This is a genomic window from Halalkalibacter oceani (assembly GCF_040544555.1).
Lineage (GTDB): Bacteria > Bacillota > Bacilli > Bacillales > Bacillaceae_D > Halalkalibacter > Halalkalibacter oceani.
This window is the reverse complement of record NZ_JBEPKD010000007.1, coordinates 1-57,671: the sequence shown is the minus strand read 5'-3', so window position 1 is coordinate 57,671 and position 57,671 is coordinate 1. Positions and strand designations below refer to the sequence as shown.

General features: G+C 47.8%; 56 protein-coding genes, 1 riboswitch and 1 other annotated feature (1 of these 58 running past the window's edge). Of the genes, 18 read left to right on the top strand and 38 right to left on the bottom strand.

The window, feature by feature from the left end; all coding sequences use genetic code 11:
- The 11 genes from ABMB67_RS09970 to ABMB67_RS09920 all read right to left on the bottom strand — a co-directional run.
- A protein-coding gene (locus tag ABMB67_RS09970; RefSeq protein ID WP_354571968.1) for an acetyl-CoA C-acetyltransferase crosses the window boundary here: on the bottom strand, positions 1-942 show its 5' portion. It extends 237 nt beyond the left edge of the window; 942 of the gene's 1,179 nt are visible here — the first part of the coding sequence; its start codon is at positions 940-942; the stop codon falls past the left edge of the window.
- An 80-nt stretch (positions 943-1,022) separates the two neighbouring features.
- On the bottom strand, positions 1,023-2,309 hold the full coding sequence (gene hisD / locus ABMB67_RS09965; protein ID WP_354571967.1) for a histidinol dehydrogenase: 1,287 nt from the start codon (positions 2,307-2,309) through the stop codon (positions 1,023-1,025).
- A 101-nt stretch (positions 2,310-2,410) separates the two neighbouring features.
- Positions 2,411-3,400, bottom strand: coding sequence for a LacI family DNA-binding transcriptional regulator (locus ABMB67_RS09960; RefSeq protein WP_354571966.1), 990 nt, complete (start codon positions 3,398-3,400; stop codon positions 2,411-2,413).
- A 101-nt stretch (positions 3,401-3,501) separates the two neighbouring features.
- On the bottom strand, positions 3,502-4,809 hold the full coding sequence (gene murC / locus ABMB67_RS09955) for a UDP-N-acetylmuramate--L-alanine ligase (RefSeq protein ID WP_354571965.1): 1,308 nt from the start codon (positions 4,807-4,809) through the stop codon (positions 3,502-3,504).
- A 156-nt stretch (positions 4,810-4,965) separates the two neighbouring features.
- On the bottom strand, positions 4,966-6,066 hold the full coding sequence (locus ABMB67_RS09950) for a nicotinate phosphoribosyltransferase (RefSeq protein WP_354571964.1): 1,101 nt from the start codon (positions 6,064-6,066) through the stop codon (positions 4,966-4,968).
- 142 nt (positions 6,067-6,208) lie between these two features.
- Positions 6,209-8,785: a DNA translocase FtsK gene (locus ABMB67_RS09945; protein WP_354571963.1), complete on the bottom strand. Its 2,577-nt coding sequence runs from the start codon at positions 8,783-8,785 to the stop codon at positions 6,209-6,211.
- A 220-nt stretch (positions 8,786-9,005) separates the two neighbouring features.
- Positions 9,006-9,617 carry a YtpR family tRNA-binding protein gene (gene ytpR / locus ABMB67_RS09940; protein WP_251223757.1) on the bottom strand — a complete coding sequence of 204 codons (612 nt, stop codon included), beginning with the start codon at positions 9,615-9,617 and terminating at the stop codon, positions 9,006-9,008.
- A 122-nt stretch (positions 9,618-9,739) separates the two neighbouring features.
- Complete coding sequence (locus ABMB67_RS09935) at positions 9,740-10,540, bottom strand: DUF1444 domain-containing protein (protein ID WP_251223756.1); 801 nt, start codon at positions 10,538-10,540, stop codon at positions 9,740-9,742.
- A 295-nt stretch (positions 10,541-10,835) separates the two neighbouring features.
- Positions 10,836-11,159: a thioredoxin family protein gene (locus tag ABMB67_RS09930; RefSeq protein WP_251223755.1), complete on the bottom strand. Its 324-nt coding sequence runs from the start codon at positions 11,157-11,159 to the stop codon at positions 10,836-10,838.
- Between the two features lie 21 nt (positions 11,160-11,180).
- Entirely contained in the window at positions 11,181-12,212 is a 1,032-nt protein-coding gene (locus tag ABMB67_RS09925; RefSeq protein ID WP_251223754.1) for a PTS sugar transporter subunit IIC, read from the bottom strand.
- 17 nt (positions 12,213-12,229) lie between these two features.
- Positions 12,230-12,745 carry a hypothetical protein gene (locus tag ABMB67_RS09920; protein WP_354571962.1) on the bottom strand — a complete coding sequence of 172 codons (516 nt, stop codon included), beginning with the start codon at positions 12,743-12,745 and terminating at the stop codon, positions 12,230-12,232.
- A 146-nt stretch (positions 12,746-12,891) separates the two neighbouring features.
- Between ABMB67_RS09920 and ABMB67_RS09915 the strand changes: the two genes are divergently transcribed.
- Complete coding sequence (locus tag ABMB67_RS09915; RefSeq protein ID WP_354571961.1) at positions 12,892-13,332, top strand: YtoQ family protein; 441 nt, start codon at positions 12,892-12,894, stop codon at positions 13,330-13,332.
- A 108-nt stretch (positions 13,333-13,440) separates the two neighbouring features.
- Here ABMB67_RS09915 and ABMB67_RS09910 read toward each other — a convergent pair whose 3' ends face one another.
- Complete coding sequence (locus tag ABMB67_RS09910; RefSeq protein ID WP_251223751.1) at positions 13,441-13,962, bottom strand: DUF84 family protein; 522 nt, start codon at positions 13,960-13,962, stop codon at positions 13,441-13,443.
- A 38-nt stretch (positions 13,963-14,000) separates the two neighbouring features.
- On the bottom strand, positions 14,001-15,071 hold the full coding sequence (locus ABMB67_RS09905) for a M42 family metallopeptidase (protein WP_354572034.1): 1,071 nt from the start codon (positions 15,069-15,071) through the stop codon (positions 14,001-14,003).
- Between the two features lie 251 nt (positions 15,072-15,322).
- On the opposite strand from ABMB67_RS09905, the gene ABMB67_RS09900 reads away from it, so the two are divergent.
- On the top strand, positions 15,323-15,631 hold the full coding sequence (locus ABMB67_RS09900; protein ID WP_354571960.1) for a PepSY domain-containing protein: 309 nt from the start codon (positions 15,323-15,325) through the stop codon (positions 15,629-15,631).
- Positions 15,632-15,679: 48 nt separating this feature from the next.
- Here ABMB67_RS09900 and ABMB67_RS09895 read toward each other — a convergent pair whose 3' ends face one another.
- Together ABMB67_RS09895 and trmB are read right to left on the bottom strand one after the other, a co-directional pair.
- Positions 15,680-16,525: a YtnP family quorum-quenching lactonase gene (locus ABMB67_RS09895; protein ID WP_354571959.1), complete on the bottom strand. Its 846-nt coding sequence runs from the start codon at positions 16,523-16,525 to the stop codon at positions 15,680-15,682.
- A gap of 84 nt (positions 16,526-16,609) precedes the next feature.
- Entirely contained in the window at positions 16,610-17,251 is a 642-nt protein-coding gene (gene trmB / locus ABMB67_RS09890) for a tRNA (guanosine(46)-N7)-methyltransferase TrmB (RefSeq protein ID WP_354571958.1), read from the bottom strand.
- An 84-nt stretch (positions 17,252-17,335) separates the two neighbouring features.
- Between trmB and ABMB67_RS09885 the strand changes: the two genes are divergently transcribed.
- Positions 17,336-17,587, top strand: a complete 252-nt coding sequence (locus ABMB67_RS09885) for a YtzH-like family protein (RefSeq protein WP_251223746.1) — start codon at positions 17,336-17,338, stop codon at positions 17,585-17,587.
- Positions 17,588-17,719: 132 nt separating this feature from the next.
- On the opposite strand, the gene ABMB67_RS09880 is transcribed toward ABMB67_RS09885, so the two are convergent.
- Positions 17,720-18,505 (bottom strand): phosphotransferase, encoded by a 786-nt coding sequence (locus ABMB67_RS09880; protein WP_251223745.1) that lies wholly within the window; start codon positions 18,503-18,505, stop codon positions 17,720-17,722.
- A 102-nt stretch (positions 18,506-18,607) separates the two neighbouring features.
- Positions 18,608-20,761, bottom strand: coding sequence for a type I pullulanase (gene pulA / locus ABMB67_RS09875; protein WP_354571957.1), 2,154 nt, complete (start codon positions 20,759-20,761; stop codon positions 18,608-18,610).
- Between the two features lie 124 nt (positions 20,762-20,885).
- Between pulA and purU the strand changes: the two genes are divergently transcribed.
- Positions 20,886-21,755 carry a formyltetrahydrofolate deformylase gene (gene purU, locus ABMB67_RS09870; protein WP_251223743.1) on the top strand — a complete coding sequence of 290 codons (870 nt, stop codon included), beginning with the start codon at positions 20,886-20,888 and terminating at the stop codon, positions 21,753-21,755.
- 183 nt (positions 21,756-21,938) lie between these two features.
- Here purU and ABMB67_RS09865 read toward each other — a convergent pair whose 3' ends face one another.
- The 5 genes from ABMB67_RS09865 to thpR form a co-directional block, all read right to left on the bottom strand.
- A complete protein-coding gene (locus ABMB67_RS09865) occupies positions 21,939-22,256 on the bottom strand; it encodes a type II toxin-antitoxin system HicB family antitoxin (RefSeq protein ID WP_251223742.1) in 318 nt (105 codons plus the stop codon).
- Positions 22,257-22,544: 288 nt separating this feature from the next.
- A complete protein-coding gene (locus ABMB67_RS09860; RefSeq protein WP_354571956.1) occupies positions 22,545-23,498 on the bottom strand; it encodes a nuclease-related domain-containing protein in 954 nt (317 codons plus the stop codon).
- An 81-nt stretch (positions 23,499-23,579) separates the two neighbouring features.
- Positions 23,580-24,266 carry an LrgB family protein gene (locus tag ABMB67_RS09855; protein WP_354571955.1) on the bottom strand — a complete coding sequence of 229 codons (687 nt, stop codon included), beginning with the start codon at positions 24,264-24,266 and terminating at the stop codon, positions 23,580-23,582.
- Positions 24,267-24,268: 2 nt separating this feature from the next.
- Complete coding sequence (locus tag ABMB67_RS09850) at positions 24,269-24,631, bottom strand: CidA/LrgA family protein (protein WP_354571954.1); 363 nt, start codon at positions 24,629-24,631, stop codon at positions 24,269-24,271.
- Positions 24,618-25,193: an RNA 2',3'-cyclic phosphodiesterase gene (thpR, locus tag ABMB67_RS09845; protein WP_354571953.1), complete on the bottom strand. Its 576-nt coding sequence runs from the start codon at positions 25,191-25,193 to the stop codon at positions 24,618-24,620. The genes ABMB67_RS09850 and thpR overlap by 14 nt, the downstream gene beginning before the upstream one ends.
- 162 nt (positions 25,194-25,355) lie before the next feature.
- Between thpR and cysK the strand changes: the two genes are divergently transcribed.
- Positions 25,356-26,288 (top strand): cysteine synthase A, encoded by a 933-nt coding sequence (gene cysK, locus ABMB67_RS09840; RefSeq protein WP_251223737.1) that lies wholly within the window; start codon positions 25,356-25,358, stop codon positions 26,286-26,288.
- 206 nt (positions 26,289-26,494) lie between these two features.
- On the opposite strand, the gene pepV is transcribed toward cysK, so the two are convergent.
- Positions 26,495-27,922, bottom strand: coding sequence for a dipeptidase PepV (pepV, locus tag ABMB67_RS09835; RefSeq protein WP_354571952.1), 1,428 nt, complete (start codon positions 27,920-27,922; stop codon positions 26,495-26,497).
- 285 nt (positions 27,923-28,207) lie between these two features.
- Here pepV and ABMB67_RS09830 point away from each other — a divergent pair, with 285 nt between their 5' ends.
- On the top strand, positions 28,208-28,429 hold the full coding sequence (locus ABMB67_RS09830) for a DeoR family transcriptional regulator (RefSeq protein ID WP_251223735.1): 222 nt from the start codon (positions 28,208-28,210) through the stop codon (positions 28,427-28,429).
- Positions 28,430-28,493: 64 nt separating this feature from the next.
- Here ABMB67_RS09830 and ABMB67_RS09825 read toward each other — a convergent pair whose 3' ends face one another.
- From ABMB67_RS09825 to ABMB67_RS09800, 6 genes are all read right to left on the bottom strand, one after another.
- A complete protein-coding gene (locus ABMB67_RS09825; RefSeq protein WP_354571951.1) occupies positions 28,494-29,207 on the bottom strand; it encodes a pseudouridine synthase in 714 nt (237 codons plus the stop codon).
- Positions 29,208-29,239: 32 nt separating this feature from the next.
- Complete coding sequence (gene rodA / locus ABMB67_RS09820; RefSeq protein ID WP_354571950.1) at positions 29,240-30,421, bottom strand: rod shape-determining protein RodA; 1,182 nt, start codon at positions 30,419-30,421, stop codon at positions 29,240-29,242.
- Positions 30,422-30,475: 54 nt separating this feature from the next.
- Positions 30,476-31,624, bottom strand: a complete 1,149-nt coding sequence (ftsW, locus tag ABMB67_RS09815; protein ID WP_354571949.1) for a putative lipid II flippase FtsW — start codon at positions 31,622-31,624, stop codon at positions 30,476-30,478.
- Between the two features lie 147 nt (positions 31,625-31,771).
- Positions 31,772-33,406, bottom strand: a complete 1,635-nt coding sequence (locus ABMB67_RS09810; protein WP_251223731.1) for a putative polysaccharide biosynthesis protein — start codon at positions 33,404-33,406, stop codon at positions 31,772-31,774.
- 280 nt (positions 33,407-33,686) lie between these two features.
- Positions 33,687-34,709 (bottom strand): DUF3231 family protein, encoded by a 1,023-nt coding sequence (locus ABMB67_RS09805; protein WP_354571948.1) that lies wholly within the window; start codon positions 34,707-34,709, stop codon positions 33,687-33,689.
- A 649-nt stretch (positions 34,710-35,358) separates the two neighbouring features.
- Positions 35,359-35,535 carry a hypothetical protein gene (locus tag ABMB67_RS09800; protein ID WP_251223729.1) on the bottom strand — a complete coding sequence of 59 codons (177 nt, stop codon included), beginning with the start codon at positions 35,533-35,535 and terminating at the stop codon, positions 35,359-35,361.
- 237 nt (positions 35,536-35,772) lie between these two features.
- Between ABMB67_RS09800 and ABMB67_RS09795 the strand changes: the two genes are divergently transcribed.
- From ABMB67_RS09795 to ABMB67_RS09780, 4 genes are all read left to right on the top strand, one after another.
- Positions 35,773-37,038 carry a BaiN/RdsA family NAD(P)/FAD-dependent oxidoreductase gene (locus ABMB67_RS09795; protein WP_354571947.1) on the top strand — a complete coding sequence of 422 codons (1,266 nt, stop codon included), beginning with the start codon at positions 35,773-35,775 and terminating at the stop codon, positions 37,036-37,038.
- Between the two features lie 249 nt (positions 37,039-37,287).
- On the top strand, positions 37,288-37,647 hold the full coding sequence (locus ABMB67_RS09790; RefSeq protein WP_251223727.1) for a MerR family transcriptional regulator: 360 nt from the start codon (positions 37,288-37,290) through the stop codon (positions 37,645-37,647).
- Entirely contained in the window at positions 37,647-38,606 is a 960-nt protein-coding gene (locus ABMB67_RS09785) for an SDR family NAD(P)-dependent oxidoreductase (protein ID WP_354571946.1), read from the top strand. The genes ABMB67_RS09790 and ABMB67_RS09785 overlap by 1 nt, the downstream gene beginning before the upstream one ends.
- Before the next feature lie 166 nt (positions 38,607-38,772).
- Positions 38,773-39,291 carry a YfiT family bacillithiol transferase gene (locus ABMB67_RS09780; RefSeq protein WP_251223725.1) on the top strand — a complete coding sequence of 173 codons (519 nt, stop codon included), beginning with the start codon at positions 38,773-38,775 and terminating at the stop codon, positions 39,289-39,291.
- Positions 39,292-39,467: 176 nt separating this feature from the next.
- Here ABMB67_RS09780 and leuS read toward each other — a convergent pair whose 3' ends face one another.
- Positions 39,468-41,891, bottom strand: a complete 2,424-nt coding sequence (leuS, locus tag ABMB67_RS09775) for a leucine--tRNA ligase (RefSeq protein ID WP_354571945.1) — start codon at positions 41,889-41,891, stop codon at positions 39,468-39,470.
- 162 nt (positions 41,892-42,053) lie between these two features.
- Positions 42,054-42,274: a binding site (T-box leader), on the bottom strand.
- Between the two features lie 150 nt (positions 42,275-42,424).
- On the opposite strand from leuS, the gene mnmL reads away from it, so the two are divergent.
- From mnmL to ABMB67_RS09760, 3 genes are read left to right on the top strand one after another with little or no spacing between them, the layout of a single operon-like run.
- The gene (mnmL, locus tag ABMB67_RS09770) at positions 42,425-43,366 is read left to right on the top strand and encodes a tRNA modification radical SAM protein MnmL/YtqA (RefSeq protein WP_354571944.1); all 942 of its coding nucleotides are present in this window, start codon (positions 42,425-42,427) and stop codon (positions 43,364-43,366) included.
- A complete protein-coding gene (mnmM, locus tag ABMB67_RS09765) occupies positions 43,366-43,938 on the top strand; it encodes a tRNA 5-(aminomethyl)-2-thiouridylate-methyltransferase MnmM (RefSeq protein WP_354571943.1) in 573 nt (190 codons plus the stop codon). The genes mnmL and mnmM overlap by 1 nt, the downstream gene beginning before the upstream one ends.
- 60 nt (positions 43,939-43,998) lie before the next feature.
- Positions 43,999-44,559 (top strand): beta-class carbonic anhydrase, encoded by a 561-nt coding sequence (locus ABMB67_RS09760; protein WP_354571942.1) that lies wholly within the window; start codon positions 43,999-44,001, stop codon positions 44,557-44,559.
- Positions 44,560-44,750: 191 nt separating this feature from the next.
- On the opposite strand, the gene ABMB67_RS09755 is transcribed toward ABMB67_RS09760, so the two are convergent.
- Positions 44,751-45,812 (bottom strand): tetraprenyl-beta-curcumene synthase family protein, encoded by a 1,062-nt coding sequence (locus ABMB67_RS09755; RefSeq protein WP_354571941.1) that lies wholly within the window; start codon positions 45,810-45,812, stop codon positions 44,751-44,753.
- A gap of 79 nt (positions 45,813-45,891) precedes the next feature.
- Complete coding sequence (locus ABMB67_RS09750; RefSeq protein WP_251223719.1) at positions 45,892-46,674, bottom strand: alpha/beta hydrolase; 783 nt, start codon at positions 46,672-46,674, stop codon at positions 45,892-45,894.
- A 108-nt stretch (positions 46,675-46,782) separates the two neighbouring features.
- Here ABMB67_RS09750 and ABMB67_RS09745 point away from each other — a divergent pair, with 108 nt between their 5' ends.
- Positions 46,783-47,307 carry a gamma carbonic anhydrase gene (locus ABMB67_RS09745; protein ID WP_354571940.1) on the top strand — a complete coding sequence of 175 codons (525 nt, stop codon included), beginning with the start codon at positions 46,783-46,785 and terminating at the stop codon, positions 47,305-47,307.
- Between the two features lie 143 nt (positions 47,308-47,450).
- Here the strand turns inward: ABMB67_RS09745 and ABMB67_RS09740 are convergent, their stop codons facing one another.
- Positions 47,451-47,606: a DUF1540 domain-containing protein gene (locus ABMB67_RS09740; protein ID WP_354571939.1), complete on the bottom strand. Its 156-nt coding sequence runs from the start codon at positions 47,604-47,606 to the stop codon at positions 47,451-47,453.
- A gap of 221 nt (positions 47,607-47,827) precedes the next feature.
- Positions 47,828-49,033 (bottom strand): methionine adenosyltransferase, encoded by a 1,206-nt coding sequence (metK, locus tag ABMB67_RS09735; protein ID WP_251223716.1) that lies wholly within the window; start codon positions 49,031-49,033, stop codon positions 47,828-47,830.
- 162 nt (positions 49,034-49,195) lie between these two features.
- Positions 49,196-49,309: riboswitch (SAM riboswitch) on the bottom strand.
- 341 nt (positions 49,310-49,650) lie between these two features.
- On the opposite strand from metK, the gene pckA reads away from it, so the two are divergent.
- The gene (pckA, locus tag ABMB67_RS09730) at positions 49,651-51,231 is read left to right on the top strand and encodes a phosphoenolpyruvate carboxykinase (ATP) (protein WP_251223715.1); all 1,581 of its coding nucleotides are present in this window, start codon (positions 49,651-49,653) and stop codon (positions 51,229-51,231) included.
- Between the two features lie 84 nt (positions 51,232-51,315).
- Here the strand turns inward: pckA and ABMB67_RS09725 are convergent, their stop codons facing one another.
- The gene (locus tag ABMB67_RS09725) at positions 51,316-52,125 is read right to left on the bottom strand and encodes an alpha/beta hydrolase family protein (RefSeq protein ID WP_251223714.1); all 810 of its coding nucleotides are present in this window, start codon (positions 52,123-52,125) and stop codon (positions 51,316-51,318) included.
- A gap of 91 nt (positions 52,126-52,216) precedes the next feature.
- On the opposite strand from ABMB67_RS09725, the gene ABMB67_RS09720 reads away from it, so the two are divergent.
- The 3 genes from ABMB67_RS09720 to ABMB67_RS09710 are packed head-to-tail and all read left to right on the top strand — an operon-like array spanning position 52,217 to position 54,794.
- Complete coding sequence (locus ABMB67_RS09720; protein WP_251223713.1) at positions 52,217-53,218, top strand: ABC transporter substrate-binding protein; 1,002 nt, start codon at positions 52,217-52,219, stop codon at positions 53,216-53,218.
- Positions 53,219-53,230: 12 nt separating this feature from the next.
- Entirely contained in the window at positions 53,231-54,010 is a 780-nt protein-coding gene (locus tag ABMB67_RS09715; RefSeq protein ID WP_251223712.1) for an ABC transporter ATP-binding protein, read from the top strand.
- Entirely contained in the window at positions 53,994-54,794 is an 801-nt protein-coding gene (locus tag ABMB67_RS09710; protein WP_251223711.1) for an ABC transporter permease, read from the top strand. The genes ABMB67_RS09715 and ABMB67_RS09710 overlap by 17 nt, the downstream gene beginning before the upstream one ends.
- Before the next feature lie 58 nt (positions 54,795-54,852).
- On the opposite strand, the gene ytkD is transcribed toward ABMB67_RS09710, so the two are convergent.
- The 3 genes from ytkD to ABMB67_RS09695 all read right to left on the bottom strand — a co-directional run bounded on the left by ytkD (position 54,853) and on the right by ABMB67_RS09695 (position 57,465).
- Entirely contained in the window at positions 54,853-55,335 is a 483-nt protein-coding gene (ytkD, locus tag ABMB67_RS09705; protein WP_251223710.1) for an RNA deprotection pyrophosphohydrolase, read from the bottom strand.
- A 70-nt stretch (positions 55,336-55,405) separates the two neighbouring features.
- On the bottom strand, positions 55,406-56,614 hold the full coding sequence (gene bcbE / locus ABMB67_RS09700) for a bacillibactin exporter BcbE (protein WP_251223709.1): 1,209 nt from the start codon (positions 56,612-56,614) through the stop codon (positions 55,406-55,408).
- Positions 56,615-56,976: 362 nt separating this feature from the next.
- On the bottom strand, positions 56,977-57,465 hold the full coding sequence (locus ABMB67_RS09695; RefSeq protein WP_251223708.1) for a YwpF-like family protein: 489 nt from the start codon (positions 57,463-57,465) through the stop codon (positions 56,977-56,979).
- Positions 57,466-57,671 lie beyond the last annotated feature (206 nt).

Below are 57,671 nucleotides of genomic sequence, written 5' to 3'. Positions count from 1 at the left end.
TAATTCAATTAAGTCGATATCGTCCAGTGCCAGGTCGGCTTTTTTCAGCAGTAATTTCACCGCTGGAGAAGGACCGATTCCCATTATTTCAGGATCGACACCCGCTACCGCCTGTTCACGTATATAGGCGATCGGTTTCAACCCAAGTTCCTTTGCTTTTTCACTTGACATTAAGACAAGAGCCGCTGCCCCGTTATTGATTCCTGACGCATTACCGGGAGTAACCGTTCCCCCTTCCTGAAATGCCGGGCGTAGCTTTGCGAGCTTTTCCAGGGATGTTTGGCGTGGATGTTCGTCTTTATCAAAGACCGAGATCTCTCCTTTACGCCCTTTAATTTCGACCGGTACAATCTGCTCATCAAAGTAACCGCTTTCGATTGCGTGCAAAGCCTTGACTTGGCTGTGATAGGCGAACTCATCTTGTTGCTCCCGTGTAACATTGTATTTTTTGGCTACCTTTTCCGCCGTTACTCCCATTGCGTATTTACCGAACGGATCCGTTAACGCTGTCATAAGTCCATCCTCCAGTTCAGCGTGACCGTAGCGATACCCATATCTTCCCTTCCGAACATAGTATGGATATAAATCCATATTCTCTGTCCCGCCAGCAACGATGATTTCAGCATTATTTGTCTGAATCTGCTGAACGGCGTTGTTTATAGCCTGAAGACCTGAACCGCATAATCTGTTTACCGTGTAAGCTGTGCTATCGGTTGGCAGCCCCGCCTTAATGGCACTCATTCTGGCAACAAAGGCATTTTCGGCAACCTGTCCAACGCAGCCCATAACGACTTCATCAACCTGTTGATTTGAAATTCCTGCACGTCGTATAGCTTCACGTATCGCAACAGCTCCCAATTCAGAAGCCTCTACGTCCTTAATCGCTCCCCCCATTGTCCCAACAGCTGTTCGTGCCATCCCTACAATCACGACTTCTTTCATTTTGTTTCTCCCCTTATGAATAGGCTCCGTCGGCTAAACGTTTAGCTAAACGTTTAGCCGACGGGCAAAAAAATAAGCTACTACTTACTAATTTTTCCGCCGTATTTCCTGATCCGCAGTAAGGCTTGCTCCGTATGCCCGGAGAAATTTTCGATTTGACAAAGCCGCGCTGCATATTCTCCAATGCAGACACTTGCTTCCTTTGTTACTTTTTGATAGGTACATGTTTTCAGAAATTTCCCTACCCATAATCCGCCTGTATAGCGGGCTGCTCCCTTGGTCGGCAGCGTGTGATTCGTTCCGATGACTTTATCTCCATAGGCCACATTCGTTTCCGGACCAAGAAAAAGAGCGCCATAGTTAGTCAAATTTTCTAAAAAGTAAGCCGGATTTTCGGTGAAAATTTCAACATGTTCATATGCCAGCCTATCAGCCTCTTTTAAAGCTTCTTCCAGACTATCAACTACTATAATCTGACCGTATTCTTCCCATGAAGTGCCGGCAATGTCCGCTGTCGCCAGTGTCTTTAGCTGCCGTTCCATTTCCATAACCGTTTGATCTGCAATCGCTCTTGATGTTGTAATTAATGCGCCCGGAGAGGTAGGACCGTGCTCCAGTTGCCCCAGCAAGTCTGTTGCAATAAACTCCGGATCAGCCGACTCATCAGCAATGATTAACGTTTCAGTTGGTCCGGCAAATAAGTCAATCCCAACCCGACCGTACAGCTGCCTTTTTGCTTCAGCAACATAGGCGTTTCCTGGTCCGACAAGCATATCCACATTATCAATGGTCTCTGTGCCGATTCCCATCGCCGCCATAGCCTGGATGCCACCAAGTATATAAATCTCATCTGCTCCGGCCATATGCATGGCAGCTACTGTTGTTTCCGGAATTGCTCCCTGAATCGGAGGCGTACATGCAATAATACGCTTCACACCCGCCACTTTCGCCGTAAGGATGCTCATATGGGCAGAAGCGACCATCGGATAGCGCCCTCCTGGAACATAGCAGCCGACGCTGTTTACCGGAATATTCTTATGCCCTAATACAACTCCCGGTAAAGTTTCCACTTCAACATCCGTGATGGAAGCACGTTGAATTTCGGCAAAACGCCGGACATTGCTTTGCGCAAACTTAATGTCCTCTAAGGTTTGCTTCGGAACCGCCTGCATAATGTGATTGATTTGTTCTTCTGTTAAACGAAAGGATGGCGGAGACCAATTATCGAACTGTTCCGATAATTCTCTAACTGCTTGATCTCCTTCTCTCTCCGTTCGTCTAAGAATGTCTCTTACGATTTGAGAGATTTTCTCATCATTTTCCTTTATTTCTCCTTGGGCCTTCCCTTCCTTCAAAAAAACCGCCACTCACAATCCCCCTTCCTGCATTCGTATGCAAAAATATGAAGTGCATGAGTAAATACTAAAATAAAACGCTTACATTAGTCAACATTTTTTTATTTTAATATTCAAATTGTATTGCGAATAATCAGTTTCCCAGGCAGAAATACAGGGGTCCGCTCTTCACTTTGCCCATTTATTTCGTTTAACAGTTTTTGAATCGTCAAGTTTACCATATCTTCAACCGGCTGCTCCCATGTCGTTAAAGAATAAGAAATCCAGCTTGCCATTTTAATATTATCAAATCCGACAACGGCAATATCCTTTGGAATCTTTACCCCTCTTGCTTTCATCGCATCCATTGCTCCGAATGCCAATACATCGTTCGCTGCAAATACTGCATCCGGCCGGATAGGACCATTCAGCAGATTGCGGGCTGCTTTAAACCCTCCTTCATAGGTATAATCACCCTCTTCAATAAGAGGGGTAATGCCTTTTGATTTCCACGCATTGAAAAAACCGAGCTTACGGTCATTATTGGTCGACGTGTTTAATTTCCCGGTGATATAAGCCGGAGTTCGATAGCCCTTTTCATACAAGACGAATGCAATTTCCTCTGCAGCCTTATAGTTATCACAGCACACGGCATGACAGGGCATATTAATATTGTAACGGTTAAGCAATACAAAAGGAATGTGATTCGTACTTAATCGCATCGCCACTTCAGATGATAAAAAGGCATCTGTAATAATTACGCCTTCAACACTGTACTCCATAAACTTATAAATATCTTCATGCTCAATTTCATCATTCTTTGTATACACAAACAAAACCTGATATCCCTTCTCATGCAGGCCATTCGTTAAGCGCGTAAGCACATCCTGATAAAATGGATTTTGATTTTCTTTCATCGCAATTCCAACGATGCTCGATTTATTCATAATTAACCCTCGGGCGAGTGCATTAGGGAGATAATTTAATTCTTTTGCTGCCTTCAATACTTTTTGCCTTGTTTTTTCAGCAACATTTGACCCCGGTGTAAATACACGTGAGACAGTTGATTGGGAAACACCTGAACGCTTTGCCACTTCTGAGGCATTTACTGATTTTTTTCTCAAGCTAAACTCTCCCCTCCAGCATTATAAATTCTCATTTTATTATAGTAAAATAAAGAAAGCCTCTGGAATATACTCCAGAGGCATTAGCATTATGTTTTAAATCAATTCTTTTCTGCAACCACTGATTCATATGCCTGCTGGAACTTCTGGATGTCGCCAGCACCCATAAATAAAACGACGCTGTTGTGATGGTCGCGCAGCTCGGCTGTCGTATGTTCTTTAATCAGCTTTGCTCCAGGGATCAGGTTTTGCAAATCATGAATCGACAGCTCGCCGGTATTTTCCCGGGCAGAGCCGAAAATATCGCAAAGGTAGACCGCATCGGCGCCTTGTAGAGCTTCGGCGAATTCTGTTAAAAAAGCTTTCGTTCGGGTAAAGGTATGAGGCTGAAATACAGCCACCACCTCGTACTCAGGGTATTTCTTTTTTGCCGCCTCAATCGTTGCTGCAATTTCGGTCGGGTGATGCGCATAATCATCAATGAGAATTTGGTCGTTCATCTTTTTCTCACTGAAGCGGCGCTTCACTCCAGGGAAAGTCAGTAAATGCTCTTTGACCGTTTCAGCCGAAACATTCTCATAATGGCACAGCGCAATGACAGCCAGAGCATTAAGAACATTATGGTTTCCAAACCCCGGAATCATGAATGAGCCATAGAAGCTATTCCGTACGAATACATCAAAGCTGCTTCCTTCTGCGGTTGTCTCTATATTTCGAGCTTGGAAATCATTATCTTCCCCGAATCCATAATAGACCACCGGCACATTCGCATGGATTTCCTGAAGATATTCATCGTCCCCACAAGCGACAATTGCCTTCTTCACCTGCATGGCCATTTCCTGAAAAGCTGAAAAAACATCCTGTACATCCTTGAAATAATCAGGATGATCAAAATCAATGTTTGTCATAATACAATAGTCAGGCTCATAATTCAAAAAGTGCCGGCGGTATTCGCACGCTTCAAAGACAAAATAAGAAGAATTTTCTTCTCCCTTTCCAGTCCCGTCCCCAATTAAATAAGAGGTCGGGAAGGTGGCGCCGAGCACGTGAGCCAACAAACCAGTCGTCGATGTTTTTCCGTGAGATCCTGTCACGGCAATGCTTGTGAAATTTTGAATAAATTCACCTAAAAAGGTCGGATACTTCTTCATCGTGAGGCCAAGCTCTTTCGCACGCAGAACTTCCTCATGATCTTCTCCATAAGCCGCAGAGACAATGATTTCCTGATCAGCTTCAATATTGTTACGATCAAATGGAAAGAGCGGGATTCCTTTTTGCTCCAAAGGACGCTGTGTAAAAAACCGCTTTTCCACATCAGACCCTTGCACATCCTCCTTCATATCATGAAGAATTTGAGCGAGAGCACTCATCCCTGACCCCTTTATTCCAATAAAATGATATTTCGTCATATGGACCTCCAAACTTCCCGTGGCTTTTAACAATGAAGGATATTTCGCTGTTTGCACATTTCTCCATTATATCAAAAAACGCAAGCCATCACTATACGCTTTAAATTTCTCTTTATCCACTAGTATATGTGTTTTTATGTAAAAAAGACCCAGTTTTTAATCCTCCACTAGTTCCAAACGAGGATTATCGCGAAAACGACGTCCCGCCTTTGCCTGGTGTTTGCCGTTTAACAAGACGTTATCCCCCGTGAAACCGATTGTAATTTTCAACAGGCTGCCGCCGACGCCGTAAATATCAACGGGGACTCCGACTTCTTCATACTCCTTAATCCGCTGGGCATTGAAGCCTCCTGTCGCAATAATTTTCACATGGTCAAAGCCTTCCTGATCCAAAGCTTCGCGCAAAGCAAATAGCAAAGTCGGATTCGCGCCACGCGGATCAAAGGAGCCCATTACTTCAGGGTTACGGCAAAAATAGCGATCAACCATCGTTCTGGACGTGTCGACCCGGACTCCTTTTAAGTCTTCCCCAAATGCCCGGGCTACCTTCAAGGAATCTGTGATCACATCATTATTATAATCGACGAGCGCCATCAGCTCATCTTGCGGGTACGTTTCCTTATAAGCTCGTGTCGCTTCGACGACATCGCCTTCGAACAGCTGAATAAGAGCATGAGGCATCGTCCCCATTCCCTGCTTGCCCCACCATTCATTCATCGCGTGGGTTGCCTGCGCCTTTGATCCGCCGATGTAAGCCGCATAGCCATCGCCAGCCTGCTGGGTATAGTGATCATCGCGATCTCCCATGAAAATGATCGGCTTTTGCACTCCTGACTGCCGCGCCGCCTTGACAACATTGTACACATTCGTGGCGACAGAGGTCCGTCGTGCGAAAATTCCATCAATAATTCCTTCCAGGTAACCAAAATCCTCGTATTTACCTGTTATAGTAAATACGGTCTCAAACGGTTTAATCTTGTCTCCGTCCTGTAAGGAGCGCAATTCCAATTTATCGGCATCGTTTGCAAACGTACGGATAAGAGCAATCACTTCATCCGTTCCACATAATACAGCATGTTCTTTTTGAAAAAATTGCATGGTGACGATATTATTCGGTCGATACTTTTCAACAATTTCTCTCGTCTTTAAAAAATAAACTGCTGAAAACCAGCCTTCTTTTACCCGTTCATCGAATTTAAAAGTCTCATTTGTTAGCCGTTTGATTTCGCCATTTAATTTTTTCGTGATTTCTTTCATTCCTTCTATGCTCCCTTATACCGACCCACTCTGTCTTTGTTCGCGCCTATTCTTTCAATAAGACGTTGTCGTTTTTCAAAGCTTGTATCTTCCCTATCATATAAAACCTTCACCTCGAAAACAAGATATAAGATTGAATCCCTTACATTTCATGATGATACAGACGCTCCTCCAGTTCGATTTCATCCACTAATACATGGCGCGGCTTGCTGCCCATTGCCTGTGAAATAATCCCCCGCTCCTCCATTAAATCGATCAGGCGGGCGGCGCGGTTATAGCCGATCCGGAAACGGCGCTGTAAGCTGGAGGCAGAAGCCCCGCCCTGCTCAAGCACATAGTAGCAAGCTTCCTCAAAATATTCATCATCCGCTTCACTATGCTCGGCGACCCGCTGCAGCTGGTTGATTTCAAGCAAATAGTCGGGCTGACGCTGTTTTTTCACATAGGCGATGACGCCTTCAATTTCTTCATCCGACACGAACGTCCCCTGTACGCGTACCGGCTTCGGCGTCCCGTTTTCGTGAAACAGCATATCGCCGCGTCCAAGTAAGCGTTCCGCTCCCCCCATATCAAGGATCGTGCGTGAATCGGTCTGCGATGAGACAGAGAAGGCGATCCGCGTCGGGATATTCGCTTTAATTAAGCCCGTAATGACGTCGACGGACGGACGCTGCGTTGCAAGAAGAAGATGAATGCCGCACGCTCTCGCCTTTTGCGCGATCCGGCAGATCGAATCCTCGACATCCTGCGGCGAGACCATCATTAAATCAGCAAGTTCATCAATAACGACGAGAATGAACGGCATCGCTGGCTTGTCCGGATGCTCCGAATAAAGGTCATTATAGCGGCCTACATCGCGCACTCCACGTTCACTAAAGAGCTCATATCTTTTTTCCATTTCTTCAACTACCCACTTTAGCGCAGCCGTCGCCTGCTTGGCATCGGTGATTACCGGCGCCACTAAATGCGGCACGCCATTATATGGTGCGAGCTCAACCATTTTCGGATCAATAAGCAGAATTTTCACCTCATCCGGTGACGCTTTGTAAAGAAGGCTGACTAAAATCGAATTGATGCACACACTCTTCCCGGACCCTGTCGCTCCAGCGACGAGGCCGTGTGGCATTTTCTTTAAATCCGTCACGATCGGCTGACCGGAAATATCAAGGCCCAACGCAACCGTTAACGGTGATTGCGAGCGGATGAATACGTCTCGTCTTAAGATTTCCCGTAAAAACACCGGCGCAGACGAACGATTCGGAACTTCGATGCCGATCGTATTTTTTCCGGGAATCGGCGCTTCAATCCGAATATCCTTCGCCGCTAGCGCAAGCTTAATATCATCGACAAGCCCTGTCACCTTATTCACCTTCACCCCGCGCGCCGGCTGAATTTCATAACGCGTCACGGACGGTCCCTTTGTCGTATGGACAACCTTTGCATCGACATGGAAGCTCTGCAAGGCTTCTTCGAGGATCAGCGCCTGCTCATTCAGCCACTCTGTCTCATCCTCCTGCTGCACTTGCGGGTAATGCAGCAGCTGAATGCCTGGCCGCTCGTAAGCGGGAGACGGCGGTTCTGTTGCAGTTTCTGTACGCCTTTGTTGCTCAGCTTTTTGCCTTTGCTTGCTTCTGTCCTGCGGCAGCATCATCACGTTAAAAGGAACCGCCGGCTTTTTGACTTCTGATCGCTCAGGAGCAGCCGATTCTCTCGTCCCTTGCTCCTGCTCAGACGTTGACTCAGGCTGCTGCTCCGATTCTTGTGCTGTCTGAGCAACCTCCGTTACCTGCCCTTCATCCTGCTCCAGCACTTCTGTAGGCTCCGGCTCAATCAACGCTTCCTCCAGTTCGGTTTCCTCTTCAGCAGCTATGCCCGGATTCAAATATTCCTCCTCCGTCATCGCCACAGCTTCCTCTCGTTCTTCTTTCAGCTCCATTACTGGCTCACTGATCCATTCGCTTTCCTCTTCTTCCGGTCTCACTTCTGGTTCATATGCCGATTCGCTTTCCTCTTCTTCCAGTCTCATTTCTGGTTCATATGCAGATTCGCTTTCCTCGTCCAGCACGGCCTCACGTATATTGGCCGATAGACGCTCTACGTCCGACCCGCCCTCAGATTCACTTACTGGTGTGCCTCTTTTTTCCGGCTCCATTTCAACATCGCTTGTCCATCCGCTTTCTACTTCCGGCACTTCCCTCGGTTGTCCAAGAAAAGCGACCTCTTCGACAATTTCTTCCTGCCGCCGTGCAAGAAAGGGTGAGACAGATAGCGTGTCATCCATTTTGCTTCTCGTCTGCTCCCGTTCTCTGAAGCCATAGACAGGGGACGGAACTGCCGTGAGCTTAAAGTCAGCTTTTTTCGATGGCGGCGGGACGGCCGCTTCGGTCTTTTGCGGCCTTTCCTCTCTTTTTTTGTCCTCTCCAGTATGATCGTTATGACGATTCATTGTTTCTTCTTCAGGCTGAAAAGCTCTTTTCCTTACAGTGCTTGTCCGCGAGCTTTTTTGCTTTTGCTCCGGCTCCACGGATAACGGAAACCGAAACTTCCCTTGCTTTGGATAATGGTAGAGCACTTTTGATTCCTGAAGGGCGGGGTCAACTGCTCTCGTATGAGAGGAAGGCTTCGGCGCCCGGGCAGTTTCCCGCTCCTTATGAAGATGTTCTTCATCCCCACCAAAAAAGTGCTGCAATCGTTTCATAAAGCGATAAAACGGCCCCATGTTCGTTCACTCACTTTCTCTCTTTAAAATTGAGTCACTTGCTCATTGTACTATTGACACCGGCAAAACAAAATGGACCGAACGTTGTAAGCAAAAAGGGGGCGTGCCAAAAGGTCATTCGTCCCTTTTGGCACGCCCCCCGAAGCTACGTTCCGTTCACGTAGCCGATTGCCCGCCTTCGGACTGAATAAACAATGGGAAGACAGTCCATCTTCATCATTTATACACTTTGTTCGTATACATCCCCTACCTGGTAATCATCAGACAATACGAGAATTCCTTTTTCTTCAGGAGCATTCGGAAGAGCCAGTTCTTTGGCCGAACAGATCATACCGGAGGACTCCACTCCGCGCAGGGCGGCCTGTTTAATTTTCAAGCCGCTCGGCATGACGGCCCCGATCAGAGCAACTACGACCTTCTGACCAGCTTCAACATTTGGTGCTCCACAAACAATTTGCAACGTTTCTTTGCCGACATTCACTTGACAAACATTTAATTTGTCAGCATTTGGATGCTTTTGCTTCTCTTCCACATAGCCGACAACAAAGGAAGGCTTGTCCTCCAGTTCAAGCTCCGGCGTTACGTCATTTTCCCTAAAAGCATTTGCAATCAACTGCTTGATAGCCGCAGTGAGCTTCACCGGCCCATGATCTGTGATCGTGCCGTAGCTGGAAGCATGAAAAATATTATAGCCGCCTGTCTCATTCGTCTCTTTATCAAAAATCCGGACGACATCTCCGCTTCTTTCAAATCCGCGCTGATATACGTCGATATCACGCTCATTAATGATCAGCGTGTCGCCAATTCCCGATTGATTATAACATACGTTCATTTCACCTGAATCTCCTTCATCTTCATTAAAAAATTATTCATTTTTCATTGTATCATATGCAGCGATGTGAAAAAGGACCGATTTCCATTAAAGATAGCCCGTCTGCCGATTGACATACGTATTTACTCCGTTCTCGGCTTGCGCTGGGCAAGGATAAAGGTCGGCTCCAGCTCGCCATCCTCATACATAAATGGCAGAGCCGTAACTGGAACCCTCCCTTCGCCAAAAAATTGCAGAGCAATCTGGGCAAGCACATCATAGCCTCTTTCATTGACGATATCGGCAAAAATCAGCACATCCTGATGGGGAATCGCGAGCGCAAGCTGACCGCTGGCCTGTTTGTCCATTTTTTCTAATAATGATGGATCAAGGACACGACTCGCATCAAACCCGTCTTTCGCCCGCAAGAAATAAAATTTATTTCCCGCTACGACATCCTCCTTTAGCGGCTGTGGCAAGGAACGAAGATTGAATAAGGCCATCTCAGCGATCTCCGCTTTTGTATATGGAGACTCAGCGGCCATCTCTTCATGGATCAACGTATAAGAGTCCCCCAGATCAATCACGTAGTAAATGCGGGTTTCCGCTGTATGCTCGTCATAGAGCAAAGCCTCTCCCGCTTTTGTTTCAGTTGGAAAGGAAGTTGCCCGTATAACCGGAAAGACCTTCTTTTCATTTCCTTGCAGCGCCGGAGTGTGCTTCATCGCCGCAAGCCCCACTTCCACATAACGCAGTGCCTCGTCAATTCCGGCGAAGTCCTCTCGTTCCCATTTGGCGAGCAGCGGCTTCAAAGCCAGGGTCACGCCTTTTTTAAGCTCCTTATCCTCGATACGCAATGTTGCTTCTTTATGATCATAGGTTATCGACCGCTCGTCACTCGCTAACCTCTTTTCTATTTCCTTGCGAAATTGTTGCATATTCATATACACACGCTCCTTTATCATCTCCCTTAGTGTACCAGAAAGAAAAAACCGTTCCAAATAAAGAAGCTGTGCCAAAAGGTTGGTTTTTTTACCTTTTGGCACAGCTTCTAAGCAATGAGCGGGCTTGTGGCGTGTGGAGCCATTACAAGGGGAGTCTTCGCTTGGTTTTTAGCCGGAAGGTAAGTGCCTTTCTTTCCTTCCGGCTGGAACGGAGCCGCCCCTTGCCTCGGTCAAAGGTTGGTTTTTTTACCTTTTGGCACAGCTTCTAAGCAATGAGCGGATCCGCCATGATCTGTTAAAGCTTTGCCTCTGCCTTTGTTAAAAACGCTTCGATTTCTTCCTGAGTTTTGCGATCCTTGCTTACAAAGCGCTCGATTTCTGCTCCGTTTGCATAAACGAGAAAGCTCGGAATCCCAAAAATATCAAGCTCCCCACATAAATCAATGAACTTGTCACGATCGACATAATAAAAAGAAAAGCCCGGAAAGTCCGCTTCAATTCTTGGAAGGACCGGCTCGATCACCCGGCAATCGGGACACCAGTCAGCCGAGAACATAAAAACGGCCGCTTCTTTCCTTGAAATTTCACGAAATTGTTCCACTGTTTGAATCTGCTCCACTCTGTTTCCCTCCTCGTTATTTTACGATTGTTCGATTTTCATATCTCCGGCCTTAATATAGCCTTTCCTTCTCATCCATTCGGAAATAGGCAGACTAATCAACGCCGGGCCGATGAAATAAAGGACAATGATGGCGATAAATATATTAGCGGAAAAACCCATGTCTGTAAAGGTCATGATCGGCCCGACGAGACCGCTTGTCCCCATTCCGGCGCCCGCCGCATTGTTTGTCATTTGAAAAAAGACGGTCGCAAATGGGGCGAGGACGACTCCCGCAGCTGTCGGCGGAATGAGAATCAAAGGATTTTTTACAACATTCGGAACTTGCAGCATTGACGTGCCGATCCCGAGCGAGATCAGTCCGGACCAGCCGTTTTCCCGGTAGCTGCTCACCGCAAAGCCGACCATCTGTGCTGCGCAGCCGACCGTCGCCGCCCCGGCAGCAATTCCTTCCAGCTCAAGCATGATCGCCAGAGCGGCACTGGAAATAGGTGCCGTCAAAGCAAGTCCCATCAACGTTGCAACGATGATCCCCATCATGATCGGCTGCTGCTCCGTCCCCCACATGATTAAATAGCCAAATTGCTGCATGCCGAGCTGAATCCACGGACCAATCACCGAGGCTGCCAAAAATCCTGTCATGATTGTAACAAAGGGAGTTACGATAATATCAAGCTTCGTCTCCTGCGAGACAAGCTTCCCGCATTCAGTCGAAATAACGGCCGCCACAAAAGCACCGGCAGGCCCGCCCAGCTCAGCTCCGGCCGCGCCGCTAATAATCGCTGCGAAGATCACCAGTCTCGGCGCTTTGAGACCGTATGCAACAGCTACCGCGATTGCCGGGCCCATCATACTCATCGTCAACGCCCCGACCTCTTCCAGCCAGCCCCCAAAAGCAGGGAGCCAAAACAGCGAAATCTGCTCGCCGGCCGTGCGGATGATCAAGCCGATAATCAGCGATGCAAACAGGCCAAGCGCCATATAACTAAGCGCTGTAATAAAATATGTACGCCATGACAGGCTGATACCCTTGCGCTGCAAAAAGTTCCTCATCTCGCTTTTTCACCTTCTTATTCAGTTCTCACTTCGTAGGACAATAAAATGTCCATCATCAGTTCAACATCTTTGACCAAGTCGTCATATGTCGTTAAGGTAGACAGCTTCGCTCCTCCTAGCGCAGTCACCACATGAAGCTGCTCATCGTCTTCCTCATTGACCCAAAAATAAGCGGTATGCTCATCCGTTTCCACGACATGGAATGCGACAGCCTCTTGTTCAAATTCACGATCTCTTTCCAGATGGATCGTGCTCGTTTGCAGCTCTTCCGGCTGATGAAACAGGACAAAAAGCTGCTCCCCCCGCTGGAGTAAAAGATTATACTCCGTTTCTTCCACAATATCAAAACCTCTCGGCATATAAAAAGCAATGTTTTTCGTTTCTGTGTTTGGTACGGATGGTTCCTCCTCGAATTCTGTGAGAAAGGCTTCATAGCTCAGTTCAATTGCCTCCTGCTCGGTGACAGAGCACCCGCTGAGCCAGGCAGCAAAAGCACAAACCAGGAGCAAGCCCCCTTTTTTTCTATTCAAACCTCGACACTCCTTTTTTCGACACAGTTCTTCTTAATCATACTCTGCCGTCCCCCTGCTGACAAGACACCTTTTTCATCCTTCTGCCAGCTTTCCTTATTTTTGCTATAATGAAGCTGTAAACCGATGACGAGGAGGATGAGGATATGGAATTAACTGTCTATTTAGCAGGGGAAATTCACAGTAATTGGCGCGATGACATCCGTCAGAAAGCCGAAGCGAAGCAGCTCCCTCTTCTTTTTACTGGTCCAATGGAACAACACGACCGCTCCGACCATATCGGCGAGGAAATATTGGGCCCGCAGGCAGATGCGATTGCGAAAGATGAAGCGGCTTCGCAGATCAACAATTTACGAACCCAAGTGCTGCTCGCCAAAGCGGATGTCGTCATTGCCTATTTCGGACCGAAGTACAAGCAGTGGAATACGGCTATGGATGCCGCAAGCGCGATGACACTTGGCAAGCCCGTCATTCTTATTCGGGAGCGGGACAACCATCACGCGCTAAAAGAGCTGGCAAACAAAGCGCAGCTCGTCGTGGAAAATGCGGACCAGGCAATTGAGGCACTCGCCTACATTTTTGAATAATCAACGAAAGGGCTGGACAAAAGGTAAAAAAACAACCTTTTGTCCAGCCCTTACTCAAATCTCAAGCTCTGTTCAAACCAGGCACGGATTTCACACCGTCTAGCTTGTTTAATGCTTTAGCTGCGTGGTGGAAGCCAAGTATTGTCCGTACAGCAATTTGACAATCTGGCTGAACATCTCTTTCCGGCTGACCAAACCGGAAGTATAGATGCCGATCGCCCCTTCTTTCTTCCTGACAGCCTCGTCTCCAGTAATGCTTGACATAATGATGCCCAGCTCTTCTCCCTGCTCGAGACGTTTCGCCACTTCATCAGGCAGAGGCAGCCTGGCACCTCCGGCGATCCAGTGTCTACCGTCTTCATGATAAAGGGCGCCCCAGTTGCAGAGCATAAGCCCGGCAACCGTTCTGACTACGCCGCCTTCAAGACCAAAGCCGAGAACGGCTCCCGTCTGCTCTGCCGCCGCTTTTGCCCGGTTCAGCGCTCCGGTCATCGTTTCTTCATCTGAAAAAGGCTGGCTGGCTACGTTGGAGGGGACATCGACACTTGCAATATGTATCGTCTCACGGATAAGCGTATCCTTGACGGCATGGACCTTTGCTGGATTTTTTGTACCGACTGCGACCTTCATCGTTATCTCTCCTTCTATCTGTCTCTCTTGCTTGAAAGTTAATACGCTGTAAGCGACTCAACCATCGCTTTGTCACTCGTTTTGACGAGCTGAATGAGAAGTTCCTTTGCCGCTGCGTAATCATCGACATGAATGATTGAAGCGGCCGTATGAATATAGCGCGAACAGATGCCGACCACAGCCGACGGGACACCGTCGTGAGCCAGATGTACACGTCCCGCGTCAGTTCCGCCTTGAGAAATAAAAAACTGATAAGGGATATCATGTGTTTCAGCCGTATCGAGAACAAAATCCTTTAGGCCGCGATGGGTAATCATCGTCCGGTCAAAAATACGCAACAGCGCTCCCTTTCCGAGCTGACCAAAAGCATCCTTTCCTCCCGTTGCATCGTTAGCCGGACTCGCATCAAGAGCATAAAACAGATCCGGCTTAATCAGATTGGCAGCCGTCGTCGCGCCGCGTAAGCCGACTTCCTCCTGAACCGTGGCGCCCGAATAGAGCGTATTTGGCAGCGTTTCGTCCTTCAGCTCCTTCAGCAGTTCGATCGCCAGTCCTACTCCATAACGGTTATCCCAGGCTTTCGCCAGAATTTTTTTCTCATTGGCCATCGGTGTGAACGGACAGATCGGCACTATTTGCTGCCCCGGCTTTATCCCGATCTTCTTTGCGTCTTCAAGATCGTCCGCGCCGATATCAATATACATATCCTTTACTTTTACCGGCTTCGTCCGCTGAGAGGCTTCCAGCAGATGAGGCGGTGTTGAGCCGATCACCCCGATCACCGGTCCATCATCTGTCATAATTTGAACACGCTGCGCGAGCAGAACCTGGCTCCACCAGCCACCCAACGTCTGAAAGCGAACAAGCCCCTTTTTCGTAATCGAGCTTACCATAAAACCGACTTCATCCATATGGCCCGCGACCATCACCGTCGGGCCGTCTCCGTTCCCCCGCTTTACGCCGAAGATGCTGCCAAGCCGGTCCTGAACGATATCTTCGCTATATTTTTCCAGCTCCGAACGGACAAAGCGCCGTACTTCATGCTCAAACCCGGATGCTCCCTGAAGTTCGGTTAATGTTTTAAACATTTTCATCGTTTCCTGATTCATCATACCGCCCCTTCCTCGTTACATATACGTTTTCTATTCTATCCTGAATGACCTCTACTTTTCCACAATTAAGTAATCATGAACAATCCGGACAAACATTTGGAAAGATCGTTTTTTTCGGCTATACTACTTGTGTGTCTATTTGTTTAACAGCTTTACTTATAGCCCAAACGCCAATCGGCGCTGTGAAAATCTGCTCGAGCAGATGATGAGCTTTTTGCACCATCAGTCGGAAAGAAAGGATGATTGAATTGGCAATCAAACGCTTTATTGCCGGAGTAGGCATTGGCCTCGCGTTAGGCTATGTCCTTCGCCCTTCATTGGAACGCGAACGCCTTACTCCCGAACGTGCGTTGAAGGAAGTGAAGAAAACAGCAAGTCAAGCCTATGCGATTTCAGGATCGTGGATACATATGCTGCCTGAAACGATCGAACGCAATCATATCAGCTATGAGGTTTACCGTGGCGGGTTGTCGACTACGACAGCAGAAGGCACGGTTCAGTATGAATTTTTTGTCGATACAAAAACCGGCGCCCTGCTCGATTTGCAGCTAGCATAAAAGGAGGCTGGGGAAAAGGTGAAAAACAACCTTTTCCCCAGCCCTTTTTTAGGAGCGTTCCCGCTGTAGACTGTATGTAATGTCTCCATCCTTATTCCACTTTAACGCCCGGTATTTGTAATCATGATAAAACAAATAATAAGCATCCTTCTCTTCGGCATAGGCCTGCCACTTTTGCTTTGCCGCTATCGAAGTCATCGGATAATCATCATAAGCCAGCACCCAAAGGACATTTTTATGCGCATGGGTCGGCATCAGATCAGCCAGATGAAGAAACGTCTCCCCCTGATGCTCGATCACTAAAATCGAGTGCCCGTCACTGTGCCCCCCGGTATGAACCATCCTTACACCGGCAATGATTTCAAGCTCCTGCTCGAAGGTTTTGACCTGACCGGCTATCGCAGTGCGGTTCTGCTCCCAGTACGTGTTTTTCGAGCGAATATTAGGATGCTGCATCTCATTCCACTCAGTCGCTGATGTGTAAATCGTCGCATTCGGAAAAACAGAGCGTTCCTGACCGCCATCGTCCTTCGTTAATCCAGTCGCATGATCAAAATGAAAATGAGTCAGAAGTACGGCATCAATATCGGTCGGAGCGAGTCCAAGTTCAGCAAGATCCTGCTCAAGCTTCGCTTCTTCCAAAACGCCATAATTGCGTTTTTGCTTTTCCGTAAACCGTCCATTGCCAATCCCGCCTTCGACAAGCAGACGATAGCCGTCCTTCTCGATTAAAAAAGGATCTGTCCGCAGTTCGATTTGATTGTTTTCATTAACTGGATAGGCTCTGCTCCAGAGCGGCTTTGGAACGACACCAAACATCGCGCCGCCATCCATATGGGTCACTCCGCCATTGAGCCATGTAATCGTTAGTCCATCCCGTTCTAATCGTTCCAACTCCATCCCCCCTAATCATCTGATGTACTAGTTCGTCATCAGCCTGGTTCATTCCTCTCTAAATTTAGAAGGGCGAGGTTGCAATTACGATCGATATTTCGCTTCACAGCGATAGATCCGCATTCCTTTTTCTGAGAACTTCTGCTCATATTCGGTCATGACGTTTCCCTCAAAATTACTTGCGTGAAGATCAAGGCTGACCTGCTGCAGCTTCATTCCGTAATTGGCGAAGCTCTCTAAAGAAAATTCAAACAGCTTCTGGTTATCTGTTTTAAAGTGAATCTCGCCTTCAGGCTTCAACACTTTTTGATACATTTGTAAAAAACCTTCATGGGTCAGCCTCCGCTTCGCATGCTTTTTCTTCGGCCACGGATCGGTGAAATTGATATAAATTCTATCGATTTCTCCCTCTGCAAAAAAATCGAGCAGATCACTGACATCCTGCTTTAACAGCTTGACGTTTTCCCGACCGGCTTCCTTGACTCGTTCTAAAGCCGTAATTATCACGCTGTCGTACTTTTCAATTCCAATATAATTCACATCCGGATGAAGACCGCCCATCCCGGTGACAAATTTGCCCTTTCCCGTTCCGACTTCGACATGAATCGGATGCTCATTTCCAAAAATGTCTTTCCAGTTCCCTTTTGCCTCCGCCGGTGCCGGAATAACAATCTCCGGATGGCGTTCCAATTCCTCACTCGCCCAAGGCTTATGACGTAAACGCATTCGTACCCCTCCACTTACTAGTATCTTACATATCTTTTTTATAAGCTGCACAAGCTAGTGATAAACGTACAAGGAGTGACAAGTATGCCATTATCATCAGCCGACAAAATACAGCTTTTAAAGGATATTTTGCAAAATCAAGCTACTGAACAGTATATGACGATTGATGAAGCTGATCAAATTGAGCAGCTTCTGTCTCATTTATCCGTTGATGCTTCCCTTCAGCCTGCCGTCCAGCAAACGTTGCAACAAATTCAGCAGCTTCACGAGAAAAATACCGAGCCATTCCAGCAGAATGATGTCGAGCAATGGCTAACGAACCTGTCAGTCGACTAATTCGACGGGATCATTGCCTATTCCCCAGGAAATAAAAGAAGATAATTGCTGGATTTTGCGCTGCAAAAAAGGTTGTCTCAACGGGTAAGCGGTAACCCTGCAGAGACAACCAGCACTTTGACACGTGAAAAACTATAAGCGGTTTACTAAAAGGCTCTTAATATAATCTTTCAGTTGTTCAACCTGTTCATACTGCCTCCGTTCAAAATGCCAAAGAAGCGAGGAAATCGATTGCGCAACAACATACCAGTGCATGCGTTCCTGAATCGAATCTCCCAGATCCAGTCCATATTGCTTCAGCCAGTCGTCCCAGCTTTCTTCTGGAACATACGAATAAAGGAGCAGACCAAGGTCTAAAGCCGGATCGGACACCGTCGCCCCGTCCCAATCAATTAAGTATAACTGCTCTTCCTCATCTAAAATCCAATTGTTATGATTAATATCGCAGTGACAAACAACAACATGTTCATATAAGACGCGCTCAAGCTGCTCTACCAGGTAGTTCATTCCGAGTTCAATAATATCATTTTCAATCAGATTCTTTTGCAGCTGTCTCCTTAGGTTCTCCACAAATACATAAGGAGTGAGAGGCTCATTTCCGATTCGTTTAAACATGTCGAGCAATTCACTGGATCCGTGGATTTTCGCTAATAAAGCGGCGACGCGGCTTTCTTTCATCTCCACCGCCTTCAGCTCTCTTCCTTGCACCCAGCGCTGGGCAGTCACGACGTCCCCGTTCTCTAACCGCTTTGTCCACAGCAGCTTCGGCACGATTCCTTCCGCTGAAAGAACGGCTAAAAAAGGTGACGAGTTTCGTTTCAGGAAAACGGTCTGTTCACCTTGCTGGGCTATATATGCTTCACCTGTTGCGCCTCCAGCTGGTTGAACCTTCCAGCCATCTCCTAAAAAATGTTCCACCCAATTCACCCTCAATTTCTTCAGCTTTGCCTTTGTACCGCCGCATTTTTCTACCTCTGCTTCGTAAATAGAGAAAGCAGAGCTGCAACCGCAAGGCTCTGCTCAATTTCCTTTTACGCACACTAACGTCGATAATGGTTGAAGATACGCACAGTTCGAACCAATTATATATAATGGTATCAGAGATGCGGCCTGATCGTCAACGACAACTTGCCAGCCTCCCCCGCCTGGCAGCTCGATTTTCTGTTTATCTGTCGTCGGGTTATGACAGACGACAATCTCCTCCCACTGATCATACTGCCCGACCTGGTCCAAATGATAGACGATCCGCTGATGATCAAGACATAAAAAGTGGAAATGCCGCTCGATCAATTGATAGGAAGGCAGCCGCAAAGCCGGATGTTGACGGCGAAGCGCAATCAGTCCTTTTATATACTCAACATTTTCCTGAAATACTGCTCTTTGTTTCCAGTCAATTTGATTGACCCAGTCCGGAGAACGGTAGCTGTTCTCCACCCCATATTTCGTGCGAAAAAATTCCTGACCCGCCTGCAAAAAAGGAACGCCCTGGGCCAACAGTACAATCGCGCATGCGAGGCGATGCCGCTTGCGTAATTGACGCTCATCTTCATAGGGGGCTGCCACCTTTAATTTATCCCAAAGTGTATGATTGTCATGCGCCTCCACGTAGTGAACCGCCTGCCGCGGCTTGGTGAAATAAGCTTGACTTCCTTTGAGGCCGTCCTCGATCGCTTTCAGTACAGCCGGCTTTTGCTCGGATGAAACATAGCCGGAGGAGGAGCTTGAAAAGGCATCTCCTTTTATCGCATCGCGAAAACGATCCGCAAAGAAACCAATTGCCGGAAGATTCTTCGCCTGGTTCACACTCGCTTTTTGTTCCGCGGAAAGCGCCGTCGGTAAGTCCCACCCTTCACCGAGCAGGAAAAGATTCTCTGCCCGTTTCGATGTTTCAGCCGAAATCTGCTTCATCGTTTCGACATCAAGAATTCCCATTAAATCAAAGCGAAAGCCGTCTACTTGAAATTCCTCAAGCCAGTAGCAGACCGCATCAACGATCAGCTTCCTCGCCATCTTTCGTTCCGAAGCAATATCATTCCCGACGCCGGTTCCGTTGCTGATCGCTCCTGAAGGGTGGTAGCGGAAATAATAGCCCGGCACAAGCTTCTCCAGCGCCGATTCCTCCCAAATGTGGACATGATTAAACACCATATCTACAATCACTTTTATACCGTGGCGCTGAATGCTCTGAATCATCAATTTAAGTTCTTGTATCCGGCAGTAGCCGTCATACGGATCGGTCGCGTAGCTTCCTTCAGGCGTAAAAAAATGAGTCGTATCATAGCCCCAATTATAGGCTTTCTCCCGATTGCTTTCATCGATACTGCCGAACTCCTGCAGCGGCAGCAGCTCCACATGAGTAATGCCGAGCTCCTGTAAATAGGAAAGTCCTGTGCTGAGCCCGTCACGGTCATGAGTTCCTGTTTCCGCCAATCCGGCATATTTGCCTTTCTGACGGATGCCGTTATGAGGGTCAATCGTAAAGTCCCGGATATGAAGTTCATAAATGAGCACTTCGGTTTCATCCGCTCTCTCGGGCGGAAAAGCGGCCGGCCAATCAGGAGGATTCGTTTTTTCAAGGTCTCCAACCATCCCACGCTCCCCATTTACGGATAGAAAGCGGGCATACGGATCGACCACGCGCTGGCGCCTGCGGTTCACGGTGACTTCGTATTCGTACCATTTCATTTCCAGATCGCCCTGCACCGTGACGCGCCATATCCCTTTTTCTCCTCTTTTACAGACGTACTCCGTTCCCGACTGGTCGTACCATTCGTCAAAGATATGCACCGTAACCGCTGTCGCTGTCGGGGCCCAGACGGCAAAGCTTGTTTTTGCTTTTTCATAACGAGCGCCAAGCTCAACAGCTTCCTCCGCGAACATCTCATCAAAGCTTTCCGTGCGCACAACCTCTGTAATTTGCACATAGCAAGCCTGATCGAGATGAACGACAAACGCATCTTCACCGAACGGAAAGGCATCGAGAAGCTCCAATTCGATCTCCCCCTCCTGCTGACTGGCAACTGTCAGCGGCAGCTCCTTCGTTGCAGTCGTAAGCGTCCAGCCGACCGGTTGGAAAGAAGTCAGACCGGCGCCTTTAAGTTTTATTTGAAAAGGAGTAATTAGCTCAGCAGAATGAAATAGACAATTGACAAGTGGCGGGTTCTTTTGCTTCAATGATGGAGGCCCCCTTCCTTCTGTTACTCTGTTATTGTAAATTATGAAGTAGCCCGGTTATTCGTTCAAAAGAAGCCGGAGGGGAAGTAGCAGAAAAAAGGATTGAACTTACTGGAGGAAAAAGATGATACATGAAACAACCCCATTACGTGCACGTTTATTAATTTCTTGTCTCGATCAGCCTGGAATCGTTTCTGCTGTATCGAGCTTTCTGCATCAACATCAGGCAAACATCGTCCAATCGGATCAATATTCTACCGATCCCTCTGGAGGGATGTTCTTTATCCGCATCGAGTTTGACTTATTTGAGAATGGATTGAAATTTGCCAACGTGAAAAAGGCGTTTGCCGAAGTGGCGGACAGCTTTAAGATGGATTGGCAAATGGAACTCGCTTCGCGCAGAAAGAAAATGGCGATTTTTGTTTCCAAAGAAGATCATTGCCTGCTTGAGCTTTTATGGAAATGGCGGGCCGGCGAGCTGAAGGTTGACATCCCGCTTGTGATCAGCAACCATGACAGCCTGCGCCAGGAGGTCGAAGGATACGGCATTCCTTTTTACCATATTCCGGTCACTAAGGAAACAAAACATGAAGCCGAGGCTGAAGCGATTCAACTCATCAACCAGCATGAAGCAGATTTCATCGTACTTGCAAGGTATATGCAAATTCTATCGCCCGCCTTTGTCGGTACGTTTCCGAAACGGATTATTAATATTCATCACTCCTTCCTGCCGGCCTTTATCGGGGCAAATCCATACGCGAAGGCCTTCGCGCGTGGGGTGAAGCTCATCGGCGCAACCGCCCATTACGTCACCAATGATCTGGATGAAGGACCGATCATTGAACAGGACGTGCTACGGGTCAACCATCGTTATACGACTGATCAATTGCGGGTCGTCGGACGGAATGTGGAACGAATCACCCTTGCCCGAGCGGTTATGTGGCATGCGAATGACCAAATTATCGTCCATGGAAACAAAACGGTTGTTTTTTAAATAACAAAAAAAAGCCTGTCGACATAGTCTCGCAAAAGCGAGACGGTCGACAGGCTTTTTTTGTATAAGGATTTGTCGCGCCCCCGGAGCTTCACGCTTTCCGCATTGAACTCATTTCGTAGAAGCTAAGCAAAAGGTAAAAAACAATCCTTTTTTTTATCATATGATAAACGATTTCACATTTTAATTCATTTTCTTTACTTCATCATTGACATGATGAAATTCCTTCGTGGTCATCGGCGGTTCAAGAATAATAAGATGAGCGCTTTGCTGTACCTCCGGGAGCTGCTGCTCGCCGTGGCGGCGGATCCATAAATAAAGAGCTTCCTTAAGTCCATCCTTCGCTTCCCGGACCGTATCGCCAAAGCTCAGACACCCGTCAAGCTCTTCCAGCTCAATCATGATTTCCACTTTCCCACACCAATCAAAAACCTTTCGTACTCTCCATTGGAAATCTTCCGGATGAAACCCATCCCGAAGTAGTCTGCTCTCTCTGGTCAATGTATCTCTCCTTTGCTAGTCTGCGCGTTTCCTCCCGACATGTTTGCCTTCCTTGCGAGCAAGTGCCTTCCACACGAAAAAGCGCTTCTCAAAAAGGCCAAAAGAAAAGGCAGCGGATTCCTGCTTGCACACAGCAAACAGGAAAGAATACCGCTTCCCTTGCTTTACCGATCGTGCAAACTTCACTCGCTGCTTCGGGTAAGGGTCAATAAGGAATCCTCCCTCATTTGACACATACCCTGACTCACGTAATTTGTATGCCTTGCTTATTATACGGATTTTGTCCGCTTATTTCAATTGCTCATCAATGAATTGTTCATCATCTTCTTGTACGGTCTCACTGGAAACCGTATGACAATAGGACAGAATCGCCGCTGTCACCTTCATCTGCTGATGCTTTAAAGGAGACGGGTGCTTCCGCAAACGCTGATGCCAGGCGTCGAAGCCTCTCCGGTCAATCAGATCGAGCTTCGCGCCTTGGAGCTTATGATCAATCATGCTCGAAGGGGACAATACAACCTTCCGGATCGGATAGGATAATCCTGCTTCTTCCAAAATGGTTGTCAGCACCCTCGACATCCGTCCCAATGAGATGAGTGGACTGACTCTTTTCTTACGCGTTTTATCGACATATTCGATCCAGAATCTGTCAGAGCTCGCTTCAAATACACTCAGTTCACTGCCTTCGAGCATCGTTAAGCAGATAATTTCCGTCGGACTGATCAACATAATATCAAGCTCAATCGGAGCTTTTTTCATAAATAGAACGGGCTTATATAACAGGAAGTAGTTATCAGGAATATGCTGGCAAAAAAAGCGCAGCCATTTATCTGCTTTATAACGGGGATGAAGGGTCGATTCCTCGAGTAAGGACGAGCTGGCCCACCTCAGCTGAGATTTGTACAGTTCATCGAGAAATTCCTGTTTCACCTGTTCAAGCGATTTTGGCGGCAGTTCGTCGTTCGAAGGCGGGGCTTCCTCCCATGGATCCTCTTCAACCGCTGACCGGCGCCATCCTTTCAGCCGTTGAAGCGCTTGCGAGAAGATGCCCTCTCCTTTCGATTCAGCCTCTTCCTCCTCCGGCTCATCCTCCACTTGCAACGAAGGATGCCGGGCCTGCTCCCATTCAGACTTCACATAATACCAGCGTTCTTTTTTCATTCTTGAAAACTGACTCGGGTAGCGATGTAAGTCAAATTGGTACCGAGAGATGTAATCTTCTAATTTTATTAAATGAGCCACACCCGTACCTCCATATCTAATCGTGTGATACCTGTCGCGCGTTTCAGTAGTGAGTTGTCTTGTTTGATCGTACCATAGCCGCTAGTAAAAAAGAAAGACAAGCATTGGCCCCATGACGGAAACAATGATCGCGCTCAAAGTCATCGCCACCGAACTGGCGGCTCCTTCCTGTTCACTGTTTTCGATAGCTTTAGCCGTTCCAATCGCATGGGAAGCGCTCCCTATCGCCACCCCTTTGCTCACGTCATTCTTAATATGAAACCATGTAAAGCAATAAGGCGCGAGGACGCTTCCGCCTACTCCGGCGACCATCACCAGCACAGCGGCGAGCGGGGCGATGCCCCCGAGCGTTGTCGCCATATCCATCGCAATGGGAGCCGTCACGGACTTCGGCACAATCGAATAGACAAGCTCCGCGTCAAAGCCGCCCCACTTCGTCAGCAGAAGGCCGCTGGTCATGCCGACAAGCGCCCCGAGGAACACACTGACGACGATCGGCCAAAAGTAGTTTCTGAGCATCTGCATTTGCTTATAAAGCGGATAAGCAAGCGCGACCACCGCCGGCCCAAGCAATTTTTCCAGCCATTGGCCGCCCGTGTAATACGTTTCAAATGAAATTTGAAAGAGTAAAAGAAGAAGGATAAGGATAATGGTGCCGACTAACACCGGCAGCATGAATGGATAAGGAAAGCGCCGGTACAGCTCTTTCGCCCCTATGTATACCGCAATTGTTGCTGAGATAGAAAGTAAGATTTGTAGAAAAAGCATATCTATTTCTCTCCCTTTTTCATGAGAAACACCTGGCTGGTCAGCCCTACGATCACAAGGACCATAACCGTGCTGATTAACGCAATAACAATAAGAAAGACTCCTTTTCCGGCAAAAACATCCAAAAACTGCAAAATACCGACAGTTACGGGCAGAAACAGCAACGGCATATGCCGCAGCATAAAAGCTGAGCCCTCTTCGATAAAGCGAACCGGAACAATTTTCGTACTAAGCAACGTAAACAACAGCAGCATACCGATTATGCTGCCGGGAATAAAAAGATCAAAAGCCTGCTGAATCGAGCAGCCAATGATGTAAAAAACTGTCAATAACACAATATGCCAAATGCCATTAATCACTTTCATGTTGAACTCCTTTTAAAGAAAAAGCTTGATACGTTTTATATTTTGGTTCCTGCTGAACATGACTTTCATAAAGAATAATTTCATTAACCTCCCAGCTCTGCCCATTCCCGAGCGCTAGACCGTCGCCATTGTACTCCTCATCGCCAGCCCACTTCCGGGCAAGTGTAAGATGAGGGGCATACGGACGCTGATCGACCGCAAAGCCGAGCGACCGGCAAAGATCAGCAAGCTGAGACTGATAGACAGCGAGCTGCTGGCTCGCTTTTACACCGACCCAAAAAATTCGCGGCTGTTTTTTTTGCCCAAAGCTGCCTGATTGAGACAGCGTTAATGAAAAGGGAGCCCAATTTTCAACGAGGCTTCTGCCATGCTGAACGAGCTCATGGAGCTGCTTCTCTGTGCACCCGCCAAGAAAAACAAGCGTCAAATGAATATCATTCGGGTGAACCCACCGTTGGAATTGAAGCTGGCCACTCTGCCTGGCCTCCTGATGTAAAGCTGACTGTATGAGCTGCGGCACCGGCACTGCCAAAAAATAATGCGGCTGCATTTCCTTCACCATCCTTCTGTCTCTTCCATTGTAGCTGACGTTCGAGACGCTGTCTTTACTTTTGTTTTATTTTCCCAATTATCTCGCCTTCTTTTCCTATTAATTAAATAGGAAATATCGCTAAAGGTATGATAAACTAAGGATAGTCTTATCATTTACAGAGGAAGTGGATTTATGACCGTGGTAAATAATATTGCTGACCTAATTGGAAACACACCGCTCGTTCGTTTGAACCGGCTCCCTGCTTCTGACGGCGCTGCTGTCTACTTAAAACTCGAAATGCAAAATCCGAGCGGAAGCGTGAAAGACCGCGCGGCATTCAATATGATCATTCAGGCAGAGAAGGATGGCCTGCTTACACCCGGAGCAACAATTATCGAGCCGACAAGCGGAAACACAGGAATCGGACTGGCGATGAATGCCGCCGCCAGAGGCTACAAAGCGATTCTTGTGATGCCGGATACGATGTCTGCCGAACGGATTAACCTGTTAAAAGCATACGGCGCTGAGGTTGTGCTAACGCCTGGTGACAAAAAAATGCCTGGTGCCATTGAAAAGGCGCACGAGCTTGTAGAAGAGATTCCGAACAGCTTTATGCCGATGCAATTTGAAAATGAAGCCAATCCGGATGCTCATCGCCATACGACAGCGCGGGAGATTAAAGAAGCCCTTGATCAAATAAATAAACAGCTTGCCGCCTTCGTTGCCGCTTCCGGAACAGGTGGAACGATTACAGGAACCGGGGAAGAACTGAAAAAGTTTTATCCAAACCTCTCCGTCCACGTCGTGGAGCCGGCCGGATCACCCGTCTTATCAGGAGGAAAACCGGGACCTCACAAGCTGGTCGGAACGAGTCCGGGCTTTATCCCGCCAATCCTGAACGAACAGGTCTATGACGAGATTCTAAAAATTGAAGATGAAGACGCCTACTTCATTACACGCGAATTAGCCCGTAAAGAAGGCATCCTCGTCGGCCCGTCTTCAGGAGCTGCCTGCTTCGCCGCGTTGGAAGTAGCGAAAAAACTCCAGCCGGACGAAGTCGTCGTCGCGATTGCCTGCGATACCGGAGAGCGCTATTTATCGACCGATTTGTTTCGATTTGAATAATTGGGCGAAGTTTAAGTAAAGAAAAAAAGTGGGCAAAGCCGTTCGCTACTCGAGCTTGAGACAAAACTAGCTTTGGACCTACTGGCAATGGCTTCACACGCCACAAGCTTAGAGAGGCTGGGAAAAAGGTAAAAAAACAGCCTTTTGTTCCAGCCTCTTTAAAAATATGCAGCGACTCCGCGCGTTGCTTCGGAGGTTGCCAAAAATCACTCTTTTCGGCAACCTCCTGCCAGTTCATAAATCGCCTCGGCGTAAAGGGCGGTCGCTTTCAGCAGGTCCTCGATCTCGATATATTCATCTTTTTGATGGGCAACGTCCTTCCGCCCCGGAAAAAGGGGACCGAAAGCGACTCCTGTCGCCAAGGTGCGCGCGTAGGTACCTCCTCCTGTTGAAAGCAAGGTCGGCTCTTCGCCCATTTGCCTCTGATAAACAGCCTGTAACGTCCGCACAAGCGGATGCTGGGCATCGACATAGCTTGGCGTCATATGATCCTTCACCACCATTTTGGCGCCGTACTCGCTCATTTTCTGCTCAAGCCGCTGCAAACAGATTTGTCCGTCAACTGTCACCGGATAGCGAATGTTGAGGCCGAATCCTGCTTCTTTTTCATTCCATGTAAATAGGCTGCTATTTACGGTCAAAGGACCTGACACTTGATCCTCCATCGCGATTCCGAGCGCTTCTCCACGCATATCATTGTGAAACAGACTCGTAATCATCTGCAAGTAGGAAACAGCCTGCTCCTGAAAGGAAAACGGGGCCAAAAAAGCGGCCAGCTCCACTCCGGCGTTAATTCCGGCTTCCGGGGTCGAGCCATGGGCAGCGACACCTTCATAAATAAGGATTAACCGCCCGTTTTCAGCAAAAACCGCTTCCCCGTTATGCTGTTGCTCAAGCAGATGCTTGCGGAAAAGCCTTTCCAGCCCGTCAAGCTCGGCCCGCTCTCCTAGTATTTCGGCGCTCGCCCGGTCAGGCACCATATTCAGGCGTTCTCCAGCGGTAAAGCTACTCAATTCAAGCCCCGAAGCCGCGCCTTTCTCTGCCGGCCATTCAAAAAGGACATCGACGATCCCTTTTTCGGCATGAATAATCGGGAAATCAGCATCGGGAGCAAAGCCGACTGTCGGCATTTCCTCATGCTTAAAATAATGCTCCACGCAGCGCCAATCCCGCTCTTCATCTGTTCCTAAAATAAGCTGAACCCGTTTCTCTAATGGCAGCTCCAGTTCTTTTACCAAACATAATGCAAAGAAGGCGGCGATCGTCGGTCCTTTGTTATCAATCGCGCCACGCGCGTAAATGCGGCCATCTCTACTTTCTGCGGAGAAAGGCGGCGACGTCCAGCCTTCTCCTGCCGGCACGACATCGATGTGACAAAGGTTTCCGACGCTCTCCTCTCCTTCGCCAAGTTCAATCTTACCGGCGTAACCGTCGATATTTTTCACCGAAAAAGCATAGCTTTCCGCTTTGTCCAGCAAGTACGCAAGTGCCTGATCAATCCCTTTCCCAAATGGCTGCTTTTTTGTGATCGTCGTTTCATCATATACGCTGTTTATTTGAAGGAATTCCTGCGTCACTGCAAGCAGGGCATCCTTTCTTTTTTCCACTTCCAATCGCCAGTCGATTCGTGTCATTTTGCTTTCCTTTTCCTTTCTTTTTAAGAAGTTGAGCATTCCGTTTTGCTTAATTTGTAGAAATATTGTAAAATATAAGCGTCGGAGATAATAACATTTGCCACTGTATTGATTCACATCGTTAATCACTACAACCTTACCCGTCTTCCTTGAAAAAAGCAAATAGAAAAGGGACAGGCCGGGCTTGTAGAATGCTCTCCGCATTGGTGGTATGTATGTTTTTTCCTGCCACTGCATAGACTGTAAGCAAGAGCCAATTCATGATTATGAATAAGGAGTGGTTTTTTGAAAACTTCAACTGATCGTATGCTGACTCGTATTAAGTCCATCTATCTCTACATTAAACAAAAGGAGATCGTCACAACGAATGAGTTAGTTGAAGAATTCGGTATAACCCAGCGGACAATTCAACGCGATTTAAATGTGTTAGAGTACAATAACCTTGTCGAGAGTCCGACACGTGGCAAATGGAGTGTTATTAAAAAGAAAAAAACTCGTGTGTCTTAGGTAAACGTCAATCATAAAGCAATACAACAAACAGCTAGTCCCGCTCAGGAGACTAGCTGCTTTTTTATTCCCGTCCAATCAGTTGGTCATATTCGGCTTCGGTCAGTTCACGATAGGCGCCTCTCTTCAGCTGCTGATCGAGCTTGAGCGGGCCGATCGCAATCCGCTCCAGCGCCGTTACTCTTTTTCCGACAGCGGCGAACATCCGCTTCACCTGATGGTACTTTCCTTCCGTAATCGTCAACGCCACTTTCGAAAGGTTGCCCCGCTCAAGAATGACCAGGTGAGCCGGCTTTGTCACATAGCCGTCCTCAAGCTCGACTCCCTTGTGAAAACAGCCGACCTCTGCTTCCGTCACTTCGCCTTCCACCTCGGCCAAGTACGTTTTTTCCACATGCCGTTTCGGCGACATGAGCGTATGAGAAAACTGTCCATCATTCGTCAGCAGCAGCAATCCTTCCGTATCTTTATCAAGCCGGCCAACCGGGAAAGGGTCATAGAACACATCGTCCGGCTGCAGCAAATCAATCACGGTTTTATGCTGCCCGTCCTCCGTAGCTGAAATCACTCCTTTCGGCTTGTTCATCATGAAATAAACGAAAGGCTTATATTCCACTACATCGCCGGCAACGGTCACTTCCTGCCGGTCAGGATTCACATGCACCTTGCCATCCTTGACAATTTCCCCGTCAATCCGCACGCTGCCTGTTTTCAACAGCTTCTTCACATCTTTCCGGGAGCCGTAGCCCATGTTGGCCAGCAGCTTATCGATTCTCATTGCATTCCCTCCTGTTTTGACAGGAACTTGTCTTAAAGGGCTTCCTCTTCAGCCTCAAACATATAGTGCTTCGTTCGCATGTTGACATTTAAGACGATCCCCATCGCCAGCATATTGGTCAAAAGGGCACTCCCCCCATAGCTGATAAATGGCAGCGCAAGACCTGTGATCGGCATTAAACCAATCGTCATGGCGATATTTTGAAAAACCTGAAACACGAGCAGCCCAATTACCCCGGCGACAAGATAGCTTCCGTACATATTGTTGCAGGTCAGCGCAATAATAATCATCCGATAGAACAGCAAAAAGTAAGTAATAATAAGAATGGTCGCCCCGATAAAACCGAATTCCTCACCGATCACGGTAAAAATGAAATCGGTATGAATTTCCGGAATGCGATCACTTTGCGTTTGTACACCCTGCATAAAGCCGCTGCCGTACAATTGACCTGAGCCGATGCCGCGCATCGCCATGACAAGCTGATAACCGAATGTTCCCTGATGCTCATATGGCGCGAGCCAGCCATATATCCGGTCAAGCTGATGCGATTCAATAAAGATCGAAAAGATGTCAAAGTGATAATTATGGAGCCAGACTAAGCAAACAATACCGGAGACAGACGCCAGCCCGAGAAGGATGAGGATTTTCCATGAAATCCCTGACATGAGCAGCATCGTCGCCATAATGCTGGCAATAACAAGCGCCGTTCCGAGATCCGGCTGGGTCAAAATCAGGAAAAACGGCGGTACCCCAACGAGAAAAACTTTGCCGACAATTACTAAGTCAGACTTTATATCCCTTTGAGTCCGCTGACTCGTTATTTTATAAAGCAGATGAGCCATCGCAATAATGACAAAAATCTTGACGAATTCCGACGGCTGAATATCCGTCACTCCTACATTCAGCCAGCGGGTAGACCCGTTCCGGTAAACCCCCAAAGGGGAAAAAGCAACGAGCAACAAAGCAACAATTCCGATTCCATAAAGCGGAATCGAAAAATTTTTAAACAGATCATAATCTACAACCATCATACAAACCATCGCCACAATGCCGACGCCGAACCAGATCAGCTGCAGCTTGACATAATGCATCGGGTCAGAATGGTACTGACCCGATCCGCTATAGATGGCCAACAAACTAAAGCACATGAGCACAAACAGCAGAAAAAGCAACGTATAGTCCAACTGCTGAAAGCCCGATTTTCGTTCTTCCATTGTCGCCTCCATCTAGTGTGTACTTTATTATCGTTTCTACTTCGTTCTCTATGATTAAGAGACTGAGCGTTTTTCTTCCTTCATTTCTTCCAAGCGCCGCTGCCGAATTGTATTGCGGGAGATATTGGCCAGAATCGCAATCGAGACCAGCGTAATGAGAAGCGACGACCCCCCGTTACTGACTAAAGGAAGCGGAATTCCTGTAATCGGCAATAGTCCCGACACAGCGCCAACGTTAAAAATCACCTGAATCGCGATCTGAAAGACTACGCCAAAAGCCAGTAGAGTACCAAACGGACTTTTGCAGCGGGTGCCGATCATCACCCCGCGAAACAGAATTAAAGCGTGACAGCCGAGCACGAATAAAATCCCAAAAATACCTAATTCCTCGGCGACAATCGCCAAAATAAAATCAGTGTGCGGCTCCGGCAAATAGAGCAATTTCTGCACACTTTGTCCAAGTCCGGTCCCTGTTAAGCCGCCATGGGCAATCGCGATATACGATTGAATCAGCTGCATCCCGCTATCCCATGGATCAGCAAACGGATCGCGATAGGACGTCAGCCGCTCAACCCGATATGGAGCTGATAAAGCAAAGGCGGTGAACAAGCTCGCCCCGACAAGCCCTAAACCGATCAGGTGGCGCCACTTCGCTCCAGAAAAATAAACAAGCAGCAGCGTTACCATCATAATCGAGGTAGCCGTACCGAGATCGGGTTGAAGCATAATTAATCCAAAAACAAAACCGACGACAACGAGAGGGGGCATAACCCCTCTAATAAACTGATCAATATAAGCCTGTTTTTGCGAGTATACTTGAGCGAGATAAATAATAATCCCGATTTTCACAAACTCAGACGGCTGAACATTCAGCGGGCCAACATCAATCCAGCGCTGGGCATTATTGATTTCCACCCCAATACCAGGTATGAGCACAAGCACCAAAGACAGCAAGGACAAAACAATAATTAATGGTGAAAGCTTTTTATAAAAGCGGTACGGTATATGCATGACAAACAGAAACACAAAAACAGCCAAACCAAACCATAACAGCTGTCGTTGAATAAAATAATAAGGATTGTCAACATGGTCCATCGCCCACACGTAACTTGAGCTATATACCATCACTAAGCCGAACCCAGCCAAGAGGAACGTCGTGATGATTAATAACCAATCGTTATCTTTTCGGAATGAATAGTTCATCGGGTCCTCCAACCTGTTTTTGCCCCAGTTGTTGAAATGCCTATGGTAGCTTGCTCTATTATAGCAAACGATAGAATCAAGCAAAAGAGGCTTTCGTTGCCAACCATTGTCGAATGCGACTAGTATTTTGTCAGCTGTCCGTTGACGTTAATTGGAAGGACTGTTCGTTTTCTTTAAAAAGCGGAAACGGTCTCCGAGAATCTTGCCGGCTAAATGCGAGCGATAGCTGATATATAAGTAAAGAACCGCTCCGGAACTAACCGTCACGAGCACGATCGCCAACGCATTTCCCCGTGACGTGAGCGGAAACCAGCTCTGCATGCCGACATTAATAATGCTGATCCCAATCGCCATGACAGCAGCAAAGAGAGCAATCAAGATCGCCCGTTTGATGATTAATGTATAACGAAAGTGGGCAAACTTCCCAATCGCCCAAACGGTCACCGCAATCGAAACGAGATGCCCCGCGTAAGTCGCCCACACTCCGCCTAGCGGACCGAATGCTTTTAAAAACGAGATATTTGTCACAAGCTTTATCACAAGCCCGGCCGCCAGCGCAATAACCGCGTATTTCTGCTTATTCATCCCCTGTAAAATCGCCGCCGTTACAGCAAACAAGGAAAAGAACAACGTAATACCGGCATAATAGCGCAACATATAACCACCAATCTCAAGGTCCTCAATCGAATAAAGCGTACCGAAGACAGGGTAGGCAAGCACTGCCAACCCAACCGCCGCAGGCACCGTCAAAAAGAGAATTACCTGATACGTCTGAGTGATTTGCCGTTGCAGCAAAGAATGATCCTGATTCGTAAATGATTTCGTGATTGTCGGCACTAGTGTGATCGACAGCGCTGTCGCCAGAGCCATCGGAATCAGGACAATTTTATGAGCGGTGGAAGTGAAAACAGCGAAATACGTTTCGACCTCAAGCTGACTGTACCCGATCGCTTGCAGCGTACGGTTAAAGGTTGCCGAGTCAATTAATTGATAGAGCGGAATCGCCAGCCCAACAAACGATAAAGGCAGCGCATAGGCAATCAGTTCCTTATACATCTCACGTAAAGAAAGCTGGTGATCGACCTTGCTTTTCTCGACCTCGGCCAGAATATTATCCTTGCGCTTCACCCAATAATAGAGAAGAACGCCCAGCCCGCCAAGAGCACCGACAAAAGCGCCAAAGGTCGCGAAACCGACGGCAAGTCCGTTGCTGCCATTCATCAGCTGCACGATTGAAAACGTCATCGCTAAAATAAAGAGAACGCGGACGATTTGCTCAACCACTTGGGAAACAGCGGTCGGCCCCATTGATTGAAACCCCTGGAAATAACCGCGAACAACCGACATCAGCGGGACGATGAGCAGCGCCACACTCACCATCCGGATCGTAAAGACAATGTCTTCAAATGAGTTCCCTTCAGTGGCCGTCGGATCACTGACGACAATGGGCGCAATGACCGGCGCGAGGAAAAACAAAAGGAAAAAAGCGAGCAAGCCGCTGATTGCCATGAAAACGAGCCCTGATTTAAAAAGACGGTAGCCCGTCCGATAATCACCTAACGCGTTATATTTCGATACAAATTTTGAAACGGCAAGCGGCACACCGAGCGTCGCCAAACTCAGCAAGACGGTATATGGAATGTAGCCGTACTGATAAAGGGCAACCCCTGTCTGACCGACGATTGCCGTAAAAGGAAAAATATAGACAAGACCTAATATTCTTGAAGCAAGCGCCGCACCGCTTAACAGCATCGTGCCGCGGATTAATTTTGAATCTGCCATCCCCGATTCCTTCTTTCATTGATCCAAATAAGGTTTTGAAACGACCTGTCCATCATGAAAAGGTAAACGTCCCTCTGCATTTTACCATAGTCATCCATGGAATGCTTCCACCCGTTAAATAAATCGCTGAATAGACAAAAAGAAGAGGCTGAGTCAAAAGGTTGTTTTTTTACCTCTTGCCCAGCCTCTAAGCTAGTTTTGTCTCTGTTCTTTTGATCCTGGCTTTTCAACTATAAGCTTTGGAAATCTGTAATCCGAATTTTCTTTCCATGACCACACGCTATTTTCCTCTTTTTACAGCTTGCGGCGGCTGTTCCATCCAGCCTTTTTCAATCATAATCTTTGTCGCATCCTCAACGAATAAATAAATTTTCATTAATGATTTTGTGTAAACCTGGCCGATATCACGCCGCCCGTTCACCGCGACAGAATTTCCAAATGACCTTATTTTCATCATAAACATGTCCATTTTATGGTATAGCATCAGCCGGTCCGAGAATGGGGAAAAAGCTGACGTCGTGACAAGATGATCGAGAAACGCCGGCGACGGCAAATTTTCATCGTGCAGCTTTTGCATATAATTTTCAATGTCTGTTGTCGTGAACGTTTTTCCTCGTTCAAACAGCTTGCGAATTTGTTCATCTTTCACTACTTGGGCAAAAGCCAAAATCAACGCTTTACTCGTGACATTGTTTTCAATATTATCGTAAAAATGAGCAATCTCCAACGCGTGCATCGGCCTCACATGACCAAAAAAGCCATTTAAAAAATCCTTATGGACGAATTCGACTTTTTCCGGAGTCGGGATCAAAGGCGGCTTGATAATCAACCCTTTCTTCATTAACATTTCTTTCGCTTGATCGATTAAACTCATCGTCTCTTTCATACAATGGGTGAAAAATTCCTTCACATCCTTGCGGTAAACCAAAGGTACTGCGACATTGTAAATGCTCATGCCAGCCTTCGACGTGTATTTTAAATAATGAACATAAAATTCATCCTGAAATAAGCGGGGAGCACCTAAATTAATATCCTTTTCAGAAAATCCTTGCGGAATCGGAAATTCATCTTTTGTGAAAATGTCTTCAATCGTTCCAAGAAACTCTTCACTTAAGTGCAGCGCTTTTTGCAATAAAGCTTTGATTTCCTTATCCTCAACATGGTGAAGAAAATAAGTTAAAATGCATTTCGCCATGCTGTTTCCCATAAAGGTCGCCCAAAGCTTGCCCATCTCGACCGAGGTCAGCTTTGCTTCAGGTTTCATCTTAAGCGACTTAAACGTCATCGGTTTTGGCGTCCCCATCATAACAACTCCTTCACTCCATGTTTTGCATTTGTTGCCGTTATTGTCCCCCGGATAATCGTTGTTTTATGCATATCCAGCTGAACAAAGCAAAACCCGCTTATTAGTGGAATAAGCGGGGGCAGACCGAGGCTAGGTCAAACGTATTTTCTATCTGACTACCGAACAAATGAAAAGAGGGGAATCCGTCGCTCCTGAAATAGACATCGCTTTCCGCGGGAAGCTGGTGAGCCTCTTTGGGCTATGCCCTGTAAGGTCTCACCGTTGCTTTTTCTCCCGCAAGAGTCTCCGTCTATTTCATCAGATAAATACAGTAGTTGCATTTTTCGTATGGTTTTCCGGCTGCATGGCAGCAAAACGAAGCATCGCCTGCATGGAATTTTTTTCGAGGACAGTTCTGACACACACTCGGATTGGAGCTGTACTCACGGTACCGCACAAGAAAAAGCGGACGGGATGGGAGGGCCGACTCCTGCAGGAGGAGAGGGCAGGTTGAAATCCACCGGCGTGCCGGTTCGTTCAACGCCCTCCTGCGGAAAGCGTGCCCCCCCATCCCGGGAGCGGGTTCGAAGCTCTGGATCGTGAGCCTGTCGACCGCTTATTAGTGGAATAAGCAGGGGTTTTTGACTTGTTTCATTAAATGGTTGTGCTAACAGCAAAGAGCGTTGGCCAGCCACAGATAAAGAAACAGACCGGTTAACATGAACACAAGATACTTCTTCTTATTTTTCCCTTCCCGCAGCTCCCATAATGATAAAACAATTAGAATGATACCGGTTATTTTAAACAATGTAGAAGACAGAAAAGCTAAACCTGCTAAATTCATAAATCACCGCTCCCTCTCTTAATTCTACTAAAGCAACTATTATCAGGATCTCTGCCTTACTTATTTTTCCACGTTACCATTATTAAACTGGTTTCACAAGTTACATTCTGATAATTACGACTTTTTAGCTTTCGACTGTCTTCTTGCCCGAATGAATGGAAGAAGATATGATTAGAAACGATAAAAGAGGTTAAAAAAGTAAAAAGCTTAAATTTGCTGGCAGAAAGGTGTAGCAATATGCATGATGTAATTGTAATTGGAGGGGGCCCGGCCGGACTGATGGCGTCGATCGGCGCTGCGAGCCATGGCGCGAGCGTGCTCCTGCTTGATAAAGGTGACCGGCTCGGGCGCAAGCTGGCGATCTCCGGCGGCGGACGCTGCAATGTGACGAACCGCAGTCCGCTTGACGTGCTGATCGCCAATATTCCTGGAAACGGTCGGTTTATGCACAGTCCGTTTTCCGTTTTTAATAATGAGGACATTATTCAATTTTTTGAAGGGCTTGGAATTGAATTGAAAGAGGAAGACCGCGGTCGGATGTTTCCGGTTAACGATAAAGCCGCCACCGTTGTCGAGACATTGCTCGGACAAGTAAAAGCGCTTGGCGTCGAGATTCGTACGAACACGGCGGTCCGATCGGTGGAGTATACTGAAGATGCTGTCTCACAGGTGCTGTTAAAAGACGGCGGGCAGCTTCCGACGAAAGCGGTGATTATCGCCACGGGCGGCAAATCGGTGCCGCACACCGGCAGCACCGGCGATGGTTACCCGTGGGCGGAAAAAGCCGGCCATACGATCACCGAGCTCTATCCGACCGAGGTGCCGATTACGTCGGACGAGCCGTTTATTCAAGCGAAATCGCTACAAGGACTGTCGTTACGCGATATTGAATTAACCGTTTTTAATCCGAAAGGCAAGAAAATCATCACGCACGAAGGTGATATGATTTTTACCCATTTTGGAATTTCAGGGCCGGCTGCCTTGCGCTGCAGTCAATTTGTCGTCAAGGCGTTAAAGAAATTCGACACTCCTTCGATCCGGATGGAAATTGACCTTTTTCCACAGCAGTCGGAAGAAGCGCTTTTTCAACAGCTGCTTGCCAAAGCGAAGCAGGAGCCGAAAAAGTCGCTCAAAAACAATTTGAAAGGGTTCGCGCCCGAGCGCTTTTTGCTCTTTCTGTATGAACGGTTGCAGCTTGATTCACAGCTGCCTTCGTCGACTGTTTCTCATGACCATTGGCGCGCTCTTGCCCACAGCTGCAAGCATTTCTCCATCGAGGTGAACGGGACGCTTTCGATCGAAAAAGCATTTGTGACCGGTGGTGGCGTTTCAATCAAAGAAATAGAGCCGAAAACGATGCAATCACGCAAGAAAAACGGACTGTACTTCTGTGGAGAAGTGCTTGATATCCACGGTTATACAGGTGGCTACAATATTACGTGCGCCTTTTCCACAGGATACACGGCCGGGAAATCCGCGGCGGAACAGGCTATCCACAACTAGTATCCACATTGTCCACAAACAGAAGGCCAAACCTATACATTTTTTATACACAGTCATTTACTCATTATTTATCTAACGTAGAAGGAAAAGACTCTATTTTTATCCACATCTTTATCCACATAACCACAGGACGGAACAGAATTGTCCTCCCTCTTCTGTTCTGTCTTTGTTCAGCTTTATTTTCTTTCCGAAAAGCGCCTTGACATAAAGTTAACTTTACGGTGTAACGTTGAAAAGGAGGTGAGAAGCTTGTATCAAATTTCCGAAGTCGCCCGATTAGTCAACCTGCCTATTCCCACCATTCGTTATTATGAAACGTTGGGCTTTATTGAAACTCCTGCAAAAGATGCCCGCGGATACAAAATGTATCGTAAGCAGGATGTTGAATATCTTCGCTTCATTGTCCATTTGCGCGATACAGACATGCCGCTGGAGCAGATTAAACATTATGTTCATGCGTATCGCTTGGACGATTATTCAACCTGCTACGCGATTTTGCAGGAGCATGAACAGAAGATGCAGCTTGAACTCGCAAAGCGGCAAATGATTCTGGAAAAGATTCAATACAAGGTTTCTCACTTTAGTAAACTAAAAGGTGGCGGAACATAATGCAACAACAGCCTTTGCAAACAGGTTATACAGCCAGAACGACAACGAAGGATGTTATAAAAGGAATTGATTTGACAGGAAAAACGGCAATTGTGACAGGGGGGGCTGCCGGTCTTGGATTGGAGACAACAACGTCCCTAGCCGAGGCGGGTGCCACCGTCATTGTTCCGGTACGAAATCCCCAAAAAGCAGCCGGATCGCTTGCTTCGCTTCCCAATATTGTGCTTTACGAGACCGAAATGGACCTCAGCAAACGTGAAACAATTGAAAGATTTGTCAAATGGTTTCAAAACCATTACACCGCGTTACATCTTTTAATTAACTGCGCCGGTATTATGGCGATCCCTTTGCAAAGAGATCCCCTCGGCAATGAGCTGCAACTCTCTGTCAATTATTTAGGACACTATCATCTTACAAAATCGCTTTTGCCACAGCTTCGGGCAGCGCGTGGGGCAAGAATTGTCAATTTATCCTCACGTGGGCATTGGCGGTCACCTTTTCATTTTGAGGATCCTAACTTCCTCCATACCGAGTATGATAAATGGAAAGCCTATGGGCAATCAAAGACTGCCGTTTCCTTAATGAGCGTCGCGTTGGATCAGCTTTATCGGAACGAGCTGATTCGTTCGTTTGCGATCCACCCTGGAAGTATTGTGACGAACCTTTCCGTCAATTTATCGAAGGAGGAAATGGCGGCCATGGGTGCGCTCACTTCTGCCGGAGAGCGGGGCTATGACAGCTATGACGAGGAAAGAAAGACAATTCCGGAAGGGGCAGCCACGATCGTCTGGTGTGCAACAAGCCCGCAGCTGGACAAGTACGGAGGCGTCTATTGCGAAAATTGCGATATTTCCCCCATCGCTGTTGACGACCAAGTACGGAAGGGCGTCAAGCCTTGGGCCGTCGATCACCAGCTGGCTTTACAACTTTGGCAGCAAACGGAGGAATTATTTCAATAAGTTGACCGGGACATCCCGGGCTTGAGACAAAACTCGTCAGCACGGGCTGGGAAAAGGTGAAAAACATACCCTTTTTCCAGCCCCTTTGCTTTGTCAATAATTTCAAAAAAATGTTATTATTATGGATGAAATACAAGTAATGATCAAACATTCGGAGGGGATAAGAATGGACGAGCGTTATCCGATTGGTCTATTTGAAAGTAGCGAAGAACCTTCAAGCACTGCGGTTAAAGGCTGGATTAATGAGATCGAGCGAACACCGCAAGCGCTGCGTACGGCAGTGACCGGCTTAGATGAGGAGCAGCTTAATACTCCGTACCGGGCCGGCGGGTGGACCATCCGTCAGGTCGTTCACCATCTTGCGGATAGCCATCTCAATGCGTACATGCGTTTTAAGCTGGCATTGACAGAAGACAGTCCTACGATCAAGCCGTACAATGAGCAGAAATGGGCCGAGCTTACTGATTCACAGCTTCCGATTGACGTTTCCTTACAATTGATTGATGCGTTGCATGAAAGATGGGTTTCCTTGCTGCGCTCTCTTACCCCTACTGACTTAGAGAAGGCTTTCTTCCATCCGGAAAGCGGTCAAGTGACACTCGGCTGGAATATCGGCAACTACGCCTGGCACGGAAAACATCATATTGCCCATATTACAAGTTTGCGAGTTCGCAAAGGCTGGTAAGAAAACCGCACAGCGACTTTTCTTATCTTTTAAAAAAGCCCGGAGCAAAAGGTGAAAATCAACCTTGTGCTCCGGGCTTAAAAGAGGTGCGCTGCCATGATTTCCAGCGCAAGCTTGACTTTTATCAGACGATTAAAAAGTATGCATCATTTCATATTATGATGCCGGATCTGCCTTTAACCGACGACGATATTCACCAGCTTGCCTGGTACGGCGATCAGCTTGCGGATCGTCTTGCCTGCAATCGCCGCTTGGACCTTCTCATCCTGTTTGGCGATTTCCTCCATTTGCTCACGGTTTGCCTCAGCCGGAATCGTCAGCTTCGTCCGTACTTTTCCGTTAATTTGCACGACGATTTCGACTTCGTTTTCCACGAGCTGTGTTTCATCATACTCAGGCCATGCTTCGTAAGAGACCGTGTTGCGATGTCCAAGCTTCTCCCACAGTTCCTCAGCAAGATGTGGCGCGATTGGCGAAAGCATCTTTACGAAGCCTTCCATCAACGCTTTCGGCAAGATCTCCTGCTTGTAGCCTTCATTAATAAAGACCATCATTTGCGAGATTGCAACATTGAAGCGCAATTCTGCCATATCGTCGGTAATCTTTTTCACCGATTGATGGTAAACGCGCATGAATTCCGCGCTGCCTTCTGCATCCTGAATGGCCGGATTCAGCTCTCCCGTTTCCTCGTTCACAAACAGGCGCCAAACGCGATCAAGGAAGCGGCGTGCCCCATCGAGACCGTTCGTTGACCAGGCGATCGAACCGTCAAGCGGCCCCATGAACATTTCATACAGACGCAGCGTATCCGCTCCATGACTTTTGACGACATCATCCGGATTGACAACATTTCCTTTCGATTTGCTCATCTTCTCGTTATTTTCACCGAGGATCATCCCCTGGTTGTACAGCTTTTGGAATGGCTCCTTCGTTGAGACGACGCCAATATCGTACAGGAATTTATGCCAGAAACGAGCGTATAATAAATGAAGGACGGCATGCTCCGCTCCACCGATGTAAATATCAACAGGCAGCCATTTCTTCAGCTTCTCCGGATCAGCAAGCGCATCCGGGTTATGCGGATCGATATAGCGTAAGAAGTACCAGCAGCTGCCCGCCCACTGCGGCATTGTATTCGTTTCACGGCGACCCTTTTTGCCTGTCTCAGGATCAACGACTTCGAGCCAATCCTTCGCGTTGGCAAGCGGTGACTCGCCGGTACCTGACGGCTTGATTTCCGTCATTTTCGGCAAAATCAACGGCAATTCCTCTTCCGGAACCGGCGTCATCGTTCCATCTTCCCAGTGGATGATCGGAATCGGCTCCCCCCAATAGCGTTGGCGACTGAACAGCCAGTCACGTAGCCGATAGGTGATTTGCTTCTTTCCGTAATGATTGGCCTCAAGCCAATCAATCATATTGCGAATCGCCGTTTCCTTATCAAGTCCGTTGAGAAAATCGGAGTTCACATGCTCGCCGTCGCCTGTATAGGCTTCTTTCTCCACGTCGCCGCCGGCGACTACTTCTCTGATCGGCAAATCAAACGTTTTCGCAAACTCATAGTCACGCTCATCATGAGCTGGCACAGCCATGATCGCCCCGGTTCCATAGCTGACGAGAACGTAATCAGCGATCCACACCGGAATCCGCTCCCCATTTACCGGATTAATAGCAAACGCTCCGGTAAAGACACCGGTTTTTTCTTTTGAAAGCTCGGTACGTTCCAAGTCGCTTTTCGCCGCAACCTGCGCTTTATAGTTTGCTACTTCCTCCTGCTGCTCCTCTGTCGTAATCACATCGACTAGCTTATGCTCAGGGGCAAGCACCATATACGTCGCGCCAAACAACGTATCCGGTCTTGTCGTAAAAACTTTGACTTCAGCATCGTCATGCCCGTCCATTTTGAACGTCACCTCGGCCCCTTCAGAGCGGCCAATCCAGTTACGCTGCATATCCTTGATACTTTCCGGCCAATCAAGCTCCTCCAAATCCTCGAGTAGACGGTCGGCGTAGGCCGTGATTTTCAGCATCCATTGCTTCATCGGGCGGCGTTCCACCGGGTGGCCGCCACGCTCGCTCTTGCCGTCGATGACTTCCTCGTTCGCCAGCACGGTCCCAAGCGCCGGACACCAGTTGACAGCCACTTCATCTATGTAGGCTAAGCCTTTTTCGTATAGCTTCGTAAAGATCCATTGCGTCCATTTATAATACTCGGGATCAGTCGTATTGATTTCGCGATCCCAGTCATAGGAAAAGCCCAACTCTTTAATTTGGCGGCGGAACGTATTGATGTTCTGCTCGGTGAAAATAGCCGGATCATTCCCTGTATCAAGCGCATACTGTTCAGCCGGTAGGCCAAAAGCGTCCCATCCCATCGGATGAAGAACATTATACCCTTGCATCCGTTTCATTCTTGCTAAAATATCTGTAGCCGTATAGCCTTCCGGATGCCCGACGTGGAGCCCTGCTCCAGATGGGTATGGGAACATGTCCAAAGCATAAAACTTCGGCTTATCTTCATCTTCTGTCGTGCGGAACGTCTTTTGTTCCTCCCAATATTTCTGCCACTTTTGCTCAATTTGCTCATGTGAAAATGACATTGCTTTCATCCTCCTGTTGATAGCCATTGCTAGATCGTTGACCTGCATAGAATGATTGAGATCCAATAAGAAAACCGCGCAGCGGCTTTTCTTAATTTAATGTAATGAGTGAAGCCATTCTCTTTGCTCTAAAAAAAACTCCCCTCCCCAACACTGCCTGTTGTTAGGGACGAGAGTCTGTATACTTCCCGCGGTACCACCCATATTAATGAACTTATCATTCATTCACTTATCACGTGTAACGGACGTGACCCGTCAAAAGCTACTCTCGTTTTTCACTTTTAAAACTCTAAGGCGAGTTCACCATATTGTTCCACTGACTTGCACCATCTGCCAGCTCTCTATTCCCAAGTGTGACTGCTAATCCTTGTCTACGTTTGCGTATGAACTTACTTGTATTGTATGAATTCGCACGCACACTGTCAAGCTGCGCTCTAAATCTTTCCATTTGCCGCAGCCGCCATCCATTGCTTTTTCCTCCTCTAGTGAACATGCTACAATATAGGGTGAGGATACGAGAAAGGAAGAAGCCGATGGAACTGTTTGGAGAAAAGAGATATCATAGTTGGAACCATCATTTACGCCGACACTTTGGCGAAAAAATATTCAAGATCCCTCTCGATGCCGGCTTTGACTGTCCAAACCGTGACGGCAGCGTCGCTTTTGGCGGCTGTACCTTTTGCAGCGAACGGGGCTCGGGAGATTTTGCCGGGGATCGTGCCGATGATCTTGTGACGCAATTTGAGACGATTAAAGGGCGGATGCACCGAAAATGGAAGCAGGGCAAATACATCGGCTATTTTCAGGCCTATACGAACACGTACGCTCCGGTTGAAACGCTTCGAACCTATTTTGAAACGATTTTGGCGCAAAAGGACGTTGTCGGGCTGGCCATTGCGACAAGACCGGACTGTCTGCCTGATGATGTCGTTGCCTATTTGGCGGAGCTGAATGAACGGACATACTTATGGGTGGAGTTAGGGCTGCAAACCGTCCATGAGCGCACGGCGCAGCTGATCAACCGCGCCCATGACTATCAATGCTATGTCGACGGCGTCACCAAGCTGCGGCGCCATGGCATTCGCGTGTGCAGCCATATTATTAACGGCCTCCCGCTCGAAAGCTATGAGATGATGCTTGAGACGGCGAAGGAGGTCGCTAAGCTCGACGTGCAGGGCATCAAAATTCATTTGCTCCATCTGTTAAAGAAAACAGCGATGGTCAAGCAATATGAAAAGGGGTTGCTGGAGCTGATGAGCCTGGATGACTATGTGAAGCTTGTCGTCGATCAGCTGGAGATTCTCCCGCCTTCGATGATTATTCACCGCTTAACGGGAGACGGGCCCGGCGATCTGATGATCGGACCGATGTGGAGCATGAACAAATGGAGCGTGCTGAACGCAATTGAAGCGGAGTTGAAAGCACGAGACAGCTGGCAGGGGAAATTTTATCAGAAAGAGCAGGTTTCAGTTTAATGAACGTACCGGGAATTTTGCCGTTTGCGCGGCTTTTATTAGAAAAGGCACTTGAAGAAGGGGATACAGCGCTTGATTGCACAGTCGGCAACGGGCATGACACGGTGTTTCTCGCCGGCCTTGTCGGCGAAGAGGGACAGGTGCTCGGCTTTGATATTCAGGCGGCCGCAATTGAGAACACGCGGGCACGATTGCGGGAAGCGCGGCTTGAAGACAGAGTGACTCTCTTTCAGCAGAGCCATGAGCATGCCGCCGACCAGCTGGCTGGCGCCAACGCTCAGCGCCTGAAAGCGGCAATCTTCAACCTCGGCTATTTGCCGGGCGGAGATAAAGCGATTGTCACGAGGCCGGAATCAACGATTTCCGCCGTGCAATCGCTGCTTGAGCTAATGCAGCCAGGCGGCATTATCGTCCTCGTCATTTATCATGGACACCGTGAAGGTCAGCATGAGAAAAAGGAGCTGCTCTCCTATGCCGAAAGCATTGATCAGCGTTATGCCCACGTTCTGACCTATCAATTTATTAATCAAGCGAATCATCCACCGTTTGTGCTGGCGCTTGAAAAGAGATAATTCTTGACAAAAAACAGCTTTGCTTAAATAATGTAGAAAATTAACTGGGGGTGGCTAGCGATGACACTACTAGACTCGATTATTACACACAATCATCAATTTATTGAAAAGAAAGAATACGAGAAATACCAGACAACCCGATTCCCTGATAAGAAGCTCGTCATCTTAACTTGTATGGATACACGTCTGCTTGAGCTTCTTCCATCAGCGATGAACGTGAAAAATGGCGACGCGAAGATTATTAAAAATGCCGGAGCTGTCATTTCTCATCCATTTGGCAGTATTATGCGCAGTATTCTCGTTGCCCTTTATGAGCTAAAAGCCGATGAAGTGATGATCGTCGGACATCATGGCTGCGGCATGGCAGGCCTTGAACCAAACAGTATTCTGCAAAAAGCGGAAGAGCGCGGAGTCGACCTTGACATCTTGAAAAAGCTGGAATACTCAGGAATTGACATTAACAAGTTTCTGACCGGCTTTCAAACGGTCGAAGAAAGCGTCAAGCACAGCGTTGAGATGGTCAATCAGCATCCATTGCTTCCGGCCGACACTCCGGTGCATGGCCTCGTGATTTGTCCGACAACCGGCAAGCTCGACGTTATCGTCAATGGTTATAAATAAGAAAAACGCGTAGCGTCCTTTCTCGAATCAACCCGAAAATTTTTATACTTTCTTATCTTTAAAAAAAAGAATCCGAAAGGGGAGTTGCTCCCTTTCGGATTCTTTTTTTAAGCAACAAATGCTGTTTACACAATACTGTAAATAAGCCGGAAAACGTCCTGGCGGAACGGCTGCCTCACCCATTGGTCCTCTTAATTTCCACGGCGGAACATCCAGCGATTCAAATAAAAGATCATCGTCGGCAAGCCGCCCGTTTTAATCATTTGCTTCGCCTTTTGCTTCATTTCTTTGTCGCCTTGCACTTTTTCATCAGCGATATAAATCGCAATCACCCCGCGCATCAGCATCCGATGAAATTTCGGATCCGGCAACGCTGCTAAGCTCTCTTCCGCTTTTTCAGCAAAAAATTGAAAACGCTCAATCATCTCTTTTTCATCGCGGTAATAGAATAGAAAGTTCAACTCATCATCAGCAATATCTTCCTCTTGATCAATAAAATAATCGAGCAGAATATGAAGTCCCTGCATCCATGGAAAATAGCCGCTTTTAATGAGCGTGGCTGTTTCCTCACTCAAGTCCGGCGTGGTCGAGTACGCCGCAAGCGCGTACACACCAAGAGTGGAGGCCGTACAGGCCGAGAACTCAAACCATGTCATCTCCGGGACTTTATGACGATGCTCCTCAAACCAGCTTTCAAGCCGCGGAATTCTTTCTTCTTTTATAACATGTTTATGTACTTGTAAATCTCCGTAATAGCCGCTCAGCTCCTTCATCGCCGGCTGCAGCTTTTGAAAGGACGGAAACGAGGCTACCTTCTCCTGACACGTCCGAACGAGGGCATGGAGGTAACCTCCATCCTCATGCTCCTGACGAAACTGATAATAATTTCCGGGCTCGGCGCCTGGAGTCAGGGCGTCAAGCAGCGCCTGATGCAAGGAGCGAAAATCATTTGGGTCGAGCGACGGACTTTGATCACAAAGATTATCTAAATAATCACAGGTGACTTGATACGCAATCATAAATTGAATCAGTTCTTCAAAACGGCCATTTTCTTTCGCAATTAAGCCATAGACGCCCCCGCCCTCACAGTGAAACGCTTTTCTCTCCAGCGCATCCTGTGCCTGTGAGCGCAGCTCATCATCTGGAATTTCGGCGGCACGTTCCTTCCATTGATTATAATAATGATGAACGGTTGGCAGCACCTCTTTATAAATGTTGATTAATAACGGAATCGGCTTTGTTGGAACACCCACTGCATAATCCTCCTTGGTTCAACTCAATACATGTAACACTAGCATAATTCAAAATCCGCAACAACTAAGACCTTCTTTATTACGGAAAAAGCAAATTTACAAAGCCGATCGCCTGACGAAATACGTCCTCGCGCTCAGGTTCATTAAACACTTCGTGATACAGCCCATCCCATTCTTTATAATATTTCTCTGTCAGCGGAAGCTGGTCGAACCAGTCTCTGACATCATACTTATTCACAATCCGGTCCTCACCAGCCTGGACGACTAATAAAGGGACATTCGGAAAGTTCTCCGGATAGCGGTGCGCAATCCGCATCGCCTTCACAAGCTCCTGATACCAGCGGATCGAGACCCGTTGGACCCGTAACTCGTCGCGAAGATACGCCGCGCGGACCTCTTCATTTCGCGTCGCGTCCTCGGAACGGATACCGGAATTGGCACTGAAGGTCGGCGCCACACGATGAAAGACTTTGGCCGCCAGCTCCTTTGTTTTCGGCAAAGGCCTACTTAAGCCTAAACACGGCGATGATAAAATTACCCCGTTTACGAGAAGCTGAGGACGTTCCATTAACGTACGAATGACGACAAGTCCCCCCATGCTATGACCAAATAACAGGATCGGCAGCTGCTTGATTTTCGCCTCCTCCATCCATTCTTCAACCGTTTCAATATATTGGTTAAATGATTGAATATGTCCCCGTCTTCCTCTTGTTTTGCCCTGGCCCGGCAAATCACCCATTACGACATCAAAACCGTGCTCATTCCATTTTTTAGCCAGCCATTGATATCTGGCATGATGCTCCCCGGCTCCATGAACGCTTACAATGACTCCGCGCGGCTCTTCTGCTTCCCATTTCCACATGATGTATTCCCCCTTGCTTCTTTTTAGTGAAAAGAAGGAGCCTCCCCTTATAAATTTTGTTAAAATAAGTATAGCGATTTTTTGACTAAAGGCAAAGGAAGTGAGCAGATGATTTACCCTTATAAGCAAAAATACCCGGTCATTTCAGAAAGCGCTTTTTTAGCAGACGGTGTCATTGTCAGCGGTGATGTAACAATTGGCGACGAAACGAACATTTGGTTTCATACTGTCATCCGCGGCGATGTCTCCCCTACACGGATTGGCAACCGTGTAAACATTCAGGATCAGTGCATGCTTCATCAAAGTCCGAAATACCCTTTGCTGCTGGAGGACGATGTCTCAATCGGACATCAGGCGATGCTACATAGTTGTACGATTCGCAAAAAAGCATTAGTCGGCATGGGTTCGATTATTCTCGATGGCGCTGAGATTGGCGAGGGAGCATTTATCGGGGCAGGCAGCCTAGTTCCCCAAGGAAAAAAAATACCGCCGAACATGCTGGCCTTTGGCCGCCCGGCAAAGGTCGTCCGTGAGCTGAATGAAGATGACCTGGCAGAAATGGCCCGAATCCGGCGTGAATATGTAGAAAAAGGCCAGCACTATAAGCAGGTCATTGCCGAGACAAAACAATAAGTGTATAAGATTGATTATTATTATCAATACTATATGTACAACGCAAAAGAGCTTAAGACAAAAGGGTTGGTTCCTTTTGTCTCAAGCCCCGAAGCAACAAATCCGTTCGTTCCAGCACAACCGCTGACATTTGTAAGCACTCTTTAGTGGGTCGGTTCAAAGGTTTTGCAGTCCGTTTCTTCAGAGCGGGCGGCCTGCTCTCCTTTGTGGCTCACGACATAAATTCTGTCAGCGTTACAGTTGTTTCCATCTTCCCAATATACGCAATTATTCACTTCGCATAATACATCTTGCGCCATGTTCAATCACCTCCCTATTCATTAGTGTGACCAAAAAAAATAGCTCCCATACTCTTTAGACGAGTAGGGAACAAAGCGATTGCCTTCCTGCAAAAGATGCTTTCAGCCAGCGATGTAACACCCAGCCGGCACGCTTTCCGCTCATTTCTTGGAGGCTGGGGAAAAGGAAAAAACACCTTTGGCCCAGCCTTTAAAAACCAGGTACATTGTTTCTCTTTTTTTTACAAACCAGCCTGCGCTTTCAAATCGTCCGCTTTATCTGTCTGCTCCCAAGGAAGCTCAACATCCGTGCGGCCAAAATGTCCGTAAGCAGCTGTTTGCTTATAAATAGGTCGACGTAAATCGAGCATTTTAATAATCCCCGCTGGACGAAGATCGAAATTGTCGCGGATAAGTGTAACAAGCGTTTCCTCAGAAACCTTTCCTGTTCCGAACGTATCGACAGAAATCGAAACCGGACGGGCAACTCCGATCGCATAGGCAAGCTGAACCTCACATTTGTCAGCGAGACCGGCCGCGACGATGTTTTTCGCGACATAGCGGGCCGCGTAAGCACCGGAACGGTCAACCTTTGTCGCATCCTTACCGGAAAACGCCCCACCGCCGTGACGCGCATAGCCGCCATAAGTATCGACGATGATTTTCCGTCCAGTTAATCCGGCATCGCCCTGTGGCCCGCCGATGACGAAACGGCCTGTCGGGTTAATGAAGTACTTCGTATCTTCGTCAATCAGCTCTTCCGGCACAACCGGCTTAATGACATGCTCCTTCAGATTGCGCTGGATCTGCTCCAGGGAAACTTCAGGATGATGCTGAGTGGAGATAACAATCGTATCAATCCGCAGCGGCTGATCATGTTCGTCATATTCAACGGTAACCTGTGTTTTTCCATCAGGTCGTAAATAAGGAAGAACATCTTCCTTCCGTACTTCTGTCAAACGTCGTGCTAATTTATGGCTTAACGAAATCGGAAGCGGCATAAGCTCTTTCGTTTCATTATTAGCATAACCAAACATTAAGCCTTGATCCCCCGCACCAATCGCTTCAATCTCTTCATCGGTCATCTGGCCTTCGCGCGATTCAAGCGCGCGGTCAACACCTTGCGCAATATCAGCGGATTGCTCGTCAATCGACGTAAGAACAGCGCATGTTTCGGCATCAAATCCGTATTTGGCACGAGTGTAGCCAATTCCTTTAATCGTTTCCCGGACCGTTTTCGGAATATCAACGTATGTGCTTGTCGTAATTTCTCCCGCCACAAGGACAAGACCTGTCGTCACAGACGTTTCGCATGCTACACGGGCGTTTGGATCCCGTTTCAAAATTTCATCAAGAATTGCATCTGAAATCTGATCACAAATTTTATCAGGATGTCCTTCCGTTACAGATTCAGACGTAAACAAACGACGGCTTCTTTTCTCTGTCATGATTGATTTCCTCCTTTAAACACTGCCTTCTCTCTAGCATGTGTCTTTCTTTGAGACGGCACTCATGTCCCACAGAATGGGAGATACCTTCCTGGTTAAGACGTGTATAAACGATAAAAACCCTTTTCCATCGAGGAAAAGGGTTGAATGTTTACCTTTCGCCTCTTATCGTTCAAGGCAAATAGCCTTGCAGGTTAGCACCTTTAACACTCATGGCTTTGAGTATTGGTTGCTGGGCTTCTTCGGGCCTGTCCCTCCGCCAACTCAGGATAAGAGTATCCGTTCGACGCATATCATATCGCACATCACGTGTACTGTCAACCGCAAGTGGACAAGATTAACATAAGGAAACGGGTTGATTCTTCCTTATCATTATCTGTCCGGTCATTCTACCTGATACTTCCATCTTATGCAGAAGGAAAAAAATGTCGACAAAATAACCAGTTAATTGGATGACAGCCTTTTTTGGCTACACAGGTACCTTTTTTTCTTTATAATTCGCACGATAAAAAAAATTCGCTAATAGTATAGACTATTAATCTAAATGTGTTATACTATTAACCAAGTTAAAGCTGTTAATGTTAACCAAATTATATGATGAAAGAAAGGGTGCGGCAATGAAAACGATTAGCCTACAGACAGAACTAGCAGAGTTACTTAATCAGGACCAGGTCCATCATGATTTACCGATCTCATCTCTAATCGAGGAGGCGTTAATGCGCGGCGAAGGAAAGCTTTCTGTTACCGGTGCATTAAGCGTCGAAACAGGCGCCTATACGGGCCGCTCCCCTAAAGATAAATTTATTGTGAAGGAAGAAAGCGTTAAGGATAAAATTAACTGGGGAGCTGTAAACCAGCCGATCGAAAAAGATGTTTTTACCCGTCTTTTCCAAAAAGTTGTCCGCCACTTAGGGCAAAAGGATAAACTTTACGCGTCAAGAGGCTTTGCCGGCGCCGATGAAGGATTCCGTTTACCGTTAAAAGTCATTAACGAATTTGCCTGGCAGCAGCTTTTCGCCCGTCAATTGTTCATCCGTCCGACGGCTGAAGATGCCGAATCTTACGATAATGCGTTTACGATCGTTTCAGCGCCAAGCTTCAAAGCTGATCCCGCGGTCGATGGTACGCTGTCCGAGACCTTTATTATCGTCTCCTTTGAGGAACGAATTGTCCTCATCGGCGGAACCGAATATGCCGGAGAAATGAAAAAATCGATTTTCTCCGTGATGAATTACTTACTTCCTGAGCAGGATGTCCTTTCGATGCACTGCTCGGCCAATGTTGGCCGGGAAGGCGACGTCGCCTTGTTCTTCGGGCTGTCCGGTACCGGGAAAACAACTCTTTCCGCCGACCCTCACCGCTCGTTAATCGGCGATGATGAGCATGGCTGGTCAAGCAACGGCGTGTTTAACATTGAAGGCGGCTGCTATGCGAAATGTATCAACTTATCAGCTGAAAAAGAGCCGCAAATTTGGAACGCGATCCGCTTCGGCACCGTTCTTGAAAATGTCGTGATTGATGAAAAAACCGGCGAGCCGGATTACGACGATGTATCGTTAACGGAAAATACGCGCGCCGCTTATCCATTAGAAGCGATTCCAAACGCGATTTTCCCAAGTCTGGCGGGACACCCAAATACGATTATTTTCTTAACAGCTGACGCGTTCGGCGTGCTGCCGCCAATCAGCAAGCTGACAAAGGAGCAGGCGATGTATCACTTCCTTTCCGGCTACACGAGTAAATTAGCCGGAACAGAGCGTGGCATCACTTCGCCTGAAGCGACCTTCTCAACATGCTTTGGCGCACCGTTTTTGCCACTACCTGCTGCCCGTTATGCTGAAATGCTCGGTGAAAAGATCGACCAGCATGATGTCGATGTTTTCCTCGTCAATACAGGCTGGTCTGGCGGCCCTTACGGCGTCGGCAGCAGAATGAACCTCCAGCATACCCGGGCGATGGTTCAGGCGGCGTTGCACGGCGAGCTCCGCACAGTTGAAACGACGGTTGATCCGATTTTCGGTCTTCACATCCCGCTTCACTGCCCTGGAGTACCGGACACTGTCTTAAAACCGCGTGATACTTGGTCCGATCAAGCTGCCTACGATGCAAAAGCAGCAGAATTAGCAGCTAATTTCAAAGAAAACTTCAAGAAATTCGATAATATCAGCGACACTATTAAAGCAGCCGGACCTAAGTAAGGACGGCTACGCAATAAAGGGGCTGTGGCAAAAGGTAAAAACAACCTTTGGTCACAGCCCTTACGCATGGAGTGAAGATGCTTGCTACAATCCGCTACTCTTTTTCGTTTTGTCTTTCTCCTTCCCCTTCATCCACCTGGCAGCTTCCGATAAAATCACGCGCTGTTCCTTTGGCGGAAAATGATGAGTGTATTGAGGGAAATACCAGGTCGCAACTTCCTTCCCCGCCTGCCTGCATGCCTGTTCCACAAGCAGGGCATGAGCTAGCGAGACGTGCTCATCTTTTTCTCCATGGATAAGCAATATCCGCGGCTTGAGCTCGCCCAGCTCATGAAGAGGCGTTCGCCAGCGGTAGCGCTCTGGATACTTATTCGGCGTTCCCCCGATGACCCGTTTCATCATTCTGCGCAGATCAACGCGCTCTTCGTATGTCAGAACCATATCGGATACCCCGTTCCAGCAAGTGACGGAGCTTGCCTGCGGCCTTGCCAAAGCAGTCTGCAATGCCATCACCCCGCCCCTTGAAAATCCAAGAATGTGGACGGACTCACATTCAACTTCAGGCACGCTTTGCAGAAGATCGAAGGCGGCAAAGGCATCTTCACGGTCATCTCCGCAAAAGTCCTCATTTCCTTCTCCTCCTTTATTTCCACGGTAAAACGGAGCGAGCACGATCATCCCTTCAGCTGCCCATTGGATGAGGCGCTGCACCCTGACCATGCCGACATTTTTTATTCCGCCCCGTAAATAGAGAAGTCCCGGCAGCTTTTTTTCTCCATCAGGGATAGCGAGATAGCCCTTAACCCGTAAGCCCGTACTCCAATATGTAATCAAATAAAGGGAAATGCGGGGGTGGGGCGAAGGAATCTTGACTTTGTCAATTAAGCGCTTCATCTGCAACCTCCTTTCTAGTGGGTAAACACACATTTTCTCCTTTGTTCATACACTATCGTAATCGACACTATTTTTAAAGGAGATGACCGTTATGCCGATATGGAAAAAGGCTTCAGCCTTGTTTGCGGTCCTGCTGCTCGTAGCGGCGTCAAGTGCCTGTACGTTTGGCGGCTCGTCAAACACAGAAACAGTGCGCGTCGCTGAGGTCACAAGATCGATTTTTTATGCTCCTTTTTACGCGGCGGTCGCTCAAGGCTTCTTTGAAGAGGAAGGCATTGAGCTTGAATTGACGACGGCCTGGGGCGGCGATAAAGCGATGACCGCTTTGCTGTCAGGCGGGGCTGACGTCAGCCTCGTCGGCGCGGAGACAACCATTTATGTGTATGCGCAGGAGGCGTCAGATCCGGCTGTTACCTTTGCCGCGCTCACGCAGACAGATGGCACCTTTCTCGTCTCGCGGGAAAAGCTCGATTCCTTTTCCTGGGAGGATTTAAAAGGCAGCACGTTCCTCGGCCAGCGCAAAGGCGGGATGCCGCAGATGGTCGGTGAGCATGTACTGAAAAAGAATGGGATTGATCCGCACAATGATCTGACGCTGATTCAGAGCATTGACTTCGGTAACATTCCAAGTGCGTTCGCTTCCGGAACCGGTGATTTTGTTCAGCTTTTTGAGCCGCAGGCCACGTTATTTGAAAATGAAGGCATCGGTCACATTATCGCATCCTTCGGCACGGAATCAGGCTCGGTTCCTTACACTGGCTTTATCGCGAAGCAAAGCATGCTGGACGAAAACCCTGAAATGCTGGAACGGTTCACCCGCGCGCTTTATAAAGGTCAGCAGTGGGTCGAGCAGCAGCCGGCAGAAGAGGTCGCCGAAGCCATTGTCGACTTTTTTGAAGATACGCCTGTCGAGCTGATCGCTCAAGTGGTAGAACGCTACCACGCTCAAGGCTCTTTCGCCACCTCGCCGATTGTCCAGGAAGAAGCGTGGGATAATCTGCAGCTTATTATGGAAGAGGCCGGTGAACTGCCGCAGCATGTTGATTATGACATCCTTGTAGACACTTCTATAGCAGAGAAGGTCATGGAGTAGGAGGAATGCGACATGTCTATTCTTGAGCTTACCGACGTCACATGCAGTTATATTACCGAGCGCGAAGCTATGCTGGCGCTTGAGTCGATTTCTTTTTCTGTTGAGGAGGGAGAATTTATCTCCCTTCTCGGTCCGAGCGGCTGCGGCAAAACGACGCTGCTTTCTCTGATCGCCGGCCTGCTCGTGCCGACGAGCGGGCAAATTAAGATCGATGGTCAGCTCCAGCCTACTTCCGAAAAAGGAGCCAACATCGGCTATATGCTGCAGCAGGATTACTTATTTCCATGGCGGACGATTGAGGACAATGTCACCCTCGGTCAAAAAATTCGCGGAGACTATTCACCCCAGTCGCTTAAACGGGCGCTCAACTGGCTTGAACAAATCGGCTTAGGAGATAAAAAGGACCATTATCCGAATCAATTATCAGGTGGAATGCGGCAGCGCGTTGCACTCGTACGGATGCTCGCGACAGACCCTTCCCTGCTTTTGTTAGATGAGCCGTTTTCAGCGCTCGATTATCAGACAAAGCTCAAGCTGGAAGACCTCGTCTTCAGCACATTGAAAAAAGCTAATAAAACAGCGATTCTCGTCACCCATGATATCGGCGAAGCGATCGCGATGTCTGACCGGATTATTCTCCTCACTCCACGACCGGGACGAATTCATCGAACCTTCACGATGCCGCAGGAAATCGCCTCCGCCTTACCATTTGAAGCAAGGAGCCACCCGAGTTTCAATGAGCTGTTTCAGTTAATATGGAAGGAGATGGAACACGTTGAGACGAACACTTGAGGCGTTACACGAGCAGTATTTAACTACCCTAAAAAAAGAAAAGCGTCTAGTTCTCACCGTTCAGCTCAGCTTGTTCGTCCTTTTTATTCTCTTCTGGGAACTGGCGGCACGTCTTACTTGGATTGATCCGTTGCTCTTCAGTATGCCGAGCCGGATTGGCCAGCTGTTTATCGAACGCCTGACAGACGGCTCTTTACTGGGGCATACAGCGGTCACGTTGCTTGAGACGATCCTCGGCTTCCTGCTCGGAACATTCATTGGTACAGCCCTTGCCGCTCTGCTCTGGTGGTCGCGCTTCCTCTCGAAGGTGCTTGACCCTTATCTCGTCATTCTGAACTCGATGCCGAAGGTCGCACTCGGGCCCCTGCTCATTGTCGGTCTCGGACCTACCTTCACCTCAATCGTGGCAATGGGGGCGCTGATCTCCGTCATTATTACGACAATGGTCGTCTACACCGCCTTTCGTGAAGTCGATCCAAACTATTTAAAGGTGATGCACACGTTCCGAGCGACGAAGACGCAGACATTTCAGCACGTTATTTTTCCGGCCTGCTTGCCGACGATCATCTCGACCTTAAAAGTCAATGTCGGCTTAGCCTGGGTCGGCGTCATCGTCGGGGAATTTCTCGTCTCCAAGCAGGGCCTCGGCTATTTGATCATTTACGGCTTCCAAGTATTTAACTTTACTCTCGTCCTGATGAGCCTGTTTGTCATCGCGATTTTGGCAACCGTTATGTATAAAGGCGTCGAGCTGTTTGAAAGCTATTTGCTTAAAAGGTTTTAAGCCGTTCCATTCAAAAAAGAGGAGAGCAACCGGCAACGGTTTGCGCCCTCTCCTCCTATCACTCAGCAAGCAAGCCTTTCCTTACGATTTCAGCAAGCACAAGCGGAAGCACCTGATCCTGCATAATAAAACTGAAGCGCTCATCCTTTGCTACAGCCGCAGGAAAGGATTCGAGCAAGACCGGACCCGCTGTTTCCAAATAATCATCTTTCTGCTGCAACTCCTTCACCGTCGCAAAATAAATGTTTTTATACATCGTTTCCTGCTGACAGGCTACTTCATATTGCCCAAGGTAATGCACGGCTTCCAGCCGCGCTCCTGTTTCTTCGTATACTTCTCTCTTCGCCGCTTCGACTGCAGACTCTCTTTCCTCTACCTTCCCTCCAGGAAATTCCCAGCCTCGTTTCCTGTGGTTCGTCAACAGCCATTTTCCCTGATAGCGGCAGACAATCCAAACATGCTTCGCCGTCGGAGACAAGCTTGCTTCTTCTCCAAAGACAATCCGCACCTGGCAGCCCCTCTGATCGATAAACTGTTTCATGATCGGTCATCCTTTTCCACTTGTTACGTCAAGTATAACGAGGAAAGCCGATAATTACTATTTCTTTTCCTTACCATGTCGCCTTAACGGTTTCCTCCGGCTTGATCGCAAAGAGGATGATCGCCAGGGCAAGCAGACAGACAAGTGTATTCAGCAAGAACATCGTCGAATGAGACAGCTTCATGAATAAAGCAAAAACAGGAGGACCAAGCGCGACACCAACAAAACGCATACTGCTGTAAAAAGACGTGATCGAACCGCGCTGTTCCATCGCAATCCCTTCTGTCACAAGAGCGTCAAGGCTCGGCAAAGCAATCCCGATTCCGACACCGCTAATAAACAGAGCGGTTAGTAAAATATACACATCCTTCGAAAAGGAAACGGAAAAAATCGCGATGGTTAATAAAGCGATCCCGACAACCGTCATCCATTTCATTTTTTTCTTGTTCTGGCCGATCGCTTTCCCCGTTGCATAAGAAGCAAAGCAAAGCGCTCCTAATGGGATCGCCAAAATAATCCCTTTTTTTATCCCGTCAATATGGTAGTCATCCTCAAGCATCGTCGACAAATAAAAAAGCACACCAAAAAGCACGAACATGCAAATGCCGCCAACGATAAACACAGCATACAGCCATCTTCCTTCACGCTTAAAGATCACCTTTATATTTTGCCAAAACTTACGGAAGCGAATCGGTTCCTTTTTTAAAGGCGGGGACTTTACAAGAAAGATCATCAGCAAAATCGAAATGATACAAAAGACTGGAAAAGCAAAAAAAGGCATAAACCAGACAATGGTCGCCAGCGCTGCGCCAAGTATCGGGCTGAGCACCTTTCCAAGCGTATTGGCCGTTTCAATCATTCCTAACCCTTTACTGACATCATCCTCTTTTACATACATATCGCCTACTAGCGGCATGACAATCGGAGAGGCTCCAGCTGCGCCCACGCCCTGCAGCAGGCGCCCCACAAGAAGAATCGTATACGGCGACTCCAGCTGCCACGAAGCAAATCCGGAGAGCAGCCCACCGATTCCCGCGATGATCAGGCTCGGAATAATGACCTTCTTCCGGCCGATATGATCAGAAATATAGCCGGCTACAGGAATAAAAAGAATCGCGACAATGGAATAAACGGTAATGAGCATACTCACTTGAAAGGAGGAAATCGACAGCTCCTTTTCAATCTGTGGCAAAACCGGAATCAGCATTGAATTTCCCAACGTCATTACTAACGGAATAGACGAAATGGAAAGAATATCCCATGTCTTTTTCTCCTGCATCTCAAGCTCCCCCGCTCCACCTATATTGTAGTAGTGTTAGTATGGGGAAAAAGCAGCTTTCTATGCAAAAGAGCTTGAGATAAAAGGTTCGCTTTACCTTTTATCTCAAGCTCTTGAAGCAGTGTGCGGAGCCTGCGCCTGATTTTAAAAGCTGAAGGAAAGCGGCCTTCTTTCCTTCCAGCCGCGCACAGAACGAAGCCACGCCTCCCATGAATGACCCACGCGAGAGGTAGTGCAAGGGCTCCGCACGCTGCCCGTCAGCTGGAAGAACCCCGCTTCCAGCTGACTTTCAAAACCTTGCAGCGGCTCCGCTCCTTGCATAAGAGCATGGTTCAAAAGCAAACCACTTTTGAACCATGCTCTTACAAATTCAATTCATTGTTTTTTTGCAGTGAGCGGTAGAGCTCGTCCAGCATATGCTGGGAATGGGCGATCCGGCTGGCGGTTTGCAGACGGAATTCCTGCAGCAGTTCCTCGCCGCTCAGTCCTTTTTCAATTAAATCTTTCAGCACGCTCTCAAACAGCTCGCCTTTTTTCTGAGCGAGCTTTGCTTCAAATAACACGCTGATTTGTTCAGATAACTTCGTGATCGCCTTTAATTTCGTAATCATCGTAGCCGGCTGGTTTTCTTTACTAGTGATCACAACATCGGCCAGCATATGGCGGTCTTCTCTTTGGATCCGTTCAAAAAAGTCGAGCTCAGTACGAGCAAACACGGCTTCAATGTACCACGTCTTCTCCGGGTTTTCCATGTTAATGATTAATCCGTCTTCGATTGAAATCTTTTTCTGTTCCACGCTGTCTGCTTTACCTTCTAGCAAGCAAATCGAATACAGCTTGAATGTTTTCATCAGTTGCTCCCTCCCTGCTGCCCCTACCTGAGAATTGCCTTTATATCGAATGCCTCCATTTTATCACAGATCGCCGGCAAAGAACCAATCCCTTCCCCTCTGTCCGGTTCAAATCGAGTAGGAGGGGGCGACTAACCCCCGACCTCTCACACCACCGTACGTACGGATCCGTATACGGCGGTTTCAGTTAAGTCTGACGAAGGGTT

Excerpts from the sequence above, each read along its gene's own strand:
- murC (WP_354571965.1), bottom strand. The coding sequence starts at position 4,809 with ATGACGAAATATCATTTTATTGGAATAAAGGGGTCAGGGATGAGTGCT.
- ABMB67_RS09950 (WP_354571964.1), bottom strand. The coding sequence starts at position 6,066 with ATGAAAGAAATCACGAAAAAATTAAATGGCGAAATCAAACGGCTAACA.
- ABMB67_RS09945 (WP_354571963.1), bottom strand. The coding sequence starts at position 8,785 with ATGGGGCCGTTTTATCGCTTTATGAAACGATTGCAGCACTTTTTTGGT.
- ytpR (WP_251223757.1), bottom strand. The coding sequence starts at position 9,617 with ATGAACGTATGTTATAATCAATCGGGAATTGGCGACACGCTGATCATT.
- ABMB67_RS09935 (WP_251223756.1), bottom strand. The coding sequence starts at position 10,540 with ATGAATATGCAACAATTTCGCAAGGAAATAGAAAAGAGGTTAGCGAGT.
- ABMB67_RS09925 (WP_251223754.1), bottom strand. The coding sequence starts at position 12,212 with ATGAGGAACTTTTTGCAGCGCAAGGGTATCAGCCTGTCATGGCGTACA.
- ABMB67_RS09915 (WP_354571961.1), top strand. The coding sequence starts at position 12,892 with ATGGAATTAACTGTCTATTTAGCAGGGGAAATTCACAGTAATTGGCGC.
- ABMB67_RS09910 (WP_251223751.1), bottom strand. The coding sequence starts at position 13,962 with ATGAAGGTCGCAGTCGGTACAAAAAATCCAGCAAAGGTCCATGCCGTC.
- ABMB67_RS09905 (WP_354572034.1), bottom strand. The coding sequence starts at position 15,071 with ATGAATCAGGAAACGATGAAAATGTTTAAAACATTAACCGAACTTCAG.
- trmB (WP_354571958.1), bottom strand. The coding sequence starts at position 17,251 with ATGCGTTTACGTCATAAGCCTTGGGCGAGTGAGGAATTGGAACGCCAT.
- ABMB67_RS09885 (WP_251223746.1), top strand. The coding sequence starts at position 17,336 with ATGCCATTATCATCAGCCGACAAAATACAGCTTTTAAAGGATATTTTG.
- purU (WP_251223743.1), top strand. The coding sequence starts at position 20,886 with ATGATACATGAAACAACCCCATTACGTGCACGTTTATTAATTTCTTGT.
- ABMB67_RS09855 (WP_354571955.1), bottom strand. The coding sequence starts at position 24,266 with ATGCTTTTTCTACAAATCTTACTTTCTATCTCAGCAACAATTGCGGTA.
- ABMB67_RS09850 (WP_354571954.1), bottom strand. The coding sequence starts at position 24,631 with ATGAAAGTGATTAATGGCATTTGGCATATTGTGTTATTGACAGTTTTT.
- thpR (WP_354571953.1), bottom strand. The coding sequence starts at position 25,193 with ATGGTGAAGGAAATGCAGCCGCATTATTTTTTGGCAGTGCCGGTGCCG.
- cysK (WP_251223737.1), top strand. The coding sequence starts at position 25,356 with ATGACCGTGGTAAATAATATTGCTGACCTAATTGGAAACACACCGCTC.
- pepV (WP_354571952.1), bottom strand. The coding sequence starts at position 27,922 with ATGACACGAATCGACTGGCGATTGGAAGTGGAAAAAAGAAAGGATGCC.
- ABMB67_RS09825 (WP_354571951.1), bottom strand. The coding sequence starts at position 29,207 with ATGAGAATCGATAAGCTGCTGGCCAACATGGGCTACGGCTCCCGGAAA.
- rodA (WP_354571950.1), bottom strand. The coding sequence starts at position 30,421 with ATGGAAGAACGAAAATCGGGCTTTCAGCAGTTGGACTATACGTTGCTT.
- ftsW (WP_354571949.1), bottom strand. The coding sequence starts at position 31,624 with ATGAACTATTCATTCCGAAAAGATAACGATTGGTTATTAATCATCACG.
- ABMB67_RS09810 (WP_251223731.1), bottom strand. The coding sequence starts at position 33,406 with ATGGCAGATTCAAAATTAATCCGCGGCACGATGCTGTTAAGCGGTGCG.
- ABMB67_RS09805 (WP_354571948.1), bottom strand. The coding sequence starts at position 34,709 with ATGGGGACGCCAAAACCGATGACGTTTAAGTCGCTTAAGATGAAACCT.
- ABMB67_RS09800 (WP_251223729.1), bottom strand. The coding sequence starts at position 35,535 with ATGAATTTAGCAGGTTTAGCTTTTCTGTCTTCTACATTGTTTAAAATA.
- ABMB67_RS09795 (WP_354571947.1), top strand. The coding sequence starts at position 35,773 with ATGCATGATGTAATTGTAATTGGAGGGGGCCCGGCCGGACTGATGGCG.
- ABMB67_RS09785 (WP_354571946.1), top strand. The coding sequence starts at position 37,647 with ATGCAACAACAGCCTTTGCAAACAGGTTATACAGCCAGAACGACAACG.
- ABMB67_RS09780 (WP_251223725.1), top strand. The coding sequence starts at position 38,773 with ATGGACGAGCGTTATCCGATTGGTCTATTTGAAAGTAGCGAAGAACCT.
- leuS (WP_354571945.1), bottom strand. The coding sequence starts at position 41,891 with ATGTCATTTTCACATGAGCAAATTGAGCAAAAGTGGCAGAAATATTGG.
- mnmL (WP_354571944.1), top strand. The coding sequence starts at position 42,425 with ATGGAACTGTTTGGAGAAAAGAGATATCATAGTTGGAACCATCATTTA.
- mnmM (WP_354571943.1), top strand. The coding sequence starts at position 43,366 with ATGAACGTACCGGGAATTTTGCCGTTTGCGCGGCTTTTATTAGAAAAG.
- ABMB67_RS09760 (WP_354571942.1), top strand. The coding sequence starts at position 43,999 with ATGACACTACTAGACTCGATTATTACACACAATCATCAATTTATTGAA.
- ABMB67_RS09750 (WP_251223719.1), bottom strand. The coding sequence starts at position 46,674 with ATGTGGAAATGGGAAGCAGAAGAGCCGCGCGGAGTCATTGTAAGCGTT.
- ABMB67_RS09745 (WP_354571940.1), top strand. The coding sequence starts at position 46,783 with ATGATTTACCCTTATAAGCAAAAATACCCGGTCATTTCAGAAAGCGCT.
- ABMB67_RS09740 (WP_354571939.1), bottom strand. The coding sequence starts at position 47,606 with ATGGCGCAAGATGTATTATGCGAAGTGAATAATTGCGTATATTGGGAA.
- metK (WP_251223716.1), bottom strand. The coding sequence starts at position 49,033 with ATGACAGAGAAAAGAAGCCGTCGTTTGTTTACGTCTGAATCTGTAACG.
- pckA (WP_251223715.1), top strand. The coding sequence starts at position 49,651 with ATGAAAACGATTAGCCTACAGACAGAACTAGCAGAGTTACTTAATCAG.
- ABMB67_RS09725 (WP_251223714.1), bottom strand. The coding sequence starts at position 52,125 with ATGAAGCGCTTAATTGACAAAGTCAAGATTCCTTCGCCCCACCCCCGC.
- ABMB67_RS09720 (WP_251223713.1), top strand. The coding sequence starts at position 52,217 with ATGCCGATATGGAAAAAGGCTTCAGCCTTGTTTGCGGTCCTGCTGCTC.
- ABMB67_RS09715 (WP_251223712.1), top strand. The coding sequence starts at position 53,231 with ATGTCTATTCTTGAGCTTACCGACGTCACATGCAGTTATATTACCGAG.
- ytkD (WP_251223710.1), bottom strand. The coding sequence starts at position 55,335 with ATGAAACAGTTTATCGATCAGAGGGGCTGCCAGGTGCGGATTGTCTTT.
- bcbE (WP_251223709.1), bottom strand. The coding sequence starts at position 56,614 with ATGCAGGAGAAAAAGACATGGGATATTCTTTCCATTTCGTCTATTCCG.
- ABMB67_RS09695 (WP_251223708.1), bottom strand. The coding sequence starts at position 57,465 with ATGAAAACATTCAAGCTGTATTCGATTTGCTTGCTAGAAGGTAAAGCA.